Origin of the sequence: Streptomyces sp. NPDC058375, assembly GCF_042723425.1 — a bacterium.
GTDB lineage: Bacteria > Actinomycetota > Actinomycetes > Streptomycetales > Streptomycetaceae > Streptomyces > Streptomyces durocortorensis.
In genome coordinates, this window is record NZ_JBHXJG010000016.1 from 1 (window position 1) to 50,181 (window position 50,181).

The following is a 50,181-nucleotide window of genomic DNA, read 5'->3' on the forward strand; positions in this document are numbered from 1 at the left end:
ACAGCCCGGGCTACCCGTCACACAGTACGGCGCCCGCACCCTGCCGGGGGCCGGGCGCCTCGGTCAGCCCGTGGGGCCGGACCGTCGGATCAAAGCCGTCCGATCAGGTCGGATCAGATCAGGCCGTCCCACATCTGCTCCAGCAGCACCGACCACCAGCTCTCCGGCGACGCCAGCGCCGCCGGGTCCAGGGCCACCAGCTGTGCCTGGAAGTCGACGGTCCAACGCCCCGCCTGCTCCGGGTTCAGCCCGAACCGCAGCCGCCACATCCGGCCCAGCAGCGCCATCGACCGCACGAACTCCGGCAGCCCGGTGTTCACGAACTGCGGCGGCACCGACTGCCCGCCGGGCCCCGCCTCCACCGGAACGGCCACGATGTTCGCCGTCCCGTACTGCACACAGATCGCCCGGCCGAAGTCCGTGCCCATCACCAGGTACGACCCCGCGTCCGGCGCGGGCTGCACCTGCCGCTGCGCCGCCAGCTCGGCCAGCGTCGGCACCACCGGCTGCCCGGGCTGCGCCCAGAAGAACGGCCCGAAATCGGCGGGCAGCCCCGCCCACACCAGGGTGCGCGCGACGACCTCCGGCACCCCCTGACGGGACACCGCCCGCTGGTCGAACCGGAGGATGCCCTGCGGACCGAACGCCTGTGCCAGCTCCTCGGCCACCGCCTCCGGCGGCAGCGCGGGCGCGGGCGGCATCTGCGGCAGCGGCGCCCGCACCGGCGCGGGCCGCGCCGGGCCGTCCGCGACCTGGTGCAGCTCGCCCTGGTGCGTCAGCAGATGCTGCATGCCCTGCTGCCGGCTGGCGTGATCCGTACCGTACGGAGCGACGCTGGTGATCCGCACCTGCGGCCAGGTCTCCCGGATCATCCGCGCGCAGTACCCGCCCGGCAGCTCGCAGGACTCCAGCTCCGTGTGCAGCTCGATGACCTGCTGCGGCGGGACGTTCATCGCCCGCAGCTCGTGCAGCATCTGCCACTCGGGGTGCGGGGTGCCCGGCGCCGAGCGGCGGATCAGCTGCTGCTCGCTGCCGTCCGGAGCGCGGAACCGCAGCACGGCCTGGTAGCCGGGGCCCACGGTCGGCTGACCGGTGGGCTGCTGCGGATAGCCGTACGCCGGAGGCGGCGGGTTGTGCGCACCCGGAGGCGGACCGGGCGGACCGGGCGGACCCGGCGGCTGCGGTACGGGACCGGGGGCCCCGCCCGACGATCCGCCCGGGGCTCCGGGCGGGCCGGGGGGAGTAGGGGGCCCGACCTGTCCCGGACCCGCGAACATCGTCTCCGCGTGGTGCACCCCGCCACCCGGAGGCGGCGTGGAACCCGGCGGCGGACCGGGCGGGCCGGGGGGCTGCGGAGCACCCGGAGCGCCGGGCGGGCCGGGAGGCTGCGGAGCACCCGGGGCTCCGGGCGGGCCCGGCGGCCTGGGCGCACCCGGGACGCCCGCGCCGATGCTGCTCCCGTCGGCGAGCATCGTCGCGGCATGGTGCACCCCGCCGCCCGGAGGCGGCGTGGAGCCGGGAGGCGCGGGCGGACCGGGCGGCGGCGTGGAACCCTGCGGCGGGCCCGGCGGACCGGGAGGCGGCGGGGTGGCGCCGGGCGGGCCGAGCTGCGAGACGAGCTGCGTCGGGACGTACCCGCCCGCCGGAGCGCCGGGCGCACCCGGACCCGAAGGCGGCGGCGTCGCACCGGGCGGCATGCCGGGGATCCCCGGCGCACCGGGCGGCGGCGGGGTCGACGAACCGCCCCCACGCGCCCTGCGCGGCGGCACCACGGCCTTGCTGGTGGCCGCGTCGGCGATGTCACCGGCCCCGTCCGGGGCCCCCTGCTGCGGCCGGAGCGCCGGCGCCACCTGCGTACGCGGCAGCTGGCTGCCACCCGACATCAGCGCGGTGGGCGCCTCCGCCGGAACGACCGGCGGCGGGGCCTCCTCGTCGTCCGTCCCCGACAGCGGCGGCGCGAACACCGTCGCGGGCAGCGGGACGGCAGCGTCGTCGGAGTCGGAGTTGGTGTCCGTCCCCGCCCACGGGGTCGCCCCGGCGGGCACACCGTCGGAGGCCGTGGGCTCATAGGCCGCGCCACCGCCGGCGGCGGGCCACGACGCGGCGGAGCCGCCGGCGGACGGAGTGGAAGGAGAGGAGGACGAGGGGGCGGGCGGAGGCGTCCCGTCCGGGGCGGCCGGTACGGGCCCCTGCGCGGAGGCGGCGACAGGACCGGGGGCGGGGGCCTCCCCCGAAACCGAAGCCGATCCCGAAGCCGATGTCGATGTCGATGTCGAGGGGAACGCCGCCGGGGACGAGGACGAGGACGGGGCCGGGTCCGGAGACCGGGGCGGGGACGACTCGGCCGCCCCGGTGGCCCCTGCGGCCTCCGCCGCCTCGCGCCGCTCCGCACGATGATCCGGAATCCCCAGCTTGTCCGCCGCCTCCTGGAGCCACTCCGGCGGCGTCAGCAGGAACGACGTCTGGTTCAGATCCACCCGCTGCGGCGGCTCCGGAGCCGCCGCCGGCGCGCCCGCCGGTCCGCCGTACTCCTCCTCGTACCGCCGGATCACCTCGCCCACCGGCAGCCCCGGCCACAACGTCGCCTCACCACTGTCCCGGGCGATCACCAGCCGCTGACGGCCGCCGTCCGAGACGGGGCCCTCCGGCCGGTCCTCGGCCCACACCACGAAACCGAGGTCGAACTCACGGACGCGCACCTCACGGTGCTGATACGCGGGCACGTCACCGTTGACCCACTCGTCCGCCCGCTCCTGCGCCTGCGCGAAAGTCACCACCGCGCTCACCCCTCCACCGGGACGGCGCGCGCGAAGCCGCCGTCCACCATCAGGTTCGCCACGGTCTCCAGCTCCGGCGGATTGCCCGCCAGCCGCTGGAGGAAGGCGTCGAAGTCCGTACCGCAGGGCAGCAGCAGCCGCTCCACACGCTCCTGGACACTCCAGCCGTCCTGGTCCCGGGCATCGTCGTACGGGCAGAACCACACCGAACCGACGTCCTGTCCGCGCACCTTCACCGCGAGAATCCCGCCCTGGACGAACGCGACGCCCAGGTAGTCCTTGGTGAAGTGGTCCCGCAGGCACTTGTTCACGTACACCAGGTCGTTCACCGCGGCCTCGTCACGCACCGTGAAGAACGGCTGGTCCACCAGCAGTCCCAGCTCCGCGTCGAGCGCGGCGCCCACAGGGGCCGAGCCGCCCGCCGCCTTCAGGAAGGAGCGGTACGCGCCGGGCAGCCGGTAGCCGAGGTCCTCCTCGACGCCCTGGACCTGCTGCTCGCTCACCGCGCCCGCGCCCTTGGGCAGCCGGAAGTGCGCCGGACGGGTCTCCTGCAACGGGCGCGTGCCCCGCCGGTTCTGGTCCACGTCCGTATCCGCCAGACCGCCGTGATGACGCAGCAGCGCCTTCACCTCGACCGGCACCAGCTCCATCCGCCGGCCACCCGGCACGTGGTGCCAGGTCCAGCCGTGCGGGGTCGCCACCGCGGGAATCGTGTCCCACAGGTCGTGACCGCTCGCCGCCATCGCCGCGTTCGCCGACACGTAATCGGTCAGGCGCAGCTCGTCGATGCCGAAGCCCGGAGGCGGATCGGCGATCTCGGCCGCGGCGCGCGCGTACGGCGAAAGAACCGGGTGGCCGCTCCCGTCCATCCGCACCCCCGAGGGGTGCCGGGAGGCCCGGACCGGATCCGGGAAGTTCACGACCTGCCCGGCGTAGGCGGCGTTCGGTGGCGCGGCTTGCTGCCCGAGCCGACCTGTCGTCATGGCTGATGCCCCCTGCTGCGTCCGGTGTTCCGCACAGCCTAAGCGGTGGGGCAACAGGGCACCCCGCCCCGCCGGTTCCGTCACGAACGGTCACATTCGCGTGACGGTGAGGCGACGGTCTCGCACCTTCCGGCGACACGCAGACACGTTTCCCCCACCCAGCTTCCCCACCACCCGGCACATTTGGCAGGCTGTCCCCGCAACTCGGGGGATTGCAGGGAGGGACGTCAGCACGATGCATTCCACACAAACCGTCACATCAGGGGATCCGCGCCTCAGCTGGAGCAGCACCGAGACCAGCCGTACGCCCCGACTGAACCACCGCCGCGACGGGATCCTCCCGGCCGTGGCCGCCGCGCTGTCCGTACGCGGCGAGACGCTGACCTGCACCGCGGGCAAGGGGGACCAGCCACCGGTGCTGCACCCGCTCGTCCAGGACTTCCTCGACACCCTCACCAGCGGCCAGCGCGAACGCTTCACCGGGCGCTGCCCCGAAGCGATACTGCTCTCCCGCCAGCTCACCGCCGCCGAGAGCGGGCGCTCCAAACGGGCCCAGCGAAAACCCCTGACCAACGGGGAGGCGCGGCGCGCGCTCAAGCATTCGCGGCTCACCGCCCGGCGCATCCGCGAGGACGGCGACCCGCTGCACGGCAGCTACGCACCACCGTGCCGATCCTGTTCGGCTCTCCTCTCCCACTTCGGCGTACGCCCCGTCGACCTGACCTCCACCGGCGCCGCGACCACCGCCGAGAAGGGCTGACCGCCCACCGATGCACGACCGCCAGCAGCACACCTCCACCACCCGCTTCCCCGTCGCCGTCGACGCCGCACTGCGTGAGGCGGGCTGGCAGCCCGGGCGCTGGGACATCCGCCAGGCGGAGGAGTGGGCCGACGCGCTGCGCTCCCACGCCTCCCCGGCCGGCCACCGGCACGCGGTGTTCCCGGCCGCGGTCGAGGCCTGGGCGGAGTTCGGCGGCCTCCACATCACCGCGTCCGCGCCCGGCCGGCACATCGCGCCCGCTGCGGTACGGATCGACCCCCTGAGCGGCCTGCACCTGGCCCGCACGCTCGGGGACCTCGGCCGCGCCCTGGAGACGGAGGTCAGCCCGCTGGGGGCGGAGGGCGAGGAGCAGGCGGTCCTGGCGATCGACACGGAGGGCCGGGTGTACAGCATCGACCACACGGGCGACTGGTTCCTGGGCCAGGACATCGACGAGGCCCTGGCCACCCTGGTAACCGGCACCCAACCGTCCCGCCTGACGTCCTCCTGAGCCCGGCCGGCCCGCCCGACACCTGAGGCCCCCGTCCGGCCACCCCGGCCCGCCCGGCACCTGAGGCCCCCGACCGGCCACTCCGGCCCGTCCGGCGCTTGAGGACGACCCCGACCATCCCCAGCCCATCCGGCGCTTGAGGAACGGAACCGTCGCACCACCCAGCCCGTCCGGCGTTTGAGGACGGAACCGTCGCTCGGGACGAACGGGCACCATCACTTCCCCCGACACGGATGGGTCGCCGCTCCCCACACCCAGGGTTCCGTCCTCAAACGCCGGACGGGCTGAGGTGGGCGGCCCTCACGCGCCCGGCGGGCTGGGGTGGGCAACCCTCACGCGACGCCAGGCGGGCTGGAATGAGTGGCCCCACGCGCCCGGCGGGCTGGGGTGGCAACCCTGACGCGCCGGAGGGGCTGGGGCGGGGCGGCCCAGAGTCAGGTCTCGGCCGGGTCGGCCGGGAGGACCGCCGAGACTCGGAAGCCTCCCGCGTCCGTAGGACCGGACACGAACACACCCCCCAGCCCCAGCACCCGCTCCCGCATCCCCACCAACCCGTTCCCCCCGCTGGGCAGCCCCGCATCCGCCGCCCCCGAGTCCGAAGGCCCGTTCTCCACCTGCATCGCGACCTCCGCCTCCCGATGCGCGAGCCGCACCCACGTCTTCGCGCCCGCAGCGTGCTTGTGCACGTTCGTCAGCGCCTCCTGCACCACCCGGAACGCCGTCTGCTCCACCTCCGGCGGATACGCCCGCAGCTCACCGTCGACCGACAGCTCCACCACCATCCCCGCCTGCCGCGACTGCGCCACCAGCGCCTCCAGCTCGTGCAGCCGTGGCCCGTCCTCCGACGCGACGGTGGCGGCGGCCGCGGCCGCCGCCCGCCGCACCGACGCCAACGGAACCCCACCCGCGGCGGCCGGCGCGGTCAACGCCTCCCCCGTACGCAGCACCCCGAGCATCTCGCGCAACTCCGAGAGCGCCTGCCGGCCCATGTCCCCGACCAGCGCGGCGTTCCGCACCGCCTTCGCCGGGTCCTTCGGCGCGACGGCCTGGAGAGCGGCGGCGTGCACCACCATCAGGCTCACCCGATGGGCGACCACGTCGTGCATCTCCCGGGCGATCCGGGTCCGCTCCTCCGTACGCGCCCACTCCGCCCGCTCCTCGGCCCGGTCCGCGAGCAGCGACAGCTCCCGCTCCAGCGAATCGGCCCGCTCCCGCAGGCTCTCCATGAGCCGGCGCCTGGCCCCTATGTAGAGGCCGAGCAGCACGGACGGGGCCGTAAGCCCCACCGCCATGAAGACGGACATCAGCGGGACGTACCAGTCCCCCGGCCCGAAGTCGGCCTGCTCGGCCACGTTCTGCCGCAGCCGTACGTACGTGACGATGAACGTCCCCACCAGCGCCATCCCCGCCAGGACGACGGTGATCCGGCGCGGCACCTCGGACGCGGCCAGCGTGTAGAGGCCCACGAGGGCCATCAGGAAGCCCATCTCGGCGGGCGTCATCGCGATCGTGACCAGCACCACGACGATCGGCCACCGCCGACGCACCAGCAGCACCGAACCCGCAAGAAGCCCGAACACCACACCCACCGGCACCGGCACCCCGGTGTTCCGGGCGAACTCCACCCCCTCCAGGCCACACTCCAGCGCCGACACCAGCGCCAGTCCCACGTCCAGGGCGACACTGCGTCGCCGCTCCCACCACCAGTAGCCGCGGGTGGTCGATCCCGCCGCCTCCCGGTCTGCCCCCGTTGCGGTCATGGCATCCAGCCTACGGGCGGATGCATCTCATTTTCCGGTGACCGGCAACAGCACGTTCCGCATTCGAACAGGCACGAAACGCATGCCGATCGCCTGAAATGGCGAATCGACCACGCTTTCGACCCGGACGTTCGCATTCCGGACGACGATCCCCGTATGACGGAAACCACAGGCAAGTACGCCGACTTCGAGGGCTTACGCGAGCGGGCGGTGGCGCTGCGCCGGGAAGGGCTCAGCCGCCGCCGGATCCGCGACCGACTCCGCGTCGACAACAACGACCTCCTCAACCGCCTCCTGCAAGGAGAGCCCGCCCCGGAGTGGACGAAGCGGCCCCGCGCCAAGGACGACGTACGCGCGAAGGCCCGCGAGCTTCGGCTCCAGGGCATGACGTACGACCAGATCCAGGTGGAGCTGGGGTGCTCCAAGGGGTCCATCTCGTTGTGGGTACGGGATCTGCCGAAGCCCGCCCCACGGACGAGGGAGCAAGCCTCAGAGATCGCCAAGCGAGGCTGGGAAATCACGCTGCAGCGGCGCGACCAGGAACGTCAGGAGGTGAAGCGCTCGGCCCAGCGTGAGATCGGCGCCCTGACCGAGCGCGAGCTGTTCCTGTTGGGAGTAGGGCTCTACTGGGCCGAGGGCACCAAGGACAAACCCCACGCGCGCCGAGAGCGGGTCGCCTTCGTGAACAGCGACCCCGGCATGATCAAGATCTTTCTGGCCTGGCTCGCACTGATGGACATCACCTGCGAGAGGCTTCGCTTCCACGTGATGATTCACGAATCGGCCGACGTCGCCTCGGCTGAACGCTACTGGGCCGATCTCACCGGCACGGACGTCTCGATGTTCGGCAAGACGACCCTCAAGAAGCACAACCCGAAGACCAACCGCAAAAACGTCGGTGAGCACTATCGCGGCTGCCTCGTGATCCATGTGCAGCAGAGCGCCGACCTCTACCGTCGCATCGAGGGCTGGTGGTGCGGCATAGTAGGCGGCAGCGTTTCTGGGCAGGGCCTCCCCTTGCCCGGCTGACGCGTGTTCCGCCGTAGTGTAATTGGCAGCACGGCACCCTTTGGAGGTGTTCGGTCTAGGTTCGAGTCCTAGCGGCGGAGCAACTTCGCGGGCCTCGACCACACCGGTCGGGGCCCGCCCCCGTTTCCACGGGAAACACCCCCGGTATCCTGCGGATGACCACCACCCGAAGCCGAAGGGCACATCCGTGAGCGCAACCAGCCCGGCAGCCGTCGTCGTCCTCGCAGCGGGTGAGGGCACCCGCATGAAGTCGAAGACCCCCAAGGTTCTGCACGAGATCTCCGGGCGCTCGCTCGTCGGACATGTCGTCGCCGCCGCCCGTGAGCTGGACCCCCAGCACCTCGTCGTGGTCGTCGGACACGCCAGTGAGCAGGTCACCGCGCACCTGAACTCCGGCGAGGCCCCCGTGCGCACCGCCTTCCAGGCCGAGCAGAACGGGACCGGGCACGCCGTCCGCATGGGGCTCGAGGAGCTCGGCGGGGGTGTCGACGGGACCGTGATCGTCGTGTGCGGCGACACCCCGCTGCTGTCCGGCGAGACGCTCGGCGCGCTCGCCGCCACCCACACCGCCGACGCCAACGCGGTCACCGTCCTGACCGCCGAGGTCCCGGACTCCACCGGGTACGGGCGCATCGTGCGCGACCCGGCCACCGGTGCGGTCACCGAGATCGTCGAGCACAAGGACGCCACCGACGAGCAGCGCGCGATCTCGGAGATCAACTCCGGGGTGTTCGCGTTCGACGGGCGGCTGCTGGGCGACGCGCTGGGCAAGGTGCGTACCGACAACAGCCAGGGCGAGGAGTACCTCACCGATGTGCTCTCCATCCTCCGCGAGGCCGGGCACCGGGTCGGGGCGTCCGTCGCGGGCGACCACCGCGAGATCCTCGGCATCAACAACCGGCTCCAGCTGGCCGAGGCCCGCCGGCTGCTGAACGAGCGGCTGCTGGAGCGGGCGATGCTCGCGGGCGTGACGATCGTGGACCCGGCGTCCACGCTGATCGAGGCGACCGTGACGTACGAGCGGGATGCCGTCGTGCATCCGGGGACGCAGCTGCTGGGGACCACCCATCTCGCCGAGGACAGTGAGGTCGGGCCGAACTCGCGGATCGAGGACACCGTCGTCGGCGCCGGCGCCCGGGTGGACAACTCCGTGACGCACTCGGCCGAGATCGGTCCGGGGGCACTGGTCGGCCCGTACGCGTATCTGCGGCCGGGGACGCGGCTGGGGGTCAAGGCCAAGGCCGGTACGTATGTCGAGATGAAGAACGCCACGATCGGTGAGGGGACCAAGGTCCCGCACCTCAGCTACGTCGGTGACGCGACCATCGGCGACCACACCAACATCGGTGCGGCCAGCGTCTTCGTGAACTACGACGGCGTCGCCAAGCACCACACGACGATCGGCTCCCACTGCCGTACCGGTTCGGACAATATGTTTGTGGCACCGGTCACGGTCGGGGACGGGGTCTACACCGCCGCCGGGTCGGTCATCACCAAGGACGTGCCCGCCGGTTCGCTGGCCGTGGCGCGGGGCCAGCAACGGAATATCGAGGGTTGGGTGGCCCGGAAGCGTCCGGGCAGCGCCGCCGCGCAGGCCGCTCAGGCGTCGTCGCAGGAGCCCGACGGGCAAAGCTGACCGGAAACAGGTGCGCCGGTGACGGCGTACCGTGATAGATGCTCACCCCATTTCGGCTGGCTCGTTGCACCTCGGGACCTATGCGTGCAGCGCCAGATACACGTCTGAGGAGACTGTGCTGTGACCGGGATCAAGACGACCGGCGAGAAGAAACTGATGCTCTTCTCCGGCCGCGCCCACCCCGAGCTGGCCGAGGAGGTCGCCCATCAGCTGGGAGTCGGTCTCGTGCCGACGAAGGCCTTCGATTTCGCCAACGGTGAGATCTATGTGCGGTTCCAGGAGTCGGCACGTGGCGCGGACTGCTTCCTGATCCAGAGCCACACGGCTCCGATCAACAAGTGGATCATGGAGCAGCTGATCATGCTGGACGCGCTGAAGCGCGCGTCGGCCCGCTCCATCACGGTGATCGTGCCGTTCTACGGGTACGCCCGCCAGGACAAGAAGCACAGGGGCCGCGAGCCGATCTCGGCCCGTCTGGTGGCGGACCTGATGAAGACGGCGGGTGCGGACCGGATCCTCACCGTCGATCTGCACACCGACCAGATCCAGGGCTTCTTCGACGGCCCGGTGGACCACCTGTTCGCGCTGCCGATCCTGGCGGACTACGTGGGTGCGAAGGTCGACCGTTCCAAGCTGACGATCGTGTCCCCGGACGCGGGCCGCGTGCGGGTCGCCGACCGCTGGTGCGACCGGCTGGACGCGCCGCTGGCGATCGTGCACAAGCGTCGTGACAAGGACGTGCCGAACCAGGTCTCCGTCCACGAGGTCGTCGGCAACGTCGAGGGCCGCGTCTGTGTCCTCGTCGACGACATGATCGACACCGGTGGCACGATCTGCGCCGCTGCGGACGCCCTGTTCGCGCACGGCGCGGAGGACGTCATCGTGACGGCGACGCACGGGGTGCTGTCGGGTCCGGCGGCGGACCGGCTGAAGAACTCGAAGGTGAGCGAGTTCGTGTTCACGGACACCCTGCCGACCCCGGGTGAGCTGGAGCTGGACAAGATCACGGTGCTCTCGATCGCGCCGACGATCGCGCGCGCGGTGCGTGAGGTGTTCGAGGACGGGTCGGTGACGAGCCTCTTCGAGGAGCAGGGCTGACCGTCCCACGACGGTCCCTGTTGATCCACTTTGGGGTGCGGCCTCCCCGCCGGGTAGACTCAGCGAGTTGCTCGGCGAGGGAGGCCGTACCCGTGTGTACGGCGGTCCGTTATCGACGCGCTCTTCGTAGCAGGCCTGTCGTGGGCCGGGTGACCGTTCGAGTTCCGTCACCCCCGACGGCTCTCCGTACCTGACGAGGAGTGCACCATGGCCGAGATCAAGCTCGCCACCGAGGTCCGTACCGAGTTCGGCAAGGGCGCCGCCCGCCGTGTCCGTCGTGCCAACCAGGTTCCCGGTGTCGTTTACGGCCACGGCGCCGAGCCGGTCCACGTCACCCTGCCCGGCCACGAGCTGCTGCTCGCGCTGCGTACGGCCAACGTGCTGATCGGTCTGGAGATCGACGGCAAGGACGCGCTGGTCATCCCGAAGGCCGTGCAGCGACACCCCCTCAAGGGCACCATCGAGCACGTCGACCTGCTGACCGTGAAGCGCGGCGAGAAGGTCGAGGTCGAGATCGCGGTGCACGCCGAGGGCGACCTGGCCCCGGGTGCCAACCTGCTCGAGTTCGTGCTGAACACGCTGCTCGTCGAGGCCGAGGCCACCCACATCCCCGAGTCCGTGACGGTCTCCGTCGCGGGCCTGGACGCCGGTGACTCGATCCTGGCGAAGGACATCGCGCTGCCGAAGGGCTCCGTGCTCGCCGGTGACGAGGATGCCATCGTGATCCAGGTCGTCGCCGCGCAGGCCGAGGAGCCGGCTGCGGGCGAGGCCGCCGAGGCCGAGGGCGCCCAGGCCTGAGCCTCTCCCCTCACTGTTCCACCTGCTTGACTGACGGGGTGGTGGTTCCCTTCCGGGGGAGCCGCCGCCCCGTTCGCCTGCCATCCCCCCTGTGCGAGTCGTACGAGTACGAGGAGACCGAGCGCTGATGTCCGACGCCACCGACCCCTGGCTCATCGTGGGCCTGGGCAATCCCGGTCCCGACTACGCGGCGAACCGGCACAACGTCGGGTTCATGGTCGCCGATCTGCTGGCGACGCGGATCGGCGGGAAGTTCAAGCGGGCGCAGAAGGCGCAGGCGCAGGTGGTGGAGGGGCGGATCGGTCCGCCGGGTCCGGGGAGCCGGCGGGTGGTGCTGGTGAAGCCGATGTCGTACATGAATCTGTCGGGCGGTCCGGTGACGGCGCTGCGGGACTTCTACAAGGTGCCGACGGACCATGTGGTGGCGGTCCATGACGAGTTGGACGTCGATTACGGGGCGCTGCGGTTGAAGCTGGGCGGCGGGGACAACGGGCACAACGGGCTGAAGTCGATGACGAAGGCGATGGGCCCGGACTATCACCGGGTGCGGTTCGGGATCGGACGGCCGCCGGGGCGGATGCAGGTCGCGGATTTCGTGCTGAAGGACTTCTCGTCGACGGAGCGCAAGGAGCTGGCGTTTCTGGTGGACCGGTCGGCGGACGCGGTGGAGTGTCTGCTGGCGGAGGGGCTGGAGCGGGCGCAGAGCGCGTACAACTCCTGACATTCCCTTCCCTGTTTGGGCGTTTTTCGGCCATAGGTTGACCGCGGGTGCGGGTCTGGCCAAGGATCTGCCCCCATGAAGCGGAGCTCTTCCCACCGGGCGGCGGTCGCGGGGCGGCGGTTGGCCATGGGGCTGGTCGTCCTGGTGCTGCTGGTCGCGGGTGCGTGGGCGTCGTGGGACGCCGCGCACCACATCATTCTGGCCAAGGGCCGTGAGCACGGGACCGTGACGGTCACGGAGTGCGGCGACGCGAAGTGCACCGGGGCGTTCACACCGGACGCGGTGTCGCGGGAGCGGGCGCGGGTGACCGTGGACCGGTCCGTGGCGGCGCGTGAGGGGGATCGTTTCCCCGTGGTGGTGAAGCCCGGTTCCGATGCGGTGGTCCGCACGGGGACGCCGGGCTTTCTGCATGCCTGGGTGCCGCTCGGCGGGGCGATGCTGCTGGCCGCGTTCGTGATCGGCGGCGGGCTGCGGATGACGCGGACGGCGTGGGGCGCCGGAACGGCGGGGGCGGCCCTGCTGGTGGCGACGTTCGTCGCGCTGTAGCAGGACCGCCCCGTTTCGGCGTGCGTACGGTCAGCCGGTGTTGCGGAGTCCCGCCGCGACACCGTTGACGGTGAGCAGCAGGGCGCGGGCGAGCAGCGGGTCGGGCTCCTCGCCGCGTTCGGCGGCCTGGCGCTGGCGGGCGAGCAGCGAGACCTGGAGGTAGGAGATCGGGTCCAGGTAGGCGTCGCGGATGGAGAAGGTCTGCTGGAGCACCTGGTTGGTGTCGAGCAGCTTCTCGCCGCCGGTGACGCGCAGGACTTCCTGCACGGTGAGGGCGTGTTCGGCCTCGATGGCGTCGAAGACGTGCTTGAGCTCGTCGGGGACGAGGGTGTCGACGTAGTGCCGGGCGATGCGCAGGTCGGTCTTGGCGAGGGTCATCTCGACGTTGGAGATGAAGTTGCGGAAGAAGTGCCAGTGCTCGTGCATCTCGTCGAGGACGGTGTCGAGGCCGGCTTCACGCAGGGCCTTGAGGCCGGAGCCGACGCCGTACCAGCCGGGGACGATCTGCCGCGACTGGGTCCAGCCGAACACCCACGGGATGGCGCGCAGGCCGTCCAGCGAGACGCCCGAGCCCGGACGGCGGGAGGGCCGCGAGCCCAGGTGCAGGTCGGCGAGCTGGTCCACCGGGGTGGAGGCGAGGAAGTACGCGGGCAGGTCCGGGTCCTCGACGAGCTTGCGGTAGGCGCCGTGGGCCGCGTCGGAGACCGTGTCCATGGCCGCGTCCCAGCGGGCGAGCGCCTCGTCGGACTGGCGGGGCGCGGTGTGCAGGGCGGAGGCCTGGAGAGTGGCCGCGACGGTCAGCTCCAGGTTCTCGCGGGCGAGGGCCGGGATGAGGTACTTGTCGGAGATGACCTCGCCCTGCTCGGTCACCTTGATCTCGCCCTCCAGCGTCCCCCACGGCTGGGCGAGGATCGCGTCGTGCGAGGGGCCCCCGCCACGGCCCACGGTGCCGCCGCGGCCGTGGAACAGCCGGAGCCTGACCCCGTAGCGGTGGGCGACGTCGCGCAGCCGGCGCTGGGCGCGGTGGATCTCCCACTGGGAGGTCGTGATACCGCCGAACTTGGACGAGTCGCTGTAGCCGAGCATGACCTCCTGGACGTCGCCGCGGAGCGAGACGAGGCGTCGGTAGGAGGGGTCGGCGAGCATCTCGTCGAGGATGACGTCGGCGGCCTTCAGCTCGTCCGTCGTCTCCAGGAGCGGGACGATGCCGATCTTCGCCCAGCCGGCGTGCAGGTCGAGGAGGCCCGCCTCGCGGGCGAGGACGGCGGCGGCGAAGACGTCGTCGGCGCCCTGACACATGGAGATGATGTAGGACTCGATGACTTCGGGGCCGAAGCGTTCGAAGGCCTGCTTGATGGTGTGGAAGACGCCGAGGGTCTTCTCGCCGGCCGCGTCGAGCGGGGCGGGGGTGGGGGCCAGCGGCCGGCGCGAGCGCAGCTCCTTGGCGAGCAGCTTCTGCCGGTAGTCGCGGGGCATGTCGGCGTAGCGCCAGGACTCCTCGCCGAGCCGGTCGAAGAGCTGGCCGAGGGCGTGGTGGTGGGCTTCGGCGTGTTCGCGTACGTCCATGGTGGCGAGCTGGAGGCCGAAGGCGGCCAGGGTGCGGATGGTGCGGTCCATCCGGCCGTCGGCGAAGAGGCCGCCGCGGTGCTCGCGCAGGGAGGTCTGGATCAGCTCCAGGTCGGCGATGAGTTCGGCGGTGCCGAGGTAGTCGCAGCCGGGGCGGTGGGGGGTGCCTTCGGCGAGGCGCTCGCGGGTGTTGACGAGCTTCTGCCGGATGCAGGTGGCCTTGAGGCGGTAGGGCTCCTCGGCGTTCAGCCGCTTGTAGCGGGGGCTGATGCCGGGGAGGCGCTCCAGGTCGGCCTGGAGGGAGGCGAGGAGTTCCTCGGTGGCTCCGGCGTAACGGATGGAGTTGGAGAGGAGGCCGCGGAGGTAGTCGATCATCTCCAGGGCGTCGGTGATGCCGTGCTCGTGCTGGAGGATCAGGACGTCCCAGGTGACGGCGGGCGTCACGTTGGGGTTGCCGTCGCGGTCGCCGCCGATCCAGGTGCCGAAGGTGAGGGGGCGGGTGCCGGCGGGGAGTTCGACGCCGACGCGGTCCAGCTCGGCGGCGAGGTCTTCGAGGACGTCGCCGACGGCGCCTGCGTGCAGCTCGTCCAGGTAGTAGATGGCGTTGCGGGCCTCGTCGGCGGGCTCCGGGCGGACGACGCGGAGTTCGTCGGTCTGCCAGATGAGGTCGATGTTCTCGGCGAGGCGGAGGTCGAGGCGGCGGCGGTCGGCCTCGATGACCGGGGTGTCCAGCAGCTCGGCGATGCGGCGCAGCTTGTTGAGGACGGAGCGGCGGGCGGCCTCGGTGGGGTGCGCGGTGAAGACGGGCCGGACGTTGAGGTTCTTGACCGTCTCGCGCAGGTGCTCGGGGTCGGCGTCCTTGAGGCGGTCGGCGGTGCGGGCCAGGAGGCCGCCCTCGGCCGAGCGGCGGTCGCGCATCTCGTGGGCGCGGTGGACCTGCTCGGTGACGTTGGCGAGGTGGAAGTAGGTGGAGAAGGCGCGCACGAGCTGGGCGGCGGTCTCCAGGTCCGTGTCGCCGAGGAGCTCGGCGGCGGCTTCGCCGTCGGTGCGGGTCAGGGCGCGTACTCGCTCGACGAGGTCGAGGAGTTCCTGGCCCTCCTGGCGTACGAGGGTCTCGCCGAGGAGGTCGCCGAGGCGGCGGATGTCGGCGCGCAGCGCGGGGCTGGCGGCAGGGGTCTGGTCGGCACTGCTCACAGTGTGCGGCTCCTTGCAGTGAATGAGGAGGTGCGTTCGCTTCGCCGTCCCCACATGGGCAGTGGTGGGGCGGGTGGCGGGGTCCGGGGCCCTGCGGCTGGCAGCGGTGCTGTCGCCACGCCCCGACGAGCGGGTGCGGACCGCGCTGTCCGACCCTCCCAGGATAGGTGTCGTCGCAGGCGGCGTGTCCGTTGCCCCGAGGGGTCTCGCGGCCGCCGCCCGGAAGCACACGCCCTAACCCCTACCCCGGGGGCAGGCGGGCTACCGCGTGGGACGGGCTGGAGCGGCCTCTCGTGTTGTGGGGCCCGTCACTGCCATACTTACCAAGCCGTAGGTTACGGAACCGTAGCCACGGCCGTCCGAGCCTTCTCCCTCACCCTCAGAGGTATCCCCCTATGCCGAGCACTCCTCCTGCGATCGACGAGACCGAGCCGCCCGGGGCAGCGGCGGCTCCGCTGCCCTCCGCCACGCTGGGCGGCGACAGCAAGCGGTCGATCGAGCAGTTCGCACTGCTGGCGTTCATCGTGGTGCCGTTCGTGGCCCTGGTCGCGGCGGTGCCGCTGGCGTGGGGGCGGGGGGTGAGTTGGCTCGACATCGGTCTGCTGGTGGCGATGTACTACATCGGCTGTCACGGGATCACGATCGGCTTCCACCGGTACTTCACGCACGGTTCGTTCAAGGCGAAGCGGCCGCTGCGGATCGCGCTGGCCGTGATGGGTTCGCTGGCGGTGGAGGGGCCGCTGGTGCGGTGGGTGGCCGATCACCGCAAGCACCACCGGTTCTCGGACGCGGAGGGCGACCCGCATTCGCCGTGGCGGTTCGGGGAGAGCCTGCCGGCGCTGATGAAGGGACTGTGGTGGGCGCACATCGCGTGGATGTTCGACGAGGAGCAGACGCCGCAGCAGAAGTACGCCCCCGACCTGATCAAGGACCCGGCGATCCGGGCGGTCTCGCGCCACTTCCTGACCTTCACGATCGTCTCGCTGGCGATCCCGCCGCTGGTGGGCGGCCTGGTGACGATGTCGTGGTGGGGTGCGGCGACGGCGTTCTTCTGGGGTTCGCTGGTACGGGTCGCGCTGCTGCACCACGTGACGTGGTCGATCAACTCGATCTGCCACGCGGTGGGCAAGCGGCCGTTCAAGTCGCGTGACCGGTCGGGGAACGTGTGGTGGCTGGCGGTCCTGTCGTGCGGCGAGTCGTGGCACAACCTGCACCACGCGGACCCGACGAGCGCCCGGCACGGGGTGATGCGGGGACAGATCGACTCCAGCGCCCGGCTGATCCGCTGGTTCGAGAAGCTGGGCTGGGCCTATGACGTGCGGTGGCCGGATGCCGCGCGTATCGACTCCCGGCGCACGTCCGCCCCCGCCGACGCGGCATGATTGACGACGTGGCGACGGACTCCAGCACAGGCAGCGACAAGAGCAGGACATCCCCCTCCCGCCGGGCCCGGCGGGTCCGGATGACGGGCAAGGAGCGCCGCGAGCAGCTGCTGGACATCGGGCGCGCCCTGTTCGCCGACAAGGGCTTCGAGGGCACGTCGGTGGAGGAGATCGCGGCGCGTGCCGGGGTCTCCAAGCCGGTGGTGTACGAGCACTTCGGCGGCAAGGAGGGCCTGTACGCGGTGGTGGTCGACCGCGAGATGCGCCAGTTGCTGGACATGGTGCAGGGGGCGCTCACGGCGGGCCATCCGCGCGAACTGCTGGAGCAGGCGGCGTTCGCGCTGCTGGACTACATCGAGTCGTACACGGACGGTTTCCGGATCCTGGTGCGAGATTCGCCGGTGGCGCAGTCGACGGGCACGTTCGCGTCGCTGATCAGCGATATCGCCACGCAGGTGGAGGACATCCTGGGCCTGGAGTTCAAGGCCCGGGGCTTCGACCCGAAGCTGGCCCCGCTGTACGCGCAGGCGCTGGTGGGGATGGTGGCGCTGACGGGCCAGTGGTGGCTGGACGTGCGCAAGCCCAAGAAGGCCGAGGTGGCCGCCCACCTGGTGAACCTGTGCTGGCACGGGCTGGAGAACCTGGAGTCGAAGCCGCGGCTGATAGGGCACCGGAAGAGCTGATCGCGTAACCCTTCCGCACGTCGTCACCCGTGGTGATGACGGGTGCGGATTTCCCGCCGTAGTGTGGTCGGGAGGGCAGAGGATTCGTCCATGGGAGGAACCATGACCGCCGAGCCGACCACCGCGCACAGCTCCCGCTGGCCGGTGCCCCCGCAGGACGGATACACCGTGGACGATCTGTTCACGCTGCCCGATCTCCCGCCGCACACCGAGCTGATCGACGGGAGCCTGGTTTTCGTGAGTCCGCAGCGCAAGTTCCACAGCACAGTGATCGATCTGCTGGTGGCGGGGCTGCGCAGTACTGCACCGCCGGAGGTGAAGATCCGCCGGGAGATGACCGTGGTGCTGGACCGGCGGAACGGGCCGGAGCCCGATGTTTCCGTCGTTCGCAGCGAGGCCGACACCAAGGGAATGGAGCAGACGTCGTACGCGGCCGCCGACGTCCTCCTCGCCGTAGAGGTCGTCTCCCCCGACTCCGAGGCCCGCGACCGTGAGGCCAAGCCGCACAAGTACGCCACCGCCGGCATCCCGCACTTCTGGCTGGTCGAGATGACCGGCACCGACCAGCACCCCGTCGTGCGGGTCTATGAGCTGGACCCGGTGACGAAGGCGTACGCGCTGACCGGGATCCATCACGACCGGCTGAAGACGGGTGTGCCCATCCCGGTGGACATCGACATCTCGGCGGAAGCGCTCGCGGCGCTGTAGAGCGGGCCCGGTTACGCGTCCGGCTCCAGGAACTCCAGGCGGTTGCCGACCGGGTCGTGGGCGTAGAAGCGGCGGTGGCCGGGGAGGTTGTCGTCCCATTCCACGCCGACGCCGTGGGCCTCCAGGCGGGCCGCGTACGCCACGATCCCCGTCACGCGCAGGCCCGGGTGGGCCTTCTTCGCGGGGCGGAAGTCGCTCTCGATGCCCAGGTGGAGCTGGACCGGTCCGGCGGCGAACCAGCAGCCGCCGCGGGCGGCGAGCACCGGGGGTTTGGGGATCTCGGTCATGCCCAGGGCGTCGGCGTAGAAGGTGCGCAGGGCGTCCTCGGTGCCGGGCGGGGCGGCGAGTTGTACGTGGTCGACGGCGGCGAGGCCGGCAGCGGCGGTCATCACTTCTCCTTGCGGGCTACGGCGAAGATGCGGCGGAACGGGAAGACCGTGCCGTACGGGCCGGGCGGGTAGGCCTCGCGGAGCAGGTCGCGGTAGGCGGTGAGGAACGCGTCGCGGGCGGCGGGGTCGTCGGCGAGCGCGGTGAGGACGGGGCGCAGGGCGGTCCCCTTGACCCAGTCGAGGACCGCGTCGTCGCCGTGCAGGGTCTGGAGGCAGGTGGTCTCCCAGACGTCGGCCGTGCAGCCCAGGTCGCGGAGGCGGGTGAGGTAGTCGGTGGGTTCCAGGACGGATGCGGTGCGGTCGCCGATGCCGTGGAGCAGGGGGCGCCAGCGGTCGGATTCGCGGAGGCCGGCCAGGAGCGTGTGGCTGGGGGCGGTGAAGTTGCCCGGGATTTGGAAGGCGAGGGTGCCGCCGGGGGCGAGGGCGTCGAGCCAGCGGGGGAAGTGGTCGGCGTGGCCGGGGATCCACTGGAGTGCGGAGGTGGAGACGATCAGGCCGTACGTCTCGGTGGGCGTCCAGGTCGCGGCGTCGGCCTCGGCGAAGTCGAGCAGGGGCGGGCGGGCGTGGGCGGCGGCTTCGGCGAGCATCTCGGGTGAGGTGTCGTAGCCGGTGATCCGGGCCTTCGGCCAGCGCTCCGCGAGGAGGGTGGTGACGTTGCCCGCGCCGCAGCCGAGGTCGGCGATGCGGGGTGCGGGGTGGCCGGGGAGGTCGCCGACGCGGGCCAGGAGGTCCTGGAAGGGGCGGGTCCGGTGGTCCGCGTGACGCAGGTACTGCTGCGGATCCCAGGAAGGGCGGTCGGGTGAGGTCATGGGAACAGGATCACAGCGGGAATCTCTTGATGTCAAGACACTTGAATTCAAGAGACTTCATGTCGAGGGACCATCTACACTGATCGACATGGAGGACGAGGTCGACCGACTGGTCGCTGCATGGCGCCGCGAGCGCCCCGACCTCGACGTGGAACCACTCGAGGTGCTCAGTCGCGTCTCCCGTCTGGCGCGCCACCTCGACCGGGCCCGCCGCATAGCCTTCTCCGAGCACAACCTGGAGCCGTGGGAGTTCGACGTACTCACGTCGCTGCGCCGGGCCGGGCCCCCGTACCAGCTCTCCCCCGGACAGCTCCTCACCCAGACCCTGGTCACCTCGGGCACGATGACCAACCGCATCGACCGGCTCACCAAGAAGAACCTCGTCGAGCGGCTGCCCGACCCCAGCGACCGGCGGGGCGTCCTCGTCCGGCTCACGGCCGAGGGGCGCGACAAGGCCGACCAGTCACTGGCCGGCCTCCTCGACCAGGAGCGTGCCATCCTCGGCGAACTGTCCCGCACCCAGCGCGGCGAACTGGCCGGGCTACTGCGCCAGTTGACCGCCCCGTTCGACAACATCCCCACCTAGCGGACGGATCACCGGCTCGGCGGGGCCGACCCCCGCCCGGCGGGCCAGCGCCACCGCCGCCAGCGTCGAGTGCACCCCGAGCTTGCCCAGCACGTTCTGCATATGGGTGCGCACCGTGTGCGGGGACAGGAACAGCCGCTCGGCGACCGCCTTGCGGCCGAGCCCGGCCACCATGCAGCGCAGCACCTCGCGCTCCCGGGGCGTCAGCGACTCCACCAGCCGCTCGCTCTCGGTGCGGTGTTTGCGGGCGGCGGTCAGCTCCCGCAGGACGCCCGTGAGCAGGGCGGGCGGCAGATGCGTCTCGTCGCGCAGCACGCCCCGGATCACCGACAGCAGCCGTTGCAGCGAACAGTCCTTCGCCACCCAGCCCGAGGCCCCCGCCTGGAGCGCCCGGGCGGCGGCGCGCGGGTCGTCCTTCTCGGCGAGCACCACCGACCGCACGGTGGGCCGGCCGGTGCGGACCCCGGCGACCAGCGCGATGCCGTCGACGACGCCCGCCCCTTCCTGCCGGGGCGCGGGGACGGCAGGCGTCTCGCCGCTCGTCAGGGCGCCCAGCTCGGCATCGACCAGGAGCACGTCGTAACCGCGCCCCTCGGCGGCCGCGCGCTCCAGCGCGCGCAGCGCGGCCGGGCCGCTGCCCGCGGCGGAGACGTCGACGTCCGGTTCGGCCGCGAGGGCCGCCGCGAGCGACTCGGCGAAGATACGGTGGTCGTCGACCACGAGAACCCGGATACGCGCCACAGAACCCCCATCGGTGGGGGCGGACAGCTGCGGGTACGGCGCCGGGGCTTCACTGCGGCCTGCCGCGCCGACGACCGCCGTCGTCGAACCGCCTGCCGCCCTGCCCCGGGCGCCGTACCCGGCTTTCTCGCTCCCCTGAATCGACACCGGCCCCCACCGGTGCTGAGCATCAGCGTACGGGCGGGGGCCACGGGGGAAAGGCGATTCGGCGAACTGGTTACCTCAGGCGCGTCTTAGGGTGGATTCATGTTCCGTCTTGAGACAGAAGTAGACAGAGAACGTCGCATTCTGCTGAGCGGGCGTCTGCACGAGGACAACGTCGCCGCTTCGGCCGGCCTGCGTGCGCTGCTCTCCACCTCCGCCGAGCACGAAGTCCCCCTGGAAGTGTGGGCGTTGGACCAGCATGGGGCCCTGGCGGGCGGGCTGACCGGGCGGACCTGGGCGTACTGGCTGCACGTCGATCTGCTCTGGGTCGACGCCCCGCACCGGGGCTCGGGCCTCGGCGCGCGTCTGCTCGCCGAGGCCGAACGGACCGCCCGCACCGAGCGCGCCTGCACCCGCTCGCGGCTGGAGACCTGGGACTTCCAGGCCCCCGGCTTCTACCGCAGACAGGGGTACGAGGAGATCGGCCGGGTCGCGGACTACCCGCCCGGCGTCACCGAGTTCATCCTGGTCAAGGACCTGTGAGCGCGGGACGCCGGATCGGGACCGGGACCGGGACCGGGCTCAGCGCAGTCGGCGCGCCCCGGCCGACGGGATGGCGTCGAAGATCCCCGGGGCCGCGTGTCCGGCCGCCGCGAACGCCTCGCTGACCGCCTTGGCCACCGTTTCGGCCGCCGACTCCTCCACCAGGACGACCGCCGAGCCGCCGAAGCCGCCGCCGGTCATCCGCGCACCGAGCGCCCCGGCCGCGTTCGCCGCCTCGACCACCAAGTCCAACTCGGGGCAGGAGACCCGCAGATCGTCGCGGAGCGAGAGGTGGCCCTCGTTCAGGACGGGGCCCGCCGCGCGGACGTCGCCCGCGTCGAGCAGCGAAATGACCTGCTCGACGCGGCGGTTGTCGCCGACGACATGGCGTACGTAGCGGATGACGGACTCGTCCGCCCCGGCGTCGGCGAGCGTGGTGAGCGCCGCGTCGAGACCGGCGTACGGCAGATCGCGCAGCATCGGTATGCCGAGCAGCCGGGCGCCCTCCTCGCAGCCGGCCCGGCGCTCCGCGTACGCGCCGTCGCCGAGCGCGTGTTTGACCCGGGTGTCGACGACCAGGAGCGTCAGGCCGTGGGAGGCCAGGTCGAAGGGGACCTGGCGCAGCGAGAGGTCGCGGGTGTCCAGGTGGAGGGCATGGCCCTCGGTGCAGCAGGCCGAGGCCATCTGGTCCATGATCCCGCAGGGCACGCCGACGAAGTCGTTCTCGGCGCGGCGGCCGATGACGGCGAGTTCGGCGGCGCTCAGGCCGAGTTGGAAGAGGTCGTTCAGGGCGAGCGCGGTGACGACTTCGAGGGCGGCGGAGGAGGAGAGCCCGGCGCCGGTGGGCACGGTGGAGGTGAGCGCGATGTCCGCCCCGGTGACCGGGTGGCCGGCCTCGCGCAGCGCCCAGAGGACCCCGGCGGGGTAGGCGGCCCAGCCGTGGCCGGAGTGCGGGGCGAGTTCGTCGGCCCGGAGGGAGACGACGCCGCCGGGGACGTCGGTGGAGTAGAGGCGCAGGACGCCGTCGTCGCGGCGGGAGACGGCGGCGACGGCGGTGTGCGGGAGGGCGAGCGGCATGACGAAGCCGTCGTTGAAGTCGGTGTACTCGCCGATCAGGTTCACTCGTCCGGGTGCGGCCCAGATGCCGTCGGGCTCGCTTCCGTACAGCTCGGTGAAGGTGGCGGCGGGGTCGTCCCGGTGTCCTTCAGCGGCGGTCACGGTCGGTTCGGGGTGCTGGCTCATGGGGTGGTGGTGTCCTCTCGGCGGGCGAACTGCCAGGCGTCGGCGATGATTCCGGCCAGGTCGGCGCGGGAGGGCTGCCAGCCGAGGCGCTCGATGGCGGTGGCGGCGGAGGCGACGAGGACGGCCGGGTCGCCGCCTCGGCGGGGGGCGGCGGTCTCGGGGACGGGATGGCCGGTGACCTTGCGGACGGTCTCGATGACCTCGCGGACCGAGAAGCCGTTGCCGTTGCCGAGGTTGCAGATCAGGTGCTCGCCCGGGGCGGCGGCGGTGAGGGCCAGCAGGTGGGCGTCGGCGAGGTCGGCGACGTGGATGTAGTCGCGGACGCAGGTGCCGTCGGGGGTGGGGTAGTCGTCACCGTATACGTTGATCGACTCACGCCGGCCCAGGGCGACTTGGAGGACCAGCGGGATGAGGTGGGACTCGGGGCTGTGGCGCTCGCCGCACCTTCCGTATGCTCCGGCCACGTTGAAGTAGCGCAGCGAGACGGCGGCCAGGCCGTGGGCGGTGGCCTCGCCGCTGATCATGTGGTCGACGGCGAGCTTGGACGCGCCGTAGGGGCTGGTGGGGGCGGTGGGGTCGGTCTCGGTGATGGGGCTGGAGACCGGTTCGCCGTAGGTGGCGGCGGTGGAGGAGAACACGAGGGTGCGTACGCCGTGTTCGCGCATGGCGGCGAGCAGGGCGGTGGTGCCGCCGACGTTGTTGACCCAGTATTTCTCCGGGTTCACGACGGACTCGCCGACCTGGGAGAAGGCGGCGAAGTGCAGGACGCCGTCGTAGGAGGGGTCCAGGTGGCGGGCGGCGTCCTGGATGCGGCCCTCGATGAACGCGGCCCCGGCGGGGACGCCCTCGCGGAAGCCGGTGGAGAGGTCGTCGAGGACGGTCACGGTGTGCCCGGCCTCCAGCAGGTGCTGGGCGACGACGCTGCCGACGTATCCGGCACCGCCGGTGACCAGGTACTTCTTGGGGTCGGCGGGGACGTTCCGGGGAGTGCTCACTGGCTCGCTACCTCTCGCAGTCGCTCGGCCGCGGCCTCCGGCGGCACGTCGTTGATGAACACGCTCATGCCGGACTCGGACCCCGCGAGGAACTTCAGCTTGCCGGAGGTCCGGCGAATGGTGAAAAGCTCCAGGTGCAGGGCGAAGTCCTCCCGGCCGTCGACCCCGAACGGCGCCTGGTGCCAGGCGGAGATGTACGGGGTCGGCGGCTCGCCGGGTCCGAAGATCCGGTCGAAGCGCCTCAGGAGTTCCAGATAGACCTGTGGGAACTCCGTCCGCGCCTGCTCGTCCAGCTCCCGCAGGTCGGGGACGCGGCGGCGCGGGTACAGGTGGACCTCGTAGGGCCAGTGCGCCGCGTACGGGACGAAGGCGACCCAGTGGTCGGTGGCGAGGACGACGCGTGAGCCGTCCTTCTCCTCGCGGGCGACCACGTCGTCGAAGAGGTTGGCGCCGGTCTCCTCGCGGTGCCGGGCGGCCGAGCGGAGCATCAGCTCGGTGCGCGGGGTGACGAAGGGGTAACCGTAGATCTGGCCGTGCGGGTGGCCGAGGGTGACGCCGATCTCGGCGCCGCGGTTCTCGAAGCAGAAGACCTGGGTGACCTGGTCGAGGGCGGCGAGGGCGGCGGTGCGGTCGGTCCAGGCGGCGAGGACGAGGGCGGCCTGCTCCTCGGTGAGGTCGGCGAAGGACGCGTCGTGGTCGGAGGTGAAGCAGACGACCTCGCAGCGGCCGGAGCCGCCGGCGAGCGAGGGGAAGCGGTTCTCGAAGACCGCGACGTCGTAGTGGTCGTCGGGGATCTCGCTCTGCCGCCCCTCCCGGGTGGGGCAGAGGGGGCAGGCGTCGGCCGGCGGGTGGTAGGTGCGGGCCTGGCGGTGCGAGGCGATGGCGACCGCGTCGCCGAGCAGGGGGTCGCGGCGGATCTCCGACGAGGTCGAGACGGGGTCCAGGGGGCGATGGTCGACCGCGTCGCGGACGGTGTCGTCCGCGGAGTCGTAGTAGATCAGCTCACGGCCGTCGGCGAGGGTCGTAACCGTCTTCTTCACCAGGGTCCTCCACCAGATCCTCCCAACATAATCGCACATAACAAATCACAAGCGAACACCTCCGTCAATGCCTGCGGGAACGCCAGACGGCTGGCCGCATACCCGGACATTCACCCGCACTCGATCACGATCAAACAAAGAACCCCAAGCAGACTGTTCATTTCTCGAACATGACGGCGTAAGTTCCGTCGGGTTAAGTTCGCGATACGAAGCGAGTACCCCCATGCAGACACTGGCCGAAGGGCTTCGGCTCCCCACGAACGGGCTCGACTACGCCATCCTGGCGATCTACTTCGTCGTCGTCCTCGGCATCGGCTTCATGGCCCGTGCCAGCGTCAAGACGAGCCTCGACTTCTTCCTCTCCGGACGGTCCCTGCCCGCCTGGGTGACCGGGCTCGCCTTCGTCGCGGCGAACCTCGGCGCCACCGAGATCCTCGGCATGGCGGCCACCGGCGCGCAGTACGGCGTCGCGGTGGTGCACTGGTACTGGATCGGTGCGATCCCCGCCATGGTCTTCCTCGGCCTGGTGATGATGCCGTTCTACTACCGCTCCAAGGTGCGCTCGGTGCCGGAGTTCCTGCTCCAGCGGTTCGACAAGTCCGCGCACCTGCTCAGCTCGGTGCTCTTCGCCTTCGCGGCGATCCTCATCGCGGGCGTCAACCTCTACGCCCTGTCGATCGTCGTCGAGGCGCTCCTCGGCTGGCCGCAGTGGGTCGCGATCGTCGTCGCGGGCCTGTTCGTGCTGGTCTACATCACGATCGGCGGGCTCTCCTCGGCGATCTACAACGAGGTGCTCCAGTTCTTCGTCATCCTCGCCGCGCTGATCCCCCTCACCGTCCTCGGCCTGAAGCGGGTCGGCGGCTGGGACGCCATGAGCGACTCGCTGACCAAGCAGCACGGCGGGGACTTCATGACCGCCTGGGGCGGCACCGGCATCGGTGACGCCAACCCGCTGGGCGCCAACTGGCTGACGATCATCCTCGGCCTCGGCTTCGTGCTGTCCTTCGGCTACTGGACGACGAACTTCGCCGAGGTGCAGCGCGCGCTGTCCGCGAAGAACCTCTCCGCCGCCAAGCGCACCCCGCTGATCGCCGCCTTCCCGAAGATCTTCATCGTCTTCGCGGTGATGATCCCGGGCCTGGTCGCCGCCGTGATCGTGCCGAAGATCGGCACCCCGGACTCCGACCTCACCTACAACGACGCGATACCCCTGCTGATGCAGGAACTGCTGCCCAACGGTGTCCTCGGCATCGCGGTGACCGGTCTGCTCGCCGCGTTCATGGCGGGCATGGCGGCCAACGTCTCGTCGTTCAACACGGTGTTCACCACCGACATCTGGCAGCGGTACGTGGTGAAGGACAAGCCGGACACGTACTACCTGCGCTTCGGGCGGCTGATCACCGCGATCGGCGTGCTGGCCTCGATCGGCACGGCGTTCATCGCCGCCAGCTTCTCGAACATCATGAGCTACCTCCAGACGCTGTTCTCGTTCTTCAACGTCCCGATGTTCGTGGTCTTCATCATCGGTATGTTCTGGAAGCGGGCCTCGATGAAGTCCGGCGTCTGGGGCCTGGTCGCGGGCACCGCGGCCGCGATGATCAACTACTTCTGGATCTACAAGGGCGGGATCATCGACATCCCTTCCGACCAGGGCGCCAACTTCGTCTCCGCGATCGTCGGGTTCGTCGCCGGAGCCGTCGTCATGGTCGTCGTCACCCTCTTCACCGCGCCGAAGCCCGAAGCGGAACTGGCCGGTCTGGTGTACGGGACCGAGTCGCCGGACCCCGACGAGGCGCCGGACGAGGCGGACAGCGCCTGGTACCGCAAGCCCGCGCTGCTCGGCTGGGGCGCGATCGTGCTCGCCGCCGCGTGCTACATCCCCTACTCGTTCTGATCGGAGGAACTCACCATGTCCGACCTGCAGAAGGAAGTCTCCGAACTGGAGCGCAAGTCCGCGACCGCGGCCCGTCTCTTCGACATCCGGCGGATCATCGGCGGCCTGTTCGTGGTCTACGGCGTGATCGTCACCATCGCCGGCCTCAGCCCGTCCGACGCCGACCTGAAGAAGGCCGAGGGCGTCCACATCAACCTGTGGACGGGCCTCGCCATGCTGGCGCTCGGCCTGTTCTTCCTGGTCTGGATGAAGCTGCGCCCGGCCGAGGCCCCGGCAGCCCCGGAAGCGGAGCCGGAGCGGGAGCGGGAGCCGGGGTCCGACGCGGGCTGAACCACCCGCCGCCCGGCCGCACACCGCCCGGCCGGCCGCCGCCGGTGAGCCCACCGCCGGTGAGCCCGCCGCCCGGCCGCCACGTCCCGCAGGGGCCGTCCGTCACCCGCTCCGCCCGGGGACGTACGGCCCCTGCGGCGTACCGCGCGGCGTTCCCTCCGGGGTGTACGGGCCCTGCGGCGCAACGCCGTTCCCCGCGGCCCGCTCCAGCAGCCCGGTCCGGGCGGCGAGGGCGGCCGCCTCCAGCCGGGAGCCGACCCCGAGCTTCATCAGGACCCGCTGGACATGGGTGCGGGCGGTGCTCGGGGCGATGTCCATCCCGGCCGCGATCAGCCGGGTGCCCTCGCCCTCGGCGACCCGTACCAGCACCTCGGCCTCGCGCGGGGTGAGCATCCGCAGCAGCCGCCGCCCCTCGTCGTCGGGCTGGACCGCCGGGTTGAGCAGCTCGGCGAAGGCGCCCCGCAGCAGCTGCGGGGCGATGGCGCTCTCCCCCGCCCGCGCCTTGAGCATGGCCCGCTCCACGCCCTCGATGCGCTCGTCGTGCCGGACGTACCCCGCGGCCCCGGCGGCGAACGCCGCGGCGATCCCGCGCGGGCTGGGCACCGGTCCGAGGACCACCACCGCCACCTGCGGGCGCTCCTGGCCGATGCGCGTGATCGGGTCGAAGACCCCGGGGGCGGCGGGCGATGCCGTACCGAACAGGCAGACCTCCGGGGCTCTGCTGACCACCAGTTCGGCGGCCCCTGACGTCGGCGCGGCCGCCGCGAGCACCCGGTGCCCGCGCAGTTTCAGCGCCGAGGCGAGTGCCTCGGCGAGCAGACGGTGATCGTCGACCACCATGAGCCGCACGCCCATCGGTCCTCAGCCCCCAAAGCCCTGTACGCCCGGCCCCCCGGACTCCTGCCCCGGCAAGCTACACGCTCGCCCGGTGCCGCGCGGCGCTTACGTGGGAGAAGCCCACCAGAATGCCGAATTCTGCGCGATTCGGGGCTCGTTGACCGGTAGTCGGTGATCACTTCACCGGCGGAGAACGATCGGCCCCGCCGGTGGGGGTGATCGACCGGCGGGGCCTTGTGCTGCACGACGCTCCCGAAGGAGCGCGGTGGTCAGTCGGCGCGGTAGCCGACGGCGAGATAGAGCTTGTCGTCGGCGTCGATGACGCTGCGCTTGCTGACCAGGCTCTTCGACTTGAAGAAGTGCCCGTCGGAGTAGAGGAGTTCGGAGTGGTCGCTGGTGAACCTACGCTCCGCCTCCCGGACCGCCTCGTCGTCCGGGTTCTCCATCAGCAGGGTCTGCTTGAAGGTCTCGCCGTCGATGGAGACGATCTGGCCGCCCTTGTCGTAGGGGGGCTCCTTGTACGCGATGACGTTGGTGCCGTCCATGCGGAGCGGGACCAGGCTGTAGCTGTCGCCGGCGTCGGCCCGGTTGCCGAGGAGCTTGCCCGTGGTCAGGTCGAAGGCGACGATCTCGTTGGTCTCGCCGTACTCACTGGTGCCGTCGTGGTTCTCCGTCGGCAGGTAGAGCCGGTTGTTGCCGACGGCCAGGCTCTGGCACTTCTCGACCTCGGTGGAGCCGCAGCGGGCCGCGTACTGCTCGGCGTCGGCGGGGATACGGACCTTCAGCTTGCCGGTCGCCGCGTCGATCGAGAAGAAGTCGGAGATGCCGCTGCCGTCGCCGGCGGTGTCGCCGACGTCGGCCGCGACCACCAGCGGCTTGGTGGAGACGATGGCGGCGTAGTCGATGCCCGCGGGCATCTTGTACGAGGACAGCGGGGCGCCGTCCTTCGGGTTCAGTGCCTCCACGGCGAGCTGCGGGCTGTCGATCTCACCGCACCTGCGGACCACGGCGAGGGCCTCGCCGCCCGCGTAGCCGCGGTCGTAGCAGCCGTCCGAGCCGACCTTCGGCTTCCAGAGCTCGGCGCCGTCGGCCAGGTTGAAGCCCGCGCCGCCCGAGGTGCCGCCCGCGGCGACGGTGGTCCCGCTGAGCGTGACCTCGTCGAAGCGGACCTGCTGGTCACCGCCGGTGGCGGAGGTGATGCCCTTGCTCCACACGAGCTTGCCGGCGGTCAGGTCGATCACGCCGACCTGGTTGCACGACGGGTACTTGTCCTCCTTGGTCGCCTTCTTCTCCTCGAAGACGATCGCGGTCTTGTAGTCCTTGCTCATGTGCCGGGAGGCGGTGCAAACCTCGCCGGGCAGCGGGACGGACCAGAGCTCGGTGCCCTTGTCGCGGTCGTAGGCGGTGATCTCGGCGACGCCGGACTTCACGTACGCCTTGTCGGTGAGCCATGAGCCCTCGACCGTGGTGATGTCGCCGACTTCCGGCTCCGGGATCTGGAAGGCGACCTTGGACTTGGTGCTGGCGGGCGCCTTCTCCTTGCCCCCGGCCAGGCCGCCGTCCTCGCCGCCCTTGGCTTCGCCGCCGGTGGAGCCGGACGAGGAGGCCTCGTTCTTGCCGCCCTTGTCGTCACCGCCGGTGGTGGAGTAGATGACGCCGGCGCCGATGATCAGCACCACGGCGACGGCCGCGGCGACGATGATCTGCATCTGGGTGGAGAACTTCTTGCCGCCGCCGTCGCCACCCGGCTGCGGGGCCCCGTACTGCGGGTGCATCGGCTGGGTCGGGTAGCCGTACCCCTGCTGCGGCATCCCGGGCTGACCGGGGTGCCCGGGCTGGCCGTGCTGTCCGGCGGGCCCCTGCGGGTAGCCGTACCCCTGCTGCGGCGCCTGCGGATAGCCGTAACCGCCTGGCTGCGGCGCGGACGGGGCGGGGTAGCCGCCGGGGGGCGGGGGCGGCGGGGTGCCGTAGCCCCCGGCGGGCGCGTCCTGCGACGCGGCGGGCGGCTGCTGGGGCTGCTTGCCGAAGGGGTCCGCGGGCGGCGGAGTCGGCTGGCCGAACCCTCCCGGCGGCGGGTCCTGCGGCGCGCCGAACCCACCCGAGGGCGGACCGGCGGGCGGCGGCGGGGGCGTGTCCGACGGCTCGTTGGGCGGCTGCTGCGGTGGCTGGGGCGGCTGGGTCATGGCGTGCGTACCTCTGGGGACGAGTGGATGTGGGGGCGCGTGGGGCCGGGAGGGGCCTGGAGGGGCCGGGTGCCGGGGCTGGAGTCCGTCACTTCTCGAACACCAGCAGCGTCGACTGCTCCAGCTCTTCCTTGTCGTTGGTCGCGCTCACGCGCTCGCTGAAGATGAAGGAGCGGCCACCCTCGTAGACGACCTTGGACGAGAAGAAACCGTTCTCGATCCGGCCGGTCGACGCCGGGTGCTGGAGCAGCGTCTTGGGGGTGCCGCCGGTCGGCGCGAGCGTCACGAGGGCGCCGGCCGCGTCGTACTTCGGCCGCATGTAGAGCAGCACGTCGCCGCCCTCCATGCCCAGCGGCTTCAGGACGCGTTCGGCCGGGGCGGGCGCCTCCCACTTGGGCTTTCCGGTGTTCAGGTCGAAGGCGATGACCTTGTTCGTCCGGGCGGTCCCGCTGGAGTCGTCCTCGGTCGCCATGTAGAAGGTGTTGGCGTCGGCGGCGACACCGCTGCACCCTTCGAGGCTCTCTCCGAAGATCGCGAAACGGCTCCCGCAGTCGGCGGTGAGCTTGTCGCTCTTGCCGGGCGCGAGCTGGGAGCGGAGCTTGCCGCTCTCGGTGAGCGCGACGATGGTGTACTGCTTCTTCTTCTCGTGCTCCAGCCGGACGACGAGCGGGGTGACCGAGTAGACCTTGCTGACCTCCCAGCCGCGCGGCGGCTGGTACGTCCACTTGGGCTTGCCGGTGACCGGGTTCAGTTCCTGGACCTGCTGCTGCGGGTTCTCGATGTCGTCGGTGCGGCAACTGGCCGCGGCGATGAGCTTCGGGCCGCCGGCGAAGGCGAAGGGCTTGCAGTTGCCCTCGGGGTTGCCGAACAGCTCCTTGCCGTCGCTGACCCGGTAGGCGTTGGAGTTGCCGGTGCGCCCCACGGTGACGGTGTCTCCGCTGATCGCGAGAGCGATGTCCGACAGGAAGTCCCAGGTGCCGTTGCCCTTGATCGTCTTCTTCCAGCCGGGCTTGCCGGTGTTGAGGTCGATCATCTGGAGGGTGGAGCACTTGGCCTTGTCCGTGGTGCCGTCCTTCACCCCGATGACGATCTTGCCGTCGGCGGTGGGGGAGTTGGGCGTGGCGCACACGTCGGCGGGGAGCGGCACGGTCCACTTCTGCTTGCCGTCGGCGACGGAGTAGCCGGACACGCCCCGGTACATGGCCTTGGCGATCACGTCGCCGGCGAACCAGGGGCCCTCGACGGACGAGCCGTTGCGGGGCAGGTCGACGTCGTTCTTCTGGAGCCAGGCGACCTTCGCCTCGCCCGGCTTGCGCCCGGCGTTGAGGTCGTCGTCCGCCTCGCGGCCGTCGCCGTTGCCGTCGCCCTCGTCGACGGTCGGCGACGCGCTGGGGGCCTTGGGGTCGTTGCTGGTGTTGGCGACGGGCTTCTTGGGGTCGTCGTCGCCGCTGTCGCTGACGAGGAAGTAGGTGCCCGTGCCGGCGACCAGGACCACGGCGAGCGCCGCCGCGACGATGATGCCGGTCTTGTTCTTGAGGAACCCGCCGCCGGAGCCCGGTCCGCCGGGGCCGGGGGCGCCGGGATACTGCTGCTGCGGGTAGCCGTAACCGGGCTGGGGCTGTTGACCGTACGCTCCGGGGGCCTGCTGGCCGTACGGGCCGGGGGCCTGCTGGCCGTACGGGCCGGGCTGCTGGCCGTACGGACCGGGCGCCTGGCCGGGGGCCTGCTGGCCGTAGGGGCCGGGCGCCTGGCCGGGCTGCTGCGGGTAGCCGTAGCCGGGCTGCGCCGGGGGCTGTTGCGGGTAGCCGTACGCCGGGGTGCCCGGCGGGGGCGTCTGCGGCGGGCCGGCCGGGGGCGCCGGCGACTGTGCGGGCGGCGGCCCCTGGGGCGGCTGACCGGGCGGCGTCTGCGGCGGCCTGGCCAGGTCAGGCTGATCCTGGGGCGGCGGTCCCTGGGGCGGCTGAGGAGCTCCGTTCGGCGGCTCCTGCGGAGCCCCGAAGCCTCCCTGCGGCGGTTGCTGGCTGGGCGGCTGGCTCATATCAGCACGTCCCCCTTCGTGCGGCCCGGTGCGCGATCCGGTCTCCCCCGCGATTCCGAGAGGGGTCAATCCCCCTCGGAAAGGAGCGAATCGGGCATGGCTTCCGCGGTGTTACGACAGTCGGGCGGGGCTTCTTTGTACCACCCGCCCGCCACTCGGGACCGGATCGGTCCAGCCCCTGTTCCCAAGGGAGAACCGCCTTGTGATGCCCTCGTTACGCCCCGGTCGGAGGTGATGGTCAGTCACCGAAGACGATGATCGTCTCCAGGTCCATCTCCTCCGCGTCGGTCTCGGCGGTGACGCGGCCGGTGGCGACCAGGGAGCGTCCGTCGACATAGCGGACCGCAAGATCGAACATCTGCTCGGCGCCTCCGGCCGACGCCGGATGCCGCAGGACCGTTTGCGGAGCGCCGCCCTGCGGTCCGAGCGCCATGATGCCGCCGCCTGCCGCGCCCATCGAGTACGGCGGGGTGAGGTACAGCAGCACCTTGCCGTCCTCGACCCGCATCGGATGCAGCGTCTGCGCGGGCGGCGCCGGCGCCTTCCACTTCATCTTGCCGGTGTTCATGTCGAAGGCGACGACGGAGTTGGTGAACTCGCCGTCCACGTGAACGGGCTTCGTGGCGAGGTAGAACGTGTCGCCGCCCGCGGCCGCGCCGAGGCAGTCGTCGAGATTGTCGCCCGGCTCGCCGCACTGGACCTCGAAGTCCTCCTTGCCGGGGTCGGGCTGAGCGCTCAGGGTGCCGTCGTCGCCCAGGAGCGCGATGGCCCACTTCGCCTCCAGCCCGTCCTGCCGCAGCGAGACGACCGGCGGGTCGACGGAGTAGAACCGGTCGATCTTCCAGCCCTTCTTGACCTTGTACGTCCACACGGTCTTGCCGGTGGCCGGGTCCATGCGCCGCACTTCCTCGTCCGGGGTGTCGTCGTCACCCGGACGCTTGCGGCAGTCGACCGCGGCGAGCGGGACGTCGCCGCTGGTGAAGCCGTACGGCTGGCAGAAGCCCGGCAGCCGGTCCCACAGGTGCTTGCCGTCGCTGATCCGGTAGGCGTCGGTGCGGGTCGTCCGTCCGACCGTCAGGACGTCGCCGTTGACCGCCATGGCGATGTTCGACAACCCGTCCGTCATCGAGGAACGGTCGAGGGTGGCGGTCCAACCCGCCTTGCCGGTGGTCAGGTCGATCATCTGGAGCTTCTCGCAGTCCGCACCTTCGATGGTGTCTTCCTTGAGAGCGATGACGATCTTGCCGTCCGGGCTCGGCTGCGTCGGCGCGGCGCAGACGTCGGCCGGCAGGCGCAGGCTCCACTTCCGCGAGCCGTCGTCGAGGGAGTAGCCGGACGCCGTGCGGTACATGGCCTTGGCCACGATGCCGCCCGTGATCCACGGACCGCGCACGGCGACGCCGGCCTGCGGCACGTCCACGTCGTTCTTCTGGACCCAGCGGACCTTCGCCTCGCCGTCCTTGCGGCCCTTGTTGAGCTCCGCCGCGCCCGGGGCGGGCGTCAGCTTCGGGCTCGGCTCGCCGCTGGGCTTCTTCGGGGCGGTGCTCTCCTTCGCGACGGGCTTCTTGTCGTCGGTGCCGTCGTCGCCGCCCACCGCGAACCAGACGCCTGTCCCGATGACGAGGACCCCGGCGAGCACGGCGGCGACGAGACCGGCGACCCGGCCCCGCGAACGCCCGCCGCCCCCGGACCCGCCGGAGGGCGGCTGCTGGGGTTGGCCGTAGGGCACGGTGGGCGGCTGCGGGTAGCCGTGCGGCACGGTGGGCGGCTGCGGCTGCGGCTGCGGCTGCGGCTGCGGCTGCGGGTAGCCGTACGGCGGCGTGGGCGGCGGACCGTACGGGCCTGGCTGCGGCTGGTGCTGCACCGGCTCTCCGTACGCACCGGGCTGCGGCTGGTGCTGCTGCCCCGGCTCTCCGTACGCACCGGGCTGCGGCTGGTGCTGCTGCCCCGGCTCTCCGTACGCACCGGGCTGCGGCTCGTACGGAGCGCCGAAGCCTCCCTGCTCCCCCGGGCTGCCCTGCGGCGGCTGCGACATCGGTTGTGGTCCCCCTCGAACGTACGGTCCCTGCCGCCCCGTTCTACCACCTGCCGCGGCAGCCCCGTCGGCCCGGTCAGGCGTCCTCGGCCAGCTCCAGCCAGCGCATCTCCAACTCGTCCCGCTCGGTGACGAGTTCACGCAGTTCGGCGTCGAGCTTCGCGACCTTCTCGAAGTCGGTGGCGTTGTCCGCGATCTGCTTGTGCAGCGTGGTCTCGCGGGTGGAGAGCTTGTCGAGCTGCCGCTCGACCTTCTGCAGCTCCTTCTTCGCGGCACGGGCCTCCTGCGCCGAGACGGCGGGGGCGGCGGCGGGGGCTCCGGACGAACGGGGCGCGGCGGCGGAGGGGGTGGCCTCCTCCTCCATCCGCTGCCGGCGCTCCAGGTACTCGTCGATCCCGCGCGGCAGCATGCGCAGGGCGCGGTCGCCGAGGAGCGCCATGACCTTGTCCGTGGTCCGCTCGATGAAGAACCGGTCGTGGGAGATCACGATCATCGACCCGGGCCAGCCGTCGAGGAGGTCCTCCAGCTGCGTCAGGGTCTCGATGTCGAGGTCGTTGGTGGGCTCGTCGAGGAAGAGGACGTTGGGCTCGTCCATCAGCAGCCGCAGGATCTGGAGCCGGCGGCGCTCACCGCCGGAGAGGTCGCCGACGGGCGTCCACTGCTTCTCCTTGGTGAAGCCGAACTGCTCGCAGAGCTGACCGGCGGTCATCTCCCGGCCCTTGCCGAGGTCGACCCGGTCGCGCACCTGCTGGACGGCCTCCAGGACCCGGAGGTTCGGGTTCAGCTCGGAGACCTCCTGGGAGAGGTAGGCGAGCTTGACGGTCTTGCCGACGACGACCTTCCCGGCGGCGGGCTGCTCGTCGCCCTGCGTACGGGCGGCCTCGGCCAGCGCGCGCAGCAGGGAGGTCTTGCCCGCGCCGTTGACGCCGACCAGGCCGACGCGGTCGCCGGGACCGAGCTGCCAGGTGAGGTGGGTGAGGAGGGTCTTGGGCCCGGCCTGGACGGTCACGTCCTCCAGGTCGAACACGGTCTTGCCGAGGCGGGCGTTGGCGAACTTCATCAGCTCGCTGGTGTCACGGGGAGGCGGCACGTCGGCGATGAGCTCGTTGGCGGCCTCGATGCGGTAGCGCGGCTTGGAGGTACGGGCGGGGGCGCCGCGGCGCAGCCAGGCCAGCTCCTTGCGCATGAGGTTCTGCCGCTTGGACTCCTCGGTGGCGGCGATGCGTTCGCGCTCGGCGCGGGCGAAGACGTAGTCGCTGTAGCCGCCCTCGTACTCGTGGACGGTGCCGCGCTGGACGTCCCACATGCGGGTGCAGACCTGGTCGAGGAACCACCGGTCGTGGGTGACGCAGACGAGGGCGGAGCGGCGGGCGCGCAGGTGGCCGGCCAGCCAGGAGATGCCCTCGACGTCGAGGTGGTTGGTGGGCTCGTCGAGGACGATCAGGTCCTGCTCGTCGATGAGGAGCTTGGCCAGCGCGATACGTCGGCGCTCGCCGCCGGAGAGCGGGGCGATGACGGTGTCGAGCCCGTGCTCGAAGCCGGGGAGGGCGAGGCCGCCGAAGAGCCCGGTGAGTACGTCGCGGATCTTGGCGCTGCCCGCCCACTCGTGGTCGGCGAGATCGCCGATGACCTCCTGGCGGATGGTCTTCTCCGGGTCCAGGGAGTCGTGCTGGGTGAGGACGCCGAGGCGCAGCCCGCCGTTGTGGGTGACGCGGCCGGTGTCCGCGTCCTCCAGCTTGGCGAGCATCCGGATGAGGGTGGTCTTGCCGTCGCCGTTGCGGCCCACGACACCGATCCGGTCGCCCTCGGACACCCCGAGGGATACGCCGTCGAGCAGGGCACGGGTGCCGTACACCTTGCTGACCTGCTCGACATTGACCAGATTGACGGCCATTTCACTCCTGTCTTGGGGATCCCTGCGGCGAGGACCACTCGACGTACCAGAGTAGTCGCCGCGTGGGGTGCGATAGCGTGCCGCGATCGATCATGGGGAGAAGCCCCAGGTCGTAGGGGTACGGCAGACATCCGGGGTGGGGACTTCATGACCATGACGCGTGGGACGAGACGGTGCCGGGTTCTGGCGGCAGTGACGGCAGCGGCGGCGATGACGCTGGCCGGTTGTTCGTCGTCGGCCGGGACCGGGACCGAGGACGGGGGCCCGGCCGGACCGGCGGTCAGCAGCAGCGCTCCCGCGAAGGCGGCGGAGAAGGCCGGAACGGACACGGCCGAAGCCGAGGGCGTGAAGGTGGCGGCGAAGGGCGGGCGGCTCGGCGGCCCCGGTTCGGCGTGCGAGCTGCCGGTGACCTTCGACCTCGCCGCCCGCTGGAAGCCGAAGGCGATCGAGCTGGAGCCGGACTCCATCCTGGCCGATCTGGCCGAGCAGGGCACCGTGAAGATGGTCTGCGAGATCGACGCCAAGCCGGCGGGGAACATCGGCTTCCTGCGGGTGTGGCGGGGCAAGGCGTCCGAGGAGGACCCGCAGGCGGTGCTGAAGGCCTTCGTGGAAGACGACCCGAACGCGAGTAAGGCCGCCTACACGCAGGTGAAGGCCGGTACGCTCGCGGCCGCCGAGGTCCGGTACACGGGGCACAGTGAGCTGCTGGAGGAGTCGAAGAGCGAGCGCGCCTTCGCCGTCTCGACGCCCGACGGCCCGGTGCTGGTGCACCTGGGCGGGATGGACACCGAGGAGCACACCGCGATGCTGCCGGCGTACGAGCTGGCGAAGAAGTCCCTGAAGCTCGGCTGACCGGCCCGTCGCCGCTCCCGGGCCCGTGCCCGCCGCTGGGCCGGGGGCCTGCGATACCGTGCGGCGACCGATCAAGGGCCGGGGGGCGACGTGGTGGCCGCGGCATGGGAACGGTTCACCGGGCACCGGTGGTTGCCGAAAGCGGCCGCGGTCGCGCTCGCCGCGGCGTTGGTGGCCGGACGCCTACCGCGCGCCCCGCCCCCGCCCCGCCCGCTCCACCAGCAGCCAGCCGCCCAGCGTCATCGCGACGGCGGCCGGGGCGCTGACCGGAATCGCGATCAGCAGGGCCGTGCGGCCGTCCAGCAGGCCGTTGAAGCCGACCATGGACAGACCGAGCACCCCGAGCAGGCAGAGGGTCGCGCCGAGGGCCGCGAGGGGGCCCTCGCCTGTGGCTCCCGGCCGTCCCGGTGCCGACGGGGCCGGGCGTTCGAAGGTGCGGAAGGCGGCGACCAGGGCGACGGTCAAGCCTGCGGCCAGCGCGATCCGCAGCGGGACCTGGGTCCACCAGGCGGCCGACGCGGGCTCGGGCAGCTCGACGTCCAGGGCGAGCAGCGCCCCGTACACCCCGAACATCGCCGTGAGGTGCCAGAGGAACGCGGTCATCGCCACCCCGTTGGCCGCCACCACCGTGCGCCAGACGCGGGGGCGCTCCAGCAGGCGGGCGGCCGGGGCGCGGAGGAGTTCCACCGCGCCGACGAGCCAGAGGCCGTGGGCCAGCAGGGCGAGGGTGGGCGGGGCCATGTTGCTGACCTTCTCGCCGGGCATCCCGACCATGGACAGCGGGTACGGGCCGAACGCCACCAGCGCGGTCGCGGCGACCAGGCCCGCCCCGGTGAGCATCGCGGGGCGGCGGATGCGGTCGTCGGCGCGCAGGAAGCCGAGCTGGTGGACCGCCAGCCAGACGAACGCGAAGTTGAGGAACTCGACGTACGGGACTCCGACCGCGAAGCGCAGTACGTCCACCGCGACCGCCGCGCCCGCAAGACCCGCGAACGCCCCCCAGCCGTACCGCTCGTGCAGCCTCAGCAGCGGCGGGGTGAACGCCACCATCGCCAGGTAGATCCCGATGAACCACAGCGGCTGGGTCACCATCCGCAGGGTCACGCCGGTCAGCCCGCCGCCCCCGCCGAGGAGTTGGACCAGCAGCGCCGCCGCGCCCCAGACCAGGACGAACACCATGGTCGGGCGCAGCAGCCGCTGGAGCCGGGCGCGGAGGAAGGCCGAGTAGACGGAATCCCCGGCCCCTTCGGGGCGCTTGCGGAGCAGGGAGCGGTAGGACAGCGCGTGCGAGAAGCCGCCGACGAAGAAGAACACCGGCATGACCTGGAGCAGCCAGGTCAGCGGCTGGAGCGCCGGGACGACGGCGAGCAGGTTGCCCACCCCGTCCGGGGTGACGGCGGCCATCAGCCAGTGGCCTAGCACGACCGCGCCGAGCGAGGCGACCCGCAGGAGGTCGACGTAACGGTCCCGGGTGACGGGCGTCGCCCCGGCCAGTTCACGAACACTTGATCCCATGCCCGTACGGTCGCGTGCGCGGGGTGGGGGACGGCAGCGTCGTCGTACTCACATGGGCGGTGAGTACGTGCGTCAGATCGCCTGTGTCCCCGGCGCGGGCGAGACCGCCACGCGGGCGTTGCGGCACGTCCCGGAGGCCATCAGCGCGGCCGCCACCTTCTCGGCCGTCTCCTCGTCCGGGACCAGGAACGCCGTCGTCGGCCCGGATCCGGAGACCAGCGCGGCCAGCGCCCCCGCCTCCGTGCCCGCCGCCAGCGTGTCCGCGAGGGACGGGCGCAGGGAGAGCGCGGCGGACTGGAGGTCGTTGCTCAGGGCTCCCGCGAGTGCGCCGGAGTCGCCGGAGCGCAGGGCGGCCAGGAGGGTGGGGGACGCGGTCGGCTCGGGGACCTCGGTGTCGGCCGTGAGGCGGTCGAACTCCCCGTAGACGGCGGGCGTGGAGAGGCCCCCGTCTGCCACCGCGAAGACCCAGTGGAACGTGCCGCCGACCTCGATCGGGGTCAGTTTCTCGCCGCGTCCCGTACCGAGCGCGGCCCCGCCGACCAGGCTGAACGGCACGTCGCTGCCCAGCTCCGCGCAGATCGCGAGGAGTTCGTCGCGGCTCGCGCCGGTCCCCCACAGGGCGTCGCAGGCGACCAGGGCGGCGGCCCCGTCGGCACTGCCGCCCGCCATGCCGCCCGCGACCGGGATGTCCTTGGCGATGTGCAGGTGGACGGCGGGGTCGATGCCGTACCGCTCGGCCAGCGCGAGGGCGGCCCGGGCGGCGAGATTCGTACGGTCCAGCGGGACCTGGGCGGCGTCCGGGCCCGAGCAGGTGATGCGCAGCTCGTCGGCCGGGACCGCGGTGACCTCGTCGTACAGGCCGACGGCGAGGAAGACGTTGGCCAGGTCATGGAAGCCGTCGGGGCGGGCGGCGCCCACGGCGAGCTGCACGTTGACCTTGGCGGGGACGCGGACGGTGACGCCCGTACGGACAGCACTCACAGGGCCGCCTCCGGCTTGTCCGGCGCTCACGCGGACACCTCCGGCTTGTTCTCCGCGATCGCCGCGAACTCCTCCACCGTCAGCGCCTCCCCGCGCGCCTGCGGCGAGATCCCGGCGGCGACGAGCGCGGCCTCGGCGGCGGGCGCGGAACCGGCCCAGCCGGAGAGCGCGGCGCGCAGCGTCTTGCGGCGCTGCGCGAAGGCGGCGTCCACGACCGCGAAGACCTCGGCGCGGGACGCGGTGGTGGCGATGGGCTTCGTGCGCCGGACGAGCGAGACCAGGCCGGAGTCGACGTTCGGGGCGGGCCAGAAGACGGTGCGGCCGATGGACCCGGCGCGCTTGACGTCCGCGTACCAGTTGGCCTTCACCGAGGGCACGCCGTAGACCTTGTTGCCGGGGCGGGCGGCCAGCCTGTCGGCCACCTCGGCCTGGACCATGACCAGGGTCCGCTCGATGCTCGGGAACCGCTCCAGCATGGTGAGCAGGACGGGGACGGCCACGTTGTACGGGAGGTTCGCCACCAGCGCCGTGGGCGCGGGGCCCGGCAGCTCGGTGACCAGCATCGCGTCCGAGTGGACCAGGGCGAAGCGGTCGGCGCGCTCCGGCATCCGGGCCTGGACCGTGGCGGGCAGCGCGGCCGCGAGCACGTCGTCGATCTCGACCGCGATCACCCGGTCCGCCGCCTCCAGCAGCGCCAGGGTCAGCGAGCCGAGCCCGGGGCCCACCTCGACGACCACGTCGTCCGGGCGGACCTCGGCCGTGCGCACGATGCGGCGGACGGTGTTGGCGTCGATGACGAAGTTCTGACCGCGCTGCTTGGTCGGGCGTACGCCCAGCTCGGCTGCCAGGTCGCGGATGTCTGCGGGGCCCAGGAGGGCGTCGGGCTCTGTGCTGCTCACCCGGTAAGCCTACGGCCGCAGTGGGGCCACGGACTCGCCCCCCGTTGCACGTACAGCTTCTTCGCCCGGTACGTCTGCTCGGCGGCGGGTGCGTCCTGGGGGCGTCCGCTGCCGCCGAGGGACTGCCAGGTCCGGGTGTCGAACTGGTACAGCCCGCCGTACGTGCCGCTCGGGTCGACCGCGTCGGCGCGCCCGCCGGACTCGCAGGCGGCGAGCGCGGACCAGTTCAGCCCGTCCGCCCCGGCGTCCGAGTCGGGGCGCTGCCGGGTGCCGGTGCGCACGACGCGGCTGACCGGCAGGTGGACCAGCTCCTCGGCGGCTCGGCGCGGCTTCTGCCGGACGCCGTTGACGGTCCGGACGGCGTACGTGACCCGGCGTACACCGTTGCGTCCCGCCCGCTCCACCCGCTCGACGCCCCGGAACAGCTCGGGGTCGTCGCTGCGTTCGACGGCGTACGGGATCGGCTCCTCGCGCACCTCGCGGCTGTCGGTGATCCGCATGACGGAGATCGTCTGCCCGTCGCGCGGGAAGCTCGCGGGGTCGACGGAGGTGGTGTCCTGGCCGTGCAGGGTGATGCCCGCCTCGGCGAGGGCCTCGCGGACGGTCGCGGCGTTGGTGCGCAGGGCGCGTTCCTGGCCGTCGGCCATGAAGGTCACGGCGCGTTCGGTGCGGACGGCGAGGGTCAGACCGGTGCGGGCGATCCGGGTGGAGCGGGCGGCGGAAAGGTGCGCCCCCTCGGCCCGGATCCCGAACTCGCGCAGAGCCCCGGCCACGGTGTCGGCGGTCGTCCAGACCCGGTGGCGGGCGCCGTCGAGGGTGAGGGTGACGGGCCGCCCGTAGTGGACGACGACCTCGTCGCCGTGGTCGAGGCCGGCGCCGGGGTCCGGGGAGACGCGGTCGTGCGCGCCGACCGTGACACCTTCCTCCTCCAGCAGCTCGGTGACGTCGTCGGCGAAGGTGTGCAGGGTGCGGGGCGTGCCGTCGACCTCCAGCCGGACGGCCTTGTCGTGGGCGACGAACGCGGTGGTGCCGCCGGCCAGGAAGGCGACGACGAGGGCCTTCGGGACGAACCGCTTCAGGTTCTCGGGGTCGGCGACGAGGGTGCGGCGGCGCTTGGCGGCCCGTCGCGCTTCGGCGCGGGTGGGGCCCCGCCGGGGCACCGCGGGCGGCGGCCCGTCGAGCGGCGGCCCGTCGAGCAGGGCGTCGACGAGCGGGGTGTCGACCATGGTCGGGGCGTGGGCAGGCGGGGCGGGGGCGGCCGGGGCGGGGGCGGCGGGGCCCGCCCTCCACGTCCCGTCCGCCAGCGTCAGCTGCTCGTGGAACGCGCCGAGACGCCTGTCCTGCGAAGTGTTCACGCCGTTCACGCCGCTCCTGAAGATCCGCCCGCTGCCGCCCCCCGTCGTGGGCGGGGACGATAGCGGAGTAGCGGTGACTCTCCAAAGCGGCACGGCTACGCAGCGTGCACACCGTGGCTCAGAAGTCGAACGCCCGCGCCGTGTTGTCGTAGATCGCGGCGGCCAGCACGTCCTCGTCCAGGCCCTTCACCTCGGCCATCGCGCGGAGCGTGACCGGGATGAGGTAGGGCGCGTTGGGCCGTCCGCGGTACGGGGCGGGGGTGAGGAAAGGCGCATCCGTCTCGACGAGGACCAGCTCGGTCGGGGCGACGGCCAGCGCGTCGCGCAGCGGCTGGGCGTTCTTGAAGGTCACGTTGCCCGCGAAGGACATGAAGTACCCGGCCCGGGCGCAGACCTCGGCCATCTCGGCGTCGCCGGAGTAGCAGTGGAACACCGTGCGCTCGGGCGCGCCCGCGTCGGCCAGGACCCGCAGGACGTCCGCGTGCGCGTCCCGGTCGTGGATGACCAGGGCCTTGCCGTGCCGCTTGGCGATCTCGATGTGGGCCCGGAAGGACTCCTCCTGGGCGGCGACGCCCTCGGGGCCCGTACGGAAGAAGTCGAGGCCCGTCTCGCCGACCCCGCGCACGTGGTCGAGGGCGGCCAGCGCGTCGATCTCCGCGAGCGCCTCGTCCAGCGCCGCCCTGCCGCCGGGCTCCCTGGCCCCCTGCCGCGCGGTGCCGTCCGGATCGCCGTGGACGATGCGCGGGGCCTCGTTGGGGTGCAGGGCCACCGAGGCGTGGACGGCCGGATGGGCGGCCGCGGTGTCGGCGGCCCAGCGGGAGCCGGCCACGTCGCAGCCCACCTGGACGACGGTGCTCACGTTCACCGCGGCGGCCCGGGCGAGGGCCTCCTCGACGGTGGCGTCCTGCATGTCCAGGTGGGTGTGGGAGTCGGCCACCGGAACCCTCAGGGGTTCCGGCAGCGGCGGGGCTTCGGTACGGCTCATGCCGACGACTCTACGAGGGCCCGGCCCCCGTACGACGTCGGCGTCCGGCCCGCAGGCGTCACCTGCGCTGGAAGGGGTGCAGCAGGTCCGACAGCCGCCAGTGGCGGTCCGGGGCGGCGGCGGTCGACACCGTACGGTCCTTCGCGCCGATGTCCGCGGTCTGCGGTATCCGCTGCTTCCGCAGCAGCTCCTGGACACCGGCGACCCGCCCCGCCCGCATGATGCGCACCACGTGTCCTCCGCAGTTGGTGCAGGTGGGAGTGGAGAGCGGCGACGGCACGCGCTCGCCGTCCGCCGTGTAGACCACGAAGGCGTGACCGTGCACGTCGACGTGGTGCTCTATCTCGTAGGACTGCTCCCAGCCGTACCCACACTTCATGCAGGCGAAGGCATACGCCTCATGGACAGTGGTCGCTGCGATCTCGCTCATGCCTGCTCCTCTTGTCCGCCGGTCACACGCTCCGGGGACGGCCGGCCCGCCCGAGGGTTACGAACAGGTGGCCCGTCCCTTCCAGTGGACACCTCCACCCAGATGGACGCACCAGCTCAGAGGCATTGTTGATGCGTTCTTGGCCTCCTTTGGGCCCTCCTTTGCCGACGCATGGCGCGGCAGAGGTACGAGGCAGGACAGCGCGTGACCGCCAGGGCACCGAGCGCCCCCGAGCGCGCCGCCCGCCGGTCGTGAACGCGCCCGCGCACCACCCCCTCCCATCCCTCCCCTTTTCCTTGAATTCCCGGGCTTTCGCCCCACCCGCACCTCATGAATTCATCATTCAATTGAATGCGTGATTTCCCCGGATGTCGCACCCCGATTTGCGGCGGCGCGCTTCCTCCTTTTCACTCATTACGTCCACCCCATTTCCCACAGGACGGGGAACAACCCATGTTCACCACGGACACCACTGCCACCGACATCGAGCTCGACCTCGACGCCGCTCTCAACCCGGGCGAGGTCGAAGGTGTGTACCGCGACTCCCGCGAGTGCGCCGCTCTCGTGCTTATCGCAGGCACTGGCGGCCTGCTGCTCTCGCCGCCGACCCCGCGCCCGAAGAAGGGCTAGTCGCCGGCACATGGACCAGACACATGCTCCGTCGCCCCTGGCGGGCGCCGTGCATGACCTGGCGACAGAGGTGGTCCTCGCTCTTCGGAGCGGGGACCACCTCGCCACGGTGTGCGGCGCGGCGGGAATCGACGAGGAGAATCGGACCGGAATCGCGGCGGTACGGGTCATCGGGGCCGACCTGCTGCTGCCCAGTGTTCTGTACGGGCGTCATCCGCATCCGGGCGACGTCGCCGTACTCGACAGGGCGGTGCGGGAGTTCCCGCCCAAACCCGACGCTCCGGCCGCCACGGCGTGGAGTCACTGGCACATGATCTCCACGCTCCAGCGGATGGCGCCGTCCTCACCGGGCACGACCGCTCCCGGGCCCGGCACACCCGGTGCGTACGCGGAGCCCGACGCCGCCTGGCTGGAGGAGGCCCCCTGGCAGGCGTTCACCCACCAGCTCTCGGTCCTCGCGCCGCTCGCCGTCCCGGCCGCACCCTCGGCCGTGCAGCGGGCCGCGGCCCACCGCGCGGTCGACCTGTCGCGCGGCTTCGTCCGCGCGGTGCGGCGGCGCGACTGGCTCCAGGCGGCGGGCGCGGGCCGCTGGCTCGCGGCGATCGGCGGCGAACCGGCGACGCTGGGCCTGGAACGCGGCCTGGACTTCGTCGAGCTGATGGGCGGCGACGATCCCCGGGTCACCCTCCATGTGCGGGCCGCCCGGTTGATGGCCGAGGCGAGGGCGCGGTGAGGGCCCGGTGACGACGTCCGCGACACAGGACCGGCCGGGGCCCGAAAGCCGCCCGGGACAAGCCCGGCCCCCCGGGGCCGCGCTCGCCGTCCTCCCCGGCGTCCTGCGCGCCGCCCTCGGGTGGACCGACGCGCACCGCACGCGCTTCGTGCTCCCCGACGACATCCTGGAACCCCACGCCCAGGTCAACGGCACGCTGAAGCCGCTGGGCGAGCTGGCCCAGCTCGGCTCGACGATCCGCCGCGCCACCGCCCCCGGCGCCCCGGAACGCGAACTGGCCGGGGACCTCGTCGCGTACGCCTGGGAGCAGGTGCACGAGGGTGCGCTGCTCCTGGAGCTGCTGCGCGCCGAGCCGTTCGCCGCGTACCCGTACGAGATCTACGCCGCCTTCGCCGGGTCCGGACTGCGCCACGAGGGCTTCGAGGCGCTGGCCCGCCCGCTCACCGCGACCCGCGCCTGGGCCCACACCGAGCAGCACGCCAACCGCCAGTTGGGCCTGGTCAACTCCGAGCGGCGGGTGGGGGTCCTCACCCACACCGACGCCGGTGCGGTGCTGTCCCGGACCTGGCTGGGCGGTCTTTCGGAGCCGTGGATGTTCGAGGGCCCCTCCGGCTACGCGCTGACCCACACCGTCTTCCACCTCACGGACTGGGGTCGGATGCCCGACCGGGTGCCGGAGAAGATCGACGGCTATCTGCGGACCTGGCTGCCCGCCTGGGCCGACGGCTGTCTGGAGAGCGGCCAGTGGGACCTGACCGGCGAGCTGCTCGCGGTGGCGGCCTCGCTGCCGGGCCCGGCGCCCGTCGAACTGCTGGACGCGGTCTGGCCGGTGCTGGCCGACGCCCAGCATCCGACCGGCTGCGTCCCGGAGACCGGCGTTCCGGTCCAGGACCCCGCGCCGGACCCGTACCCCTTCATCGACTGCTACCACTCCACGCTCGTCACGGCCTTCGCCGCGGCCCTGTCCCTGAGGTCGCTGCACGGGAACGGCGGGCGGGGCGAGACCGGCGGGGCCGTGCCCGGCCGGGAAAGGCGCACCGCATGACCAGCAGCAGCGGCATCCGGCAGATCCACGACGTGGGGGCCAAGGCCCTGGGCTGGCTGTACGAACACCGGCGGGGGTTTCGGCTGGAGGACGATCCGGCCCCGGAGACGGGGATGCTGGACCGGTTCAAGCCGCTGGGCGAGCTGGCGCTGATCGCGAAGGTCATCTTCCGCGAGGGCGTGGCCGGCTCGCAGCAGTCCTCTCTCGCCCACAAGTTGCTGGATTACGCCTGGCACGAGCTGCTGGGCTCCGGGACGCGGCTGTTGGAGGGCCAGCGGCGCGAACCGCTCTCGCCGGTGCCGCTGGAGGTCTACGTACCGTTCCGGGAGCTGGGCTTCCGGCAGCCGGACCTGGAGTCCGCGATCCGGCTCAACCACCGGCTCGCCAGCTGGGCGGCGCTGGAGGTGCTCCCGGTGCGGCGGTTCGGCCTGAGCGCGATCGAGCGGCGGTTCGGGGTGGAGCCGAGCGTCCCGGAGACGGCGGCGCTGGCCCACACCTGGCTGGCCCGGCGGCCCGAGCCGTGGACGGTCGAGGGCCATATCGGCTACGACATCACCCACACGGTCTTCCACCTCACCGACTGGGGCGAGAAACCGGCCGGGCTCCCCGCCGACATCGCGGAGTACCTGACCCTCTGGCTGCCGGTCTGGCTGGACGACTGGTTGGACCTGAAGCGCTGGGACCTGCTGGGCGAGCTGCTGGTCGTGGACGCGTGCCTGCCCGAACCGACTCTGGACCCGGCGGCCTGGCAGGGGTTCGCGCAGGCGCAGCAGCCGGACGGGGCGATGCCGGTGGTCGGCGGGATGCCGGAAGGGGACGAGGAGTCGGTGTTCGACCTGGTCTACCACCCGACGCTGGTCGCCGCGTTCGCCTCGGCGCTGGCGATGTCCCGCGCCCTGTCCGACCTCAGCGCGGATCCGGCCCCGGCATGACCGGCACGACGGCGGTCCGCGTGACCGCCCCCGGCTCCCCGGCCGCCACCGCCCGCCTCCTGGCCGAGGCGGCGCAGGCGGTCGACGCGCCCGACCTGGTGCTCGCGGTCAGCCGGAACGGGGTACGCACCGTCCACACCGGCGGCAGCGCGGAGCCGGGCCCGGTCCCCCGCGAGCTGATCGCGTACGAGCTGGGCTCGGCGTCGAAGCCGTACGCGGGGCTGCTGCTGGCCCGGCTGGTGGCGCAGGGCCGGGTGCGGTACGAGGACCGGGCGGCGGACCTGCTGGCCCCGGGTTTCCCGGTGCACCCGGCGGTGCGCCGGATCACCCTGCGCCATCTGCTCACCCACACCTCGGGGCTGCCGGGCCTGCCCGCCGACTTCTACCCGCAGGCGGTGCCCCGCTGGTCGACCGACCCGTACGGCGGCTACCCGGCCGACCGGGTGGTCCGGGCGTTCCTGCGGGCCCGCCCGCGCCACCGGCCCGGAACCCGCTGGCGCTACTCGAACTTCGCCGTCTCGGTCCTCGGCCACACCCTCGCGGCGGCCACCGGAACCCCGTGGGAGGTCCTGCTGCACCAGCAGGTGCTGGCTCCGCTGGGCCTGGCGGCGACCCGGGTGCGCCCGGGCCCCGAGGGCGCGGACGCGGTCGGGCACGGCCGCGACGGGACGCCGGTGCCCGCGCTGGACACCGGCGGCTTCACGGCGGCGGGCGCGGTCCGGGCGACCCCGCTGGACCTGCTGACGTTCCTGGAGGCGCATCTGGACGGGCCGGAGCCGACGGACCCCGCGCTGGCCGGGGCGCTGGCGGAGGTGCGGAGGCCGGTGCTGCGGCGCGGCCTGCGGCACGCGCACACCCACACGCTCACGTGGTTCCACCACCCGTCCCCGTACGGTCCGGTCCTCTTCCACGCGGGAGCGACCCTCGGCCAGCAGGCGTTCCTCGGCCTCCGCCCGGACACGGGTCTCGTGGTGGCGGCGACGGCGACGCGGCGGGTGCACCGGGCGGACACCTTCGTGGCGACGGCGTACGGCCTGCTGGCGGAAACGCCGTAGGTGCCGTAGTTACTGGGGTTTCCCCGCGCTCTTCTCCGCGTTCTTGGCGGCCACCACCGCGTCGAACACCTCCCGCTTGGGCAGCCCGGCGGCGGCGGCGACGGCGGCGATGGCTTCCTTGCGCCGCTCCCCCGCCTCCTCGCGCACCCGCACCCGCCGCACGAGCTCCTCGGCGTCAAGACCCTCGTCGCCGGAGTCGGTCGCGCCCTCCACGACGACGGTGATCTCCCCGCGCACCCCGTCCTCGGCCCACACGGCCAGCTCGCCGAGCGGACCGCGCTTGACCTCCTCGTACGTCTTGGTCAGCTCCCGGCAGACGGCGGCACGGCGCTCGGCGCCGAAGACCTCGGCCATCGCGGCGAGGGTGTCGTCGAGGCGGTGGGGGGCCTCGAAGAAGACCATCGTGCGCCGCTCGTCGGCGTTCTCGCGGAGCTTGGAGAGCCGTTCACCGGCCTTGCGGGGCAGAAACCCCTCGAAGCAGAAGCGGTCCACGGGCAGCCCGGACAGGGCGAGGGCGGTGAGCACCGCGCTCGGCCCGGGGACGGCGGTGACCCGGATGTCCTTCTCCACGGCGGCGGCGACGAGCCGGTAGCCGGGGTCGGAGACGGACGGCATGCCCGCGTCCGTCACCAGCAGGACGCGCGCGCCGCCGGTCAGGGCCTCCACCAGCTCCGGCGTACGGGCGGACTCGTTCCCCTCGAAGTAGGAGACGACACGCCCCGAGGTGTGGATGCCGAGCGCCTGGGTGAGCCGGCGCAGCCGCCGGGTGTCCTCGGCGGCGACGACGTCGGCCCGCTCCAGTTCGGCGGCGAGGCGCGGCGGGGCGTCCGCCACGTCACCGATGGGGGTTCCTGCGAGCACGAGCGTTCCAGTCGTTCCAGTCACATCAGCCATCCTCGCAGCACGGGCAGCGCCCTTCGCACAGATGCGTTCCCTACGATGGCGCGGTGACGAGTACCGCACCCGAGACCCAGCGGGGCCAAGACGCCGGGGATCCGCTCGGCGAACAGCCGACCTCCTGGCAACGGCGGCTGCGCCGCTTCGGCCATGTCCCCCGCCCGGAGGTCTCTCTCCGCGACCGGCTGGACCCGCCGTACACGCGGCCCGGACGGCAGGTGTGGTCGGTGCTCGCGATCCCGCCGCACGTGGCGGACAGCCTGGTGCGGTGGTCTGCCTGGGGCGGCCCGCTGCTGGTGACTCTCGTCGCGGGCCTGCTGCGGTTCTGGAAGCTGGACCAGCCGCACGCGGTGATATTCGACGAGACGTATTACGCGAAGGACGCGTGGGCGCTGGTCAACCAGGGGTACGAGGGGTCCTGGCCCAAGGACGTCGACAAGCAGATCCTGAACGACCCGTCCTCCGTGCCGATCCCGACCGACCCGGGCTATGTGGTGCACCCGCCGGTCGGGAAGTGGATCATCGGCCTGGGCGAGCAGATGTTCGGCTTCACGCCGTTCGGCTGGCGCTTCATGGTGGCGGTGCTCGGCACGGTCTCCGTGCTCCTGCTCTGCCGGATCGGCCGGCGGCTGTTCCGCTCCACGTTCCTGGGCTGCCTGGCGGGGCTGCTGCTCGCGGTGGACGGCCTGCACTTCGTGATGAGCCGGACCGCGCTGCTCGACCTGATCGTCATGTTCTTCGTGCTGGCCGCGTTCGGCTGCCTGGTGGTGGACCGGGACCACGCCCGGCGTAGGCTCTCCGACGCGCTGCCGGTGGACGAGGAGGGGGTGCTGCGCCCGGACGCCCGGGTCGCGGAAACCTTGCGCCTGGGGTGGCGGCCGTGGCGGCTCGCGGCGGGCGTGATGCTGGGCCTGGCGTTCGCCACGAAGTGGAACGGCCTGTACGTGCTGGCCGCGTTCGGCCTGATGACGGTGTTGTGGGACGTAGGCGCACGGCGGACAGCAGGGGCCGTGCACCCGTACCAGGCGGTGCTGCGCCGCGACCTGGTCCCCGCGTTCGTCTCGACGGTGCCGGTGGCGATCGTGACGTACGTCGTGTCCTGGACCGGCTGGATCGTCACGGACAAGGGCTACTACCGCAACTGGGCGGCCACCGAGGGCGAGGACTCCTCCTGGAGCTGGCTCTTCCCGGACTGGCTGCGCAGCCTGTGGCACTACGAGAACCAGGTGTACGACTTCCACGTCGGCCTGACCTCCGGCCACACGTACGAGTCCAACCCCTGGAGCTGGCTGGTGCTGGGCCGGCCCGTCTCGTACTTCTACGAGGAGCAGACGGGCTGCGCGGAGTCGTCCACGGGCAAGTGCGCCGCCGAGGTCCTGGCCATCGGCACCCCGCTCCTGTGGTGGCTGGCGTGCTTCGCCCTCGCGTACGTGGTGTGGCGCTGGTTCTTCCGCCGCGACTGGCGGGCGGGCGCGATCGCCTGCGGTGTGGTGGCGGGCTGGCTCCCCTGGTTCTTCTACCAGGAGCGGACGATCTTCCTGTTCTACGCGGTGGTGTTCGTCCCGTTCCTCTGCCTGGCCGTGACGATGATGCTGGGCGCGATCATGGGCCCGGCGGCGGGCACGGGCGCCCGGGCCGAACTGGGCCTCACCGCCCACGACCCCACCGGCGAACGCCGCCGCACCCTGGGGGCGATCGCGGTGGGCGTGCTGGTCCTCCTGGTCATCTGGAACTTCATCTACTTCTGGCCGCTCTACACCGGGACGTCGATCCCGGAGGACCTGTGGCGGGACCGGATGTGGCTGGACACCTGGGTGTAGCAGGGCAGGAACACGAAGAGGGCGCGGCCCGGGCACGAGTTGACGAATTGACATGCGCATTGTTGGCGCACACCCCCGGTCCGGCAAGGGGTCTGTTTCAGCCACTCCCACCGCGCCTCCGCACCCCGGCGCCCGCCACCTTCGAACGCGCCTCCACGCCCCATCGCGCCTCCTTCCCTTCCCGCCGGGCCCGATTAGGC

Annotated in this window: 44 protein-coding genes and 1 tRNA gene; 23 read left to right on the forward strand and 22 right to left on the reverse strand. The window is 72.0% G+C overall.

All coding sequences use genetic code 11. From position 1 onward, the window contains the following. Nucleotides 1–113: 113 nt before the first annotated feature. Together ACFWM7_RS04765 and ACFWM7_RS04770 are read right to left on the reverse strand one after the other, a co-directional pair. Nucleotides 114–2,786 (reverse strand): SUKH-4 family immunity protein, encoded by a 2,673-nt coding sequence (locus ACFWM7_RS04765; protein WP_383255106.1) that lies wholly within the window; start codon nt 2,784–2,786, stop codon nt 114–116. Next, complete coding sequence (locus ACFWM7_RS04770) at nt 2,783–3,760, reverse strand: SMI1/KNR4 family protein (RefSeq protein WP_383255108.1); 978 nt, start codon at nt 3,758–3,760, stop codon at nt 2,783–2,785. The genes ACFWM7_RS04765 and ACFWM7_RS04770 overlap by 4 nt, the downstream gene beginning before the upstream one ends. 235 nt (nt 3,761–3,995) lie before the next feature. Between ACFWM7_RS04770 and ACFWM7_RS04775 the strand changes: the two genes are divergently transcribed. Both ACFWM7_RS04775 and ACFWM7_RS04780 read left to right on the forward strand, forming a co-directional pair. Then, entirely contained in the window at nt 3,996–4,520 is a 525-nt protein-coding gene (locus ACFWM7_RS04775; RefSeq protein ID WP_383255111.1) for a YwqJ-related putative deaminase, read from the forward strand. Nucleotides 4,521–4,530: 10 nt separating this feature from the next. Continuing rightward, complete coding sequence (locus tag ACFWM7_RS04780) at nt 4,531–5,031, forward strand: SUKH-3 domain-containing protein (RefSeq protein WP_383255113.1); 501 nt, start codon at nt 4,531–4,533, stop codon at nt 5,029–5,031. A gap of 434 nt (nt 5,032–5,465) precedes the next feature. Here ACFWM7_RS04780 and ACFWM7_RS04785 read toward each other — a convergent pair whose 3' ends face one another. Next, nucleotides 5,466–6,791, reverse strand: coding sequence for a sensor histidine kinase (locus ACFWM7_RS04785; RefSeq protein WP_383255116.1), 1,326 nt, complete (start codon nt 6,789–6,791; stop codon nt 5,466–5,468). Nucleotides 6,792–6,947: 156 nt separating this feature from the next. Here ACFWM7_RS04785 and ACFWM7_RS04790 point away from each other — a divergent pair, with 156 nt between their 5' ends. From ACFWM7_RS04790 to ACFWM7_RS04820, 7 genes are all read left to right on the forward strand, one after another. Next, on the forward strand, nt 6,948–7,820 hold the full coding sequence (locus ACFWM7_RS04790) for a hypothetical protein (RefSeq protein WP_383255120.1): 873 nt from the start codon (nt 6,948–6,950) through the stop codon (nt 7,818–7,820). Between the two features lie 7 nt (nt 7,821–7,827). Further along, nucleotides 7,828–7,900 (forward strand) — tRNA-Gln (locus ACFWM7_RS04795). Between the two features lie 107 nt (nt 7,901–8,007). Then, nucleotides 8,008–9,456 carry a bifunctional UDP-N-acetylglucosamine diphosphorylase/glucosamine-1-phosphate N-acetyltransferase GlmU gene (gene glmU / locus ACFWM7_RS04800; RefSeq protein WP_383255122.1) on the forward strand — a complete coding sequence of 483 codons (1,449 nt, stop codon included), beginning with the start codon at nt 8,008–8,010 and terminating at the stop codon, nt 9,454–9,456. A 120-nt stretch (nt 9,457–9,576) separates the two neighbouring features. Beyond that, nucleotides 9,577–10,554 carry a ribose-phosphate diphosphokinase gene (locus ACFWM7_RS04805; protein WP_007455203.1) on the forward strand — a complete coding sequence of 326 codons (978 nt, stop codon included), beginning with the start codon at nt 9,577–9,579 and terminating at the stop codon, nt 10,552–10,554. 207 nt (nt 10,555–10,761) lie between these two features. Beyond that, nucleotides 10,762–11,352: a 50S ribosomal protein L25/general stress protein Ctc gene (locus ACFWM7_RS04810; protein WP_383255126.1), complete on the forward strand. Its 591-nt coding sequence runs from the start codon at nt 10,762–10,764 to the stop codon at nt 11,350–11,352. Between the two features lie 127 nt (nt 11,353–11,479). Continuing rightward, nucleotides 11,480–12,073 (forward strand): aminoacyl-tRNA hydrolase, encoded by a 594-nt coding sequence (gene pth, locus ACFWM7_RS04815; RefSeq protein WP_383255128.1) that lies wholly within the window; start codon nt 11,480–11,482, stop codon nt 12,071–12,073. A 75-nt stretch (nt 12,074–12,148) separates the two neighbouring features. Next, the gene (locus ACFWM7_RS04820; RefSeq protein WP_383255130.1) at nt 12,149–12,619 is read left to right on the forward strand and encodes a hypothetical protein; all 471 of its coding nucleotides are present in this window, start codon (nt 12,149–12,151) and stop codon (nt 12,617–12,619) included. A gap of 30 nt (nt 12,620–12,649) precedes the next feature. Here the strand turns inward: ACFWM7_RS04820 and ppc are convergent, their stop codons facing one another. Beyond that, nucleotides 12,650–15,379 (reverse strand): phosphoenolpyruvate carboxylase, encoded by a 2,730-nt coding sequence (gene ppc / locus ACFWM7_RS04825; RefSeq protein ID WP_383255133.1) that lies wholly within the window; start codon nt 15,377–15,379, stop codon nt 12,650–12,652. Nucleotides 15,380–15,774: 395 nt separating this feature from the next. On the opposite strand from ppc, the gene ACFWM7_RS04830 reads away from it, so the two are divergent. The 3 genes from ACFWM7_RS04830 to ACFWM7_RS04840 all read left to right on the forward strand — a co-directional run bounded on the left by ACFWM7_RS04830 (nt 15,775) and on the right by ACFWM7_RS04840 (nt 18,152). Continuing rightward, nucleotides 15,775–16,761 (forward strand): acyl-CoA desaturase, encoded by a 987-nt coding sequence (locus ACFWM7_RS04830; protein WP_383255135.1) that lies wholly within the window; start codon nt 15,775–15,777, stop codon nt 16,759–16,761. Beyond that, nucleotides 16,758–17,444, forward strand: a complete 687-nt coding sequence (locus ACFWM7_RS04835; protein WP_030710457.1) for a TetR/AcrR family transcriptional regulator — start codon at nt 16,758–16,760, stop codon at nt 17,442–17,444. Before ACFWM7_RS04830 ends, ACFWM7_RS04835 begins: the two co-directional genes overlap by 4 nt. A gap of 102 nt (nt 17,445–17,546) precedes the next feature. Then, the gene (locus ACFWM7_RS04840; RefSeq protein WP_383255201.1) at nt 17,547–18,152 is read left to right on the forward strand and encodes a Uma2 family endonuclease; all 606 of its coding nucleotides are present in this window, start codon (nt 17,547–17,549) and stop codon (nt 18,150–18,152) included. 11 nt (nt 18,153–18,163) lie between these two features. On the opposite strand, the gene ACFWM7_RS04845 is transcribed toward ACFWM7_RS04840, so the two are convergent. Continuing rightward, nucleotides 18,164–18,541, reverse strand: coding sequence for a VOC family protein (locus tag ACFWM7_RS04845; protein WP_383255138.1), 378 nt, complete (start codon nt 18,539–18,541; stop codon nt 18,164–18,166). Next, nucleotides 18,541–19,350, reverse strand: coding sequence for a trans-aconitate 2-methyltransferase (locus ACFWM7_RS04850; RefSeq protein WP_383255140.1), 810 nt, complete (start codon nt 19,348–19,350; stop codon nt 18,541–18,543). Before ACFWM7_RS04850 ends, ACFWM7_RS04845 begins: the two co-directional genes overlap by 1 nt. An 88-nt stretch (nt 19,351–19,438) precedes the next feature. Between ACFWM7_RS04850 and ACFWM7_RS04855 the strand changes: the two genes are divergently transcribed. Continuing rightward, nucleotides 19,439–19,936 (forward strand): MarR family winged helix-turn-helix transcriptional regulator, encoded by a 498-nt coding sequence (locus ACFWM7_RS04855; RefSeq protein ID WP_383255143.1) that lies wholly within the window; start codon nt 19,439–19,441, stop codon nt 19,934–19,936. On the opposite strand, the gene ACFWM7_RS04860 is transcribed toward ACFWM7_RS04855, so the two are convergent. Then, nucleotides 19,892–20,677 carry a LuxR C-terminal-related transcriptional regulator gene (locus ACFWM7_RS04860; protein ID WP_383255145.1) on the reverse strand — a complete coding sequence of 262 codons (786 nt, stop codon included), beginning with the start codon at nt 20,675–20,677 and terminating at the stop codon, nt 19,892–19,894. The two genes, ACFWM7_RS04855 and ACFWM7_RS04860, sit on opposite strands and share 45 nt — an antisense overlap. 246 nt (nt 20,678–20,923) lie before the next feature. On the opposite strand from ACFWM7_RS04860, the gene ACFWM7_RS04865 reads away from it, so the two are divergent. Then, a complete protein-coding gene (locus ACFWM7_RS04865) occupies nt 20,924–21,364 on the forward strand; it encodes a GNAT family N-acetyltransferase (protein ID WP_383255147.1) in 441 nt (146 codons plus the stop codon). 39 nt (nt 21,365–21,403) lie between these two features. On the opposite strand, the gene galK is transcribed toward ACFWM7_RS04865, so the two are convergent. Genes galK through galT form a run of 3 tightly spaced genes read right to left on the reverse strand, consistent with a single transcriptional unit; the run spans nt 21,404 to nt 24,641 of the window. Next, the gene (gene galK / locus ACFWM7_RS04870) at nt 21,404–22,606 is read right to left on the reverse strand and encodes a galactokinase (protein ID WP_383255149.1); all 1,203 of its coding nucleotides are present in this window, start codon (nt 22,604–22,606) and stop codon (nt 21,404–21,406) included. Then, nucleotides 22,603–23,601 carry a UDP-glucose 4-epimerase GalE gene (galE, locus tag ACFWM7_RS04875; RefSeq protein WP_383255151.1) on the reverse strand — a complete coding sequence of 333 codons (999 nt, stop codon included), beginning with the start codon at nt 23,599–23,601 and terminating at the stop codon, nt 22,603–22,605. The genes galK and galE overlap by 4 nt, the downstream gene beginning before the upstream one ends. After that, nucleotides 23,598–24,641 (reverse strand): galactose-1-phosphate uridylyltransferase, encoded by a 1,044-nt coding sequence (gene galT / locus ACFWM7_RS04880; protein WP_383255153.1) that lies wholly within the window; start codon nt 24,639–24,641, stop codon nt 23,598–23,600. Before galT ends, galE begins: the two co-directional genes overlap by 4 nt. A 223-nt stretch (nt 24,642–24,864) precedes the next feature. Between galT and ACFWM7_RS04885 the strand changes: the two genes are divergently transcribed. Both ACFWM7_RS04885 and ACFWM7_RS04890 read left to right on the forward strand, forming a co-directional pair. Then, complete coding sequence (locus ACFWM7_RS04885; protein ID WP_383255155.1) at nt 24,865–26,535, forward strand: sodium:solute symporter family protein; 1,671 nt, start codon at nt 24,865–24,867, stop codon at nt 26,533–26,535. Nucleotides 26,536–26,550: 15 nt separating this feature from the next. Beyond that, on the forward strand, nt 26,551–26,865 hold the full coding sequence (locus tag ACFWM7_RS04890; protein ID WP_383255158.1) for a hypothetical protein: 315 nt from the start codon (nt 26,551–26,553) through the stop codon (nt 26,863–26,865). 102 nt (nt 26,866–26,967) lie between these two features. Here ACFWM7_RS04890 and ACFWM7_RS04895 read toward each other — a convergent pair whose 3' ends face one another. The 5 genes from ACFWM7_RS04895 to ACFWM7_RS04915 all read right to left on the reverse strand — a co-directional run bounded on the left by ACFWM7_RS04895 (nt 26,968) and on the right by ACFWM7_RS04915 (nt 35,852). After that, complete coding sequence (locus tag ACFWM7_RS04895; RefSeq protein WP_383255160.1) at nt 26,968–27,720, reverse strand: response regulator transcription factor; 753 nt, start codon at nt 27,718–27,720, stop codon at nt 26,968–26,970. A 251-nt stretch (nt 27,721–27,971) separates the two neighbouring features. Further along, nucleotides 27,972–29,885 carry a PQQ-binding-like beta-propeller repeat protein gene (locus ACFWM7_RS04900; RefSeq protein WP_383255162.1) on the reverse strand — a complete coding sequence of 638 codons (1,914 nt, stop codon included), beginning with the start codon at nt 29,883–29,885 and terminating at the stop codon, nt 27,972–27,974. A gap of 88 nt (nt 29,886–29,973) precedes the next feature. Next, nucleotides 29,974–31,923 (reverse strand): PQQ-binding-like beta-propeller repeat protein, encoded by a 1,950-nt coding sequence (locus tag ACFWM7_RS04905; RefSeq protein ID WP_383255164.1) that lies wholly within the window; start codon nt 31,921–31,923, stop codon nt 29,974–29,976. 238 nt (nt 31,924–32,161) lie between these two features. Then, nucleotides 32,162–33,958 (reverse strand): PQQ-binding-like beta-propeller repeat protein, encoded by a 1,797-nt coding sequence (locus tag ACFWM7_RS04910; RefSeq protein ID WP_383255166.1) that lies wholly within the window; start codon nt 33,956–33,958, stop codon nt 32,162–32,164. Between the two features lie 76 nt (nt 33,959–34,034). Continuing rightward, a complete protein-coding gene (locus ACFWM7_RS04915; protein WP_383255168.1) occupies nt 34,035–35,852 on the reverse strand; it encodes an ABC-F family ATP-binding cassette domain-containing protein in 1,818 nt (605 codons plus the stop codon). A gap of 147 nt (nt 35,853–35,999) precedes the next feature. Here ACFWM7_RS04915 and ACFWM7_RS04920 point away from each other — a divergent pair, with 147 nt between their 5' ends. Next, nucleotides 36,000–36,704: a lipoprotein gene (locus ACFWM7_RS04920; RefSeq protein ID WP_383255171.1), complete on the forward strand. Its 705-nt coding sequence runs from the start codon at nt 36,000–36,002 to the stop codon at nt 36,702–36,704. Between the two features lie 183 nt (nt 36,705–36,887). On the opposite strand, the gene ACFWM7_RS04925 is transcribed toward ACFWM7_RS04920, so the two are convergent. From ACFWM7_RS04925 to ACFWM7_RS04950, 6 genes are all read right to left on the reverse strand, one after another. Then, nucleotides 36,888–38,219, reverse strand: a complete 1,332-nt coding sequence (locus ACFWM7_RS04925) for an acyltransferase (RefSeq protein ID WP_383255174.1) — start codon at nt 38,217–38,219, stop codon at nt 36,888–36,890. Between the two features lie 72 nt (nt 38,220–38,291). Next, complete coding sequence (locus tag ACFWM7_RS04930; protein ID WP_383255177.1) at nt 38,292–39,200, reverse strand: 4-(cytidine 5'-diphospho)-2-C-methyl-D-erythritol kinase; 909 nt, start codon at nt 39,198–39,200, stop codon at nt 38,292–38,294. A 26-nt stretch (nt 39,201–39,226) separates the two neighbouring features. Beyond that, on the reverse strand, nt 39,227–40,099 hold the full coding sequence (gene rsmA / locus ACFWM7_RS04935; RefSeq protein ID WP_383255179.1) for a 16S rRNA (adenine(1518)-N(6)/adenine(1519)-N(6))-dimethyltransferase RsmA: 873 nt from the start codon (nt 40,097–40,099) through the stop codon (nt 39,227–39,229). Further along, a complete protein-coding gene (locus ACFWM7_RS04940; RefSeq protein ID WP_383255181.1) occupies nt 40,096–41,463 on the reverse strand; it encodes a ubiquitin-like domain-containing protein in 1,368 nt (455 codons plus the stop codon). The genes rsmA and ACFWM7_RS04940 overlap by 4 nt, the downstream gene beginning before the upstream one ends. Before the next feature lie 109 nt (nt 41,464–41,572). After that, nucleotides 41,573–42,439, reverse strand: a complete 867-nt coding sequence (locus tag ACFWM7_RS04945; RefSeq protein WP_383255183.1) for a TatD family hydrolase — start codon at nt 42,437–42,439, stop codon at nt 41,573–41,575. A 58-nt stretch (nt 42,440–42,497) separates the two neighbouring features. Further along, nucleotides 42,498–42,869 (reverse strand): hypothetical protein, encoded by a 372-nt coding sequence (locus ACFWM7_RS04950; protein ID WP_383255185.1) that lies wholly within the window; start codon nt 42,867–42,869, stop codon nt 42,498–42,500. A 453-nt stretch (nt 42,870–43,322) separates the two neighbouring features. Here ACFWM7_RS04950 and ACFWM7_RS04955 point away from each other — a divergent pair, with 453 nt between their 5' ends. From ACFWM7_RS04955 to ACFWM7_RS04975, 5 genes are read left to right on the forward strand one after another with little or no spacing between them, the layout of a single operon-like run. Continuing rightward, nucleotides 43,323–43,499 (forward strand): hypothetical protein, encoded by a 177-nt coding sequence (locus ACFWM7_RS04955; RefSeq protein WP_383255187.1) that lies wholly within the window; start codon nt 43,323–43,325, stop codon nt 43,497–43,499. A gap of 10 nt (nt 43,500–43,509) precedes the next feature. After that, complete coding sequence (locus tag ACFWM7_RS04960) at nt 43,510–44,232, forward strand: hypothetical protein (protein WP_383255189.1); 723 nt, start codon at nt 43,510–43,512, stop codon at nt 44,230–44,232. A 7-nt stretch (nt 44,233–44,239) separates the two neighbouring features. Further along, nucleotides 44,240–45,277, forward strand: coding sequence for a DUF6895 family protein (locus ACFWM7_RS04965; protein WP_383255191.1), 1,038 nt, complete (start codon nt 44,240–44,242; stop codon nt 45,275–45,277). Next, nucleotides 45,274–46,209: a DUF6895 family protein gene (locus ACFWM7_RS04970; RefSeq protein ID WP_383255193.1), complete on the forward strand. Its 936-nt coding sequence runs from the start codon at nt 45,274–45,276 to the stop codon at nt 46,207–46,209. Before ACFWM7_RS04965 ends, ACFWM7_RS04970 begins: the two co-directional genes overlap by 4 nt. Continuing rightward, nucleotides 46,206–47,264, forward strand: coding sequence for a serine hydrolase domain-containing protein (locus ACFWM7_RS04975; RefSeq protein WP_383255195.1), 1,059 nt, complete (start codon nt 46,206–46,208; stop codon nt 47,262–47,264). The genes ACFWM7_RS04970 and ACFWM7_RS04975 overlap by 4 nt, the downstream gene beginning before the upstream one ends. Before the next feature lie 9 nt (nt 47,265–47,273). Here the strand turns inward: ACFWM7_RS04975 and rsmI are convergent, their stop codons facing one another. Next, a complete protein-coding gene (rsmI, locus tag ACFWM7_RS04980) occupies nt 47,274–48,158 on the reverse strand; it encodes a 16S rRNA (cytidine(1402)-2'-O)-methyltransferase (protein WP_383255197.1) in 885 nt (294 codons plus the stop codon). Between the two features lie 53 nt (nt 48,159–48,211). On the opposite strand from rsmI, the gene ACFWM7_RS04985 reads away from it, so the two are divergent. After that, nucleotides 48,212–49,981 carry a dolichyl-phosphate-mannose--protein mannosyltransferase gene (locus ACFWM7_RS04985; protein ID WP_383255199.1) on the forward strand — a complete coding sequence of 590 codons (1,770 nt, stop codon included), beginning with the start codon at nt 48,212–48,214 and terminating at the stop codon, nt 49,979–49,981. Nucleotides 49,982–50,181 lie beyond the last annotated feature (200 nt).

Excerpts from the sequence above, each read along its gene's own strand:
- ACFWM7_RS04890 (WP_383255158.1), top strand. The coding sequence starts at position 26,551 with ATGTCCGACCTGCAGAAGGAAGTCTCCGAACTGGAGCGCAAGTCCGCG.
- ACFWM7_RS04770 (WP_383255108.1), bottom strand. The coding sequence starts at position 3,760 with ATGACGACAGGTCGGCTCGGGCAGCAAGCCGCGCCACCGAACGCCGCC.
- ACFWM7_RS04885 (WP_383255155.1), top strand. The coding sequence starts at position 24,865 with ATGCAGACACTGGCCGAAGGGCTTCGGCTCCCCACGAACGGGCTCGAC.
- ACFWM7_RS04835 (WP_030710457.1), top strand. The coding sequence starts at position 16,758 with ATGATTGACGACGTGGCGACGGACTCCAGCACAGGCAGCGACAAGAGC.
- ACFWM7_RS04955 (WP_383255187.1), top strand. The coding sequence starts at position 43,323 with ATGTTCACCACGGACACCACTGCCACCGACATCGAGCTCGACCTCGAC.
- ACFWM7_RS04820 (WP_383255130.1), top strand. The coding sequence starts at position 12,149 with ATGAAGCGGAGCTCTTCCCACCGGGCGGCGGTCGCGGGGCGGCGGTTG.
- ACFWM7_RS04960 (WP_383255189.1), top strand. The coding sequence starts at position 43,510 with ATGGACCAGACACATGCTCCGTCGCCCCTGGCGGGCGCCGTGCATGAC.
- ACFWM7_RS04900 (WP_383255162.1), bottom strand. The coding sequence starts at position 29,885 with ATGACCCAGCCGCCCCAGCCACCGCAGCAGCCGCCCAACGAGCCGTCG.
- ACFWM7_RS04775 (WP_383255111.1), top strand. The coding sequence starts at position 3,996 with ATGCATTCCACACAAACCGTCACATCAGGGGATCCGCGCCTCAGCTGG.
- ACFWM7_RS04905 (WP_383255164.1), bottom strand. The coding sequence starts at position 31,923 with ATGAGCCAGCCGCCCAGCCAGCAACCGCCGCAGGGAGGCTTCGGGGCT.
- galK (WP_383255149.1), bottom strand. The coding sequence starts at position 22,606 with ATGAGCCAGCACCCCGAACCGACCGTGACCGCCGCTGAAGGACACCGG.
- ACFWM7_RS04830 (WP_383255135.1), top strand. The coding sequence starts at position 15,775 with ATGCCGAGCACTCCTCCTGCGATCGACGAGACCGAGCCGCCCGGGGCA.
- ACFWM7_RS04945 (WP_383255183.1), bottom strand. The coding sequence starts at position 42,439 with ATGAGCCGTACCGAAGCCCCGCCGCTGCCGGAACCCCTGAGGGTTCCG.
- ACFWM7_RS04915 (WP_383255168.1), bottom strand. The coding sequence starts at position 35,852 with ATGGCCGTCAATCTGGTCAATGTCGAGCAGGTCAGCAAGGTGTACGGC.
- ACFWM7_RS04855 (WP_383255143.1), top strand. The coding sequence starts at position 19,439 with ATGGAGGACGAGGTCGACCGACTGGTCGCTGCATGGCGCCGCGAGCGC.
- rsmI (WP_383255197.1), bottom strand. The coding sequence starts at position 48,158 with ATGGCTGATGTGACTGGAACGACTGGAACGCTCGTGCTCGCAGGAACC.
- ACFWM7_RS04865 (WP_383255147.1), top strand. The coding sequence starts at position 20,924 with ATGTTCCGTCTTGAGACAGAAGTAGACAGAGAACGTCGCATTCTGCTG.
- ACFWM7_RS04790 (WP_383255120.1), top strand. The coding sequence starts at position 6,948 with ATGACGGAAACCACAGGCAAGTACGCCGACTTCGAGGGCTTACGCGAG.
- ACFWM7_RS04950 (WP_383255185.1), bottom strand. The coding sequence starts at position 42,869 with ATGAGCGAGATCGCAGCGACCACTGTCCATGAGGCGTATGCCTTCGCC.
- ACFWM7_RS04910 (WP_383255166.1), bottom strand. The coding sequence starts at position 33,958 with ATGTCGCAGCCGCCGCAGGGCAGCCCGGGGGAGCAGGGAGGCTTCGGC.
- ACFWM7_RS04845 (WP_383255138.1), bottom strand. The coding sequence starts at position 18,541 with ATGACCGCCGCTGCCGGCCTCGCCGCCGTCGACCACGTACAACTCGCC.
- ACFWM7_RS04975 (WP_383255195.1), top strand. The coding sequence starts at position 46,206 with ATGACCGGCACGACGGCGGTCCGCGTGACCGCCCCCGGCTCCCCGGCC.
- ACFWM7_RS04920 (WP_383255171.1), top strand. The coding sequence starts at position 36,000 with ATGACCATGACGCGTGGGACGAGACGGTGCCGGGTTCTGGCGGCAGTG.
- pth (WP_383255128.1), top strand. The coding sequence starts at position 11,480 with ATGTCCGACGCCACCGACCCCTGGCTCATCGTGGGCCTGGGCAATCCC.
- ACFWM7_RS04895 (WP_383255160.1), bottom strand. The coding sequence starts at position 27,720 with ATGGGCGTGCGGCTCATGGTGGTCGACGATCACCGTCTGCTCGCCGAG.
- ACFWM7_RS04925 (WP_383255174.1), bottom strand. The coding sequence starts at position 38,219 with ATGGGATCAAGTGTTCGTGAACTGGCCGGGGCGACGCCCGTCACCCGG.
- ACFWM7_RS04780 (WP_383255113.1), top strand. The coding sequence starts at position 4,531 with ATGCACGACCGCCAGCAGCACACCTCCACCACCCGCTTCCCCGTCGCC.
- ACFWM7_RS04840 (WP_383255201.1), top strand. The coding sequence starts at position 17,547 with ATGACCGCCGAGCCGACCACCGCGCACAGCTCCCGCTGGCCGGTGCCC.
- ACFWM7_RS04850 (WP_383255140.1), bottom strand. The coding sequence starts at position 19,350 with ATGACCTCACCCGACCGCCCTTCCTGGGATCCGCAGCAGTACCTGCGT.
- ACFWM7_RS04785 (WP_383255116.1), bottom strand. The coding sequence starts at position 6,791 with ATGACCGCAACGGGGGCAGACCGGGAGGCGGCGGGATCGACCACCCGC.
- ACFWM7_RS04810 (WP_383255126.1), top strand. The coding sequence starts at position 10,762 with ATGGCCGAGATCAAGCTCGCCACCGAGGTCCGTACCGAGTTCGGCAAG.
- ACFWM7_RS04970 (WP_383255193.1), top strand. The coding sequence starts at position 45,274 with ATGACCAGCAGCAGCGGCATCCGGCAGATCCACGACGTGGGGGCCAAG.